A 42,434-nucleotide genomic window follows, 5' to 3' on the forward strand; every position below is an offset into this window, starting at 1 on the left:
GCCCCCGAGGCCGTCGCGCCGGCCGGCGCCCCCTCGCTCGAGCGCGCCGCCGCCGACGCCGCGCGCCACCGCTCCGTGCTCCAGGCCCTGACCGGCCTCCTGCTGGGCATGTTCGTCTCGATGATCGCCAACACGGTGGTCTCGACCTCGATGCCGGTGATCATCCACGACATCGGCGGCGACCAGACCGCCTACACCTGGGTCATCACCTCGGCCCTGCTCGCCACGGCCATCGCCACCCCGATCTGGGGCAAGCTGGCCGACCTCGTCAACCGCAAGGTCCTCTTCCAGGTCGCCCTGGCGATCTTCGTCGCCGCCTCCGCGGCGGCCGGGTTCACCCACGATCCGACCTTCCTGATCGTCTGCCGCACCGTGCAGGGCCTGGGCGGCGGCGGCCTCGTCGCGCTCAGCCAGGTGATCATGGCGGACATCATCAGCCCGCGTGAGCGCGGCCGCTACATGGGCCTGTTCGGCGCCGTGATGGCCGTGGCCACGGTGGGCGGCCCGCTCGCCGGCGGCGTGATCACCGACCTGTGGGGCTGGCGCTGGAACTTCTTCGTGGCGGTGCCCTTCGCTGTCGTCGCCCTGGTGATGGTGCAGCGCACCCTCCACCTTCCGCACCGCGAGCGCCAGAAGGTGTCCATCGACTACCTCGGCATCGTGTTCCTGACCGCGGCCACCGCGCTGCTGCTGGTCTGGGTCACCAGCGCCGGTCGCGACTTCGACTGGGCCAGCACCACCACCGCGTGGATGCTCGGCGGCGCCGCCGTCGCCACCGTCCTGTTCGTCGTGACCGAGCTGCGCGTCGCCGAGCCGCTCATCCCGCTCACCCTCTTCCGCGACCGCACCTTCACCCTCGCGACGATCGCCTCGATCGCCACGGGCCTGGCCATGTTCGGCTCCTCCGTCTACCTGGCCCAGTACATGCAGCTGGCCCGCGGCGCGACGCCGACCCAGGCCGGCCTCATGACCATCCCGATGATCCTCGGCCTGCTCGTGTCCTCCACGGTGATCGGCGGCCTCATCACCCGCACCGGCGTGTGGAAGCGCTGGCTCGTGATCGGCGCCGTCCTGCTGATCGCCGGCACCGCCCTGCTCGGCACCCTGCACTACGACACCTCCTTCTGGCTGGTGTCCCTCTACATGTTCCTGCTCGGTGCCGGCGTCGGCATGACCATGCAGAACCTCGTGCTCGTGGTGCAGAACACCACCGACCCGCGGCAGATGGGCGTCGCCAGCTCCGGCGTCACCTTCTTCCGCACCCTGGGCGGCAGCATCGGTGTCGCCGTGATGGGCGCCGTGGTCTCCAACGTGGTCCCGGACCGCATCGAGGAGCGCCGCGCGGACCTCGCCGCGGCCCTGCGCAGCCTGGGCCCGGACGCCGCCGAGTGGTCCGAGAGCCTGCAGTCCAGCACCCTGCCACGCGTGGCAGAGATGCCCGACTCGCTGCGGGTGATCTTCGAGGACGTCTACGCGCAGGGCATCGCCCTCGCCTTCCTCGTGGCCGTGCCGCTCGCGATCGTCGCGTTGATCGCGATCCTGTTCCTGCCGAACCTCCCACTGGGCCGCATGACCACCTCCGAGCGCCTCCACGCCACCCGCGCCGACCTGGCCACCCATGCCACGGCCGAGGCCATGCAGACGCTGCCCGCGACCGGCCCGATCCCCGTGGTGACCGCGGCGCAGGGGCAGCATCCGGCCGAGGACCCGGAGGAGTCCCGGTCGGTGTCGGCCGAGCGCCCGGCGACGGCGGTGGCCGACCGGCCCGTCGTCCCCGCGGCGCTGGCCGTGGCGGGGACGGCCCTGCTGGCGGCCGTCGTCACCGCGCTGGTCCGGGCCCGCCGTGGCTGACGGCGCCCCGGACCCGGGCGGAGGCGGCGACGACGCGGGCTTCGAGGCCGCCGTCCAGGGGCTCGAGCAGGCGTTCTCGCGTCTGGTCCTGCAGCACCGCCAGGTGATGGTCCGCTACGCGGCGGCCCTCAGCCCGGCCCTGTCCGTCGGGGCGATGAAGGCGTTCATGATGCTGGCCAACGAGGGGACCATGACGCCCTCGGCCGTGGCCGAGGGCCTGCTGGTGGACCGCGCCCAGGTCTCCCGCATGGTCCGCGACCTCGAGGCCGCCGGGCTGATCACCCGAGAGCCGGACCCGCGGGACCGCCGCTCCGCCCTCCTGAGCGCCAGCCCCGAGGGGCTCGCCCGCCTCGACGCGGTGCGCGGCGGCCCGGCGGGTCGCGGGCTGCGCGACGACCTGGCGCGCTGGGACCGCGAGGACATCCGGACGCTGACGCGCCTGTTGGACCGGCTGGCCGCCGAGCGTCAGACCCGGATGCAGGACCCCGCCGAATCCGAGTGAGCCGCCGGCCGGACCCGCGGGGCCCGGCCGGCGTGCGGGATCACCAGATGGTGACGCGCTCCTCCGGGGCCAGCCACATGGGGTCGCCCTCGCGCGTGCCGAACGCCTCGTGGAAGGCGTCGATGTTCTTGACCACCTGGTTGCAGCGGAACTCGTTGGGCGAGTGCGGGTCCGAGGCGATGCGGGTGACCATGGCCTCCGGTCGCGTGAGCTGACGCCACACGGTGGCCCAGGCGGTGAAGAACTCGCGGTCCCCCGCCGCGGCGTCGAGGGAGGCGCCGTCGCCCTCGTCCCGCCAGATCTCCAAGGCGCGGTGGGCGATGCCCAGGCCGCCGAGGTCGCCGATGTTCTCCCCGAGGGTGAACTCGCCGTTGACGCGGTGGTCCGGGGCCTCGGCCGGGGAGAGCGCGTTGTACTGGGCCACCAGCCGGGAGGTGCGCTCGGTGAACGCCGTGCGGTCCTCCTCGGTCCACCAGTCCTCGAGCCGGCCGGCGCCGTCGTACCGCGAGCCCTGGTCGTCGAAGCCGTGGCCGATCTCGTGGCCGATCACGGCGCCGATCGCCCCCAGGTTCGCGGCCATCGAGGCCTCGGGGTCGAAGAACGGGGGCTGCAGGATGGCGGCCGGGAAGACGATCGCGTTCTCGAGCGGCGAGTAGTACGCGTTCACCGTCTGCGGCGTGATGTGCCACTCCTCCGGGTCCGGCCCGTCCGCGATCTTGCGCAGGTCCCGCTCCCACTCGAGCTCCGAGGAGGAGCGGGCGTTGCCCAGCAGGTCGCCGGCATGGACCTCGAGGGCGGAGTAGTCCAGCCACTTCGAGGGGTAGCCCACCATGGGGCGGAACATCGCCAGCTTCTCGAGCGCCCGCTGACGGGTCTCCTCCCCCATCCACTCGAGCTCCTCGATGGACCGGCGGTAGGCCTCCTGGAGCAGGCCCACGAGCTCGTCCATCGCGGCCACGTGGCCCTGCGGGAAGTGGCGGGCCACGTAGAGCTGCGCCACGTCCTCGCCGGCCGCCCCGTTGACGAACGCGACCGCGCGCTTCCAGCGGGGGCGGACCTCCTCGGTGCCGGCCAGGCGGCGGCCGTAGAAGGAGAAGTTCTCCTGCACGAACGCGTCCGGCAGGAAGCCGGCGAAGGAGCGCAGCACCTGCAGGATCAGCCAGTGACGCCAGTCCTCGAGGTCGGCGGCCTCGGGTCCCTCGAGCAGCCCCTGCACACCGGAGAGGAAGTCCGGCTGCCACACCACGACCTCCGCGGCGCGCTCGCCGGCGGCGTCCACGCCCTCGAGCCAGGCGTCGGCCAGGGGGAAGAGCTCCGTCAGCCGGTCGTGGGTCATGAGGTTGTAGCGGGCCACGGCGTCCCGGGTGCGGACCACGTCCCAGTGCAGGGCGGCGATGCGCTTCTCCAGCTCCACCACCCGGGCGCCCAGCGCGGCGGCCTCGTCCCGGTCCGCGCCGATCCCGGCCAGCGCCAGCAGACGGCCGGTGTGCTCGGTGTACTGCTCGAGGATCTCGGCGTAGGCCTCGTCCCGGTAGTAGGACTCGTCCGGCAGGCCCAGGCCGCCCTGGAGCAGGTGCAGGAGCATGCGGTCCGGGTTCCCGGCGTCGTTGAGGGCGCCGGTGTTGATGAGGCCGGAGACGCCCTGGCGCTGCAGTCGCCCGGACAGGGCGAGCAGCTCCGCGGGGGTGGACACGGTGGCCACCGCCGCCAGGTCCGAGGCGATCGGCTCGAGGCCGCGGGCCTCCACGGTCTCGTCGTCCATGAACGAGGCGTACAGCGCGGCGATCCGGCGCTTGAGCTCCGGATGCTCCGTGCCCTCCGCGTCCTCCTCGTCCAGCGGGGCGAGCGGGACGTCCCGGTGCGCGCCGGCCGCGGCCGTGGCCTGCACGCGCGCCTGGGCGGGGTCGAAGCCCGTGCCGACCTCGCGCACGGCGTCCTCGCACAGGTGCCGGACGGCGAGCTCGGCCGCGTCCCGCAGCTCGAGGAACGCGCCGTAGGCGCCCTGGTCCGCGGGGATCTCGTGGGTGTCCAACCACCCGGCGTTGACGTGGCGGTACAGGTCCTCGCGCGGCGACGGGACTTCGGGCTCGGCGGTGGCGGTCACGGCGGATCCTCCTGGACGTGGGGGGTGGAACGGTCTCGCACGGCACTCTAGCCGTGACACCGGACACGACGACGGGCACCGCACCCTGGCCGGGTGTGTGCCCGTCGTCGAGGGGACGGCCAGCCCGGAGGCCGCCGTCGGGAGGCGGGGGTCAGCCGACCTCGGCGGCCAGCTTCGCGAGCGACTCCTCCATCTGCTCCTCGGACACCATCGGGAAGAGGTTCTTCGCCAGCAGCTCCGGGTCGGTCACGGCGGTCCAGTCGTAGGTGAGGGACACGACCGTGCTGCCGGAGCCGTTGTCCTCGAGCCGGTAGACCCACTGCCAACCCTTGGGCTCGGTGCCGGCGGGGGCGGTCTTCCAGCCGACCAGCTTGTTCGGGTCGTAGGCGACCACGTGATTGTCGGTCTGGTAGTCGCCACCCATGTGCTCCGCGTGCATGTTCATGGTGAACACGTCGCCGACCTTCTGGATGCGCTGAGTCTTGTCGTCGGACTGCACCATGCCCGAGCCGTCGAACTTCGCGTGGTTCGCGGGCAGGGTCAGGAAGTCGAACACGTCCTTGGCGGATGCGTCGATGGTCCGGGTGACGGTCTGCTGGGTCTCGCCGTGGGCGGTCTTGTTCATCTCGGTCATGGGATCAACCTAGGCACGGGGCCGGGGCGGCGGACAAGGTCTGGGGGTCAGTCCGGCACGTTGCGGCCACGCCGGAACGCGGACACGCTGCGGTGGTCGGCCACGCTGAACCGCCACGGGAAGCGCACGGAGCCGCCCTCCCCCGAGACGCCGACGCGCGGGCCCGTCACGACCTCGATCGGCGGCTCGGCCGGATCGCGGGGCGCGGGCGGGGCCAGGAGGAAGCGGGCGGGCGCGGCCGGCGCGGCGAGGCGGGCCGAGGTGCCACCGTCGTCGGCCACCTCCGGCGGCGCGGCGACGATCTCCACGGGCAGGTGCCCCATCTCCAGGGTGATGCCGAGGCCCTGGCCGAGGTTGCCCGGGCCGGAGAGCAGCTTGAGGCCGGTGTCCCGGCCACGGCGGGCCACCGCGAGGTCCCCTCCCGCGAGCACCTCGGCCGCACGCAGCAGCACACCGCCGGCCTCCCCCTCGGGGTGGCCGACCAGGTTCAGGCAGCGGTGGATGCCGTAGTTCAGGTACACGTACGTGCGCCGCGGCGGCCCGAACAGCGCGGCATTGCGCTCGGTGCGACCGCGGAACGAGTGGGCGCCGGGGTCCGCGCCCGCGTTCCCGTACGCCTCGGTCTCGGTCAGCCGCACGGTGACGGCGCCGTCCGGGGCGATGACGGTCAGCCGGCACCCCAGCAGCGTCGCGGCGAGCGTGGGCGAGGGGCTGTCGAAGGCGGCGGCGAGACGCTCCGGGGTCACGGCAGCGGCCCCGCGGCGGGCAGCACCATGGTGTCGATCAGCCGGACGGGCGGCACGTGCGCGGCCACGAGGGCGAGGGCCTCGCGGCGCAGCGGCTGGCACAGCAGCTCCGGACCGAGCTCAGCGAAGGTGTCCCGGTCCACCACCACGAGGTGGTCCAGCTCGACGCCCGGCTCGTCCTCGACCATCCGGCGCGCGGCCTGGACGTCGACGGGTTCACCGGACGCCGCGGCGTCGGCCAGGGAGCGCAGGGCGCGGCTGAGGACGAGCGCGTGCTCCAGGCCCGCGGCGTCCAGGCGGGTGTTGCGGCTGGAGAGCGCGAGGCCCTCGGGCGAGCGGACGATGGGCACGGCGCGGACGTCGACGTCGATGTCGAGGTCCGTGGCCAGGCGGCGCAGGACGGTGAGCTGCTGCGCGTCCTTCTGGCCGAAGTAGCTGCGCAGGACCGGCGCCGCCGGGCGCACGATGTTCCACAGCTTCGCCACGACGGTGGCCACGCCGTCGAAGTGGCCCGGGCGGGAGGCGCCCTCGAGGACCTCCCCCATGCGGCCGGCGGAGACGGTGACGATCGGCGCGTCCGGGTAACCCGGGTACATCTCCTGCACGTCCGGGGCGAACACGACGTCGGCGCCCGCCGCCGCCAGCAGGTCCAGGTCCGCGTCGAGGGTGCGCGGGTAGTGCTCCAGGTCGGCCGGATCGCCGAACTGGAGCGGGTTCACGAAGATGCTGACCGCGACGACGTCGTTCTCGGCGCGGGCCCGCCGCACCAGGGCCGCGTGGCCGCCGTGGAGGGCGCCCATCGTGGGGATCAGGCCGACGGTGACGGGCTCGGCGTCGCCGTCGTCCGTGGCGTGGGCGACGAGCTCACGGAGAGCGGAGCGCATCTCGGCGACGGTCCGGGCCAGACGCGGGCGCGCGGAGACGCCGTCGGCCTCGGCCGTCACGGGAGCGGGGAGGGCGTCCTCGAGGGTCAGGCCGGTGCCGGCGGGGACGGGGCGCTGGTCGGGGACGCGGTCGAGAGGGGTCACCCTCCGAGTCTAGGCACGGGGCCTCGGGGAGGACTTCCGCCTCACCACGCGCATCTGGTCCAAGGCCTGAGCCGCGGGCCGGATTCGGCCCCACCACGCGCGACGCCGGCCAGTCCCGTCAACGGGACCGGCCGGCGTCGTGCTCGGGTCGGGCTCAGGCGTCCTTCGCGGTGTCCTTCACCTGGCGGGCGGCGTCCTGGGACTCCGCCTTGAGGTCCTGCGCCGTGTCCGTGCCCTGCTCCTTGAGGTGGGAAGCGGCCTCGGCAGCCGACTCCTTCACGCTCCCGGCGGCCTCGCGGGCGGCGGGCTCGAGGTCCTCGCGCAGCTGCTGGGCGGCCTGCTTGGCCTCGTCCACCAGCGGGGCGGCCTGCTCCTTGAGGCCCTCCGCGGCGCGCTGCTCCACGCGTGAGGCGGGGATCAGCGAGCTGAGCAGCAGGCCGGCGCCGAAGGCGATCAGCCCGGCGGCCAGCGGGTTGCCCGCGGTGCGGCCGCGCAGCTGAGCCGGGGCCTGCTGCAGGGCGAGCTGGGCGTCGTCGGCCCACTCGGACACGCGGTCGCCGGCATCACCCAGGCGGTCCTGGGCCTGGCCGGCAGCGTCGTACGCGGAGGCCCGGGCGTCGTCGATCACCCCGTGGGCGCGATCGCCCAGCGAGGGCTCGTGGCGGTGCTGCTCCGGGGAGCCCATGATGTTCTCCTTCGCGTGGATGAAGCCGTCCTTGATGCGGTTGGTCTGCCGGGACACGGCCTTCGTGGGGCTCACCTTCTCGGCGAGGGCGTCCACGTCCTGGCCGAGCTCGCGGCGCGTACGCTCGATGTCGGCGCGGATCTCATCGGGGTTGTTGCTCGTGGTCATCGCGTCTCCTTCGCGGGGTTCAGGGTCTCGGGGATCTCCTGAAGCGTCTCCTGGGTCTGCGGCAGACCCTTGATCTTCTCGATGTCCTTCTTGCCCTGCACGGCCAGCACGGCCGCCACGACGCCCCACAGCACGGCCACGATCAGCGCGGCCCAGCCGATCGGCAGGAACACGTCGAGCAGGTGCATCAGGGCGAGGGACAGGAACATCAGCAGGAAGAAGCCGCCGACGGCGGCGCCGGCCAGCAGCCCCGCCCCCTTGCCGGCCTTCTTCGCGGACTCGGTGGCCTCGGCCTTGGCCAGGGCGATCTCCTGGCTGACCAGCGTCGCCAGCTTGGCCGACAGGCTCTGGAACATCTCGCCGAGGCTCTCGTGCTCGGCGCGGAACTCCGCCTGCGTGGGCGGCGGGGTGTGCGCGCCGGAGTGCGGCGTCGCGTCGCGGAACGGCTCGTGGGCGGTGCTCATGCGTCACCCCCGGGCCGGGTCTGGTCGAACGGCCGCTCGGCGGTCAGGCCCTGCTGGACCGGTGCCTGCGTGCCGTACGGGACGTCCCCGACGCCGGCCGCGCGGCGGGGCCCGGCGCCGTCCGCGACGCGGCCGTCGGCCTGGGAGAGCGAATCGCTCGAGTAGGCCGGGGCCTGCGAGTCCAGGTGGTGCGGAGTCACGTCCGCGTGCACCGCGTCCGGACGGGTCTCGTGACGGCGCGGCGAGGTGGAGGCGGTGGAGTCGGGCTGGGCGGCGTCGCGGATGCCGCGCGTCAGTCGACCGGCCACCAGCCCGGCGCCCAGGGCGAGGGCCAGGAACGTGCCCGGACGGCGAGCGGCGAAGCCGCGCACGTCCTGCAGCAGGTCCTGCGGGGAAGCGGTCTCCAGGCGCTGGGTCAGGGCCTCGGCACGGTCCGCCACCGAGGCGACGCCCTGGCGCACCAAATCGGTCTGCGGCTGCTCACCGGAGACCACGCGGTGCAGGTCGTCGGTGTAGCTGCGCACCTGGCCCGCGAGCCGCTCCTGCTGGGTCTGCACCTGCGCGCCGACCTGCTCCTGGGCGGAGCCGACCAGCGACTGCACCTGGTCAGCGGCCTCGTCCTTCACCTGGCCGGCCTCGTGCTTGGCGGTGGCCGCGAGGTCCTGGGCCTTGTCCTTGGCGTCGTGGGCCACGGCCTTCGCCTGGCCCTGGGCCTCGCCCGCGGCCTGCTGGGCCTTGCCCTTCGCCTGGTCCTTGGCGTCACGGCCCTCGGCTGAGGAGCCGTGGGCGTTCTTCGGCGTGTTCGTCGTCATGCTGTGCCTTCCTTCGTCCGGGTCGGCGTCCCTCATGGCCGGCCCTTCTGGCCGTCCACGTCACCGGGTCCACCGGTCTTGAGTGCCAAGGTAAGCACCGCAGGGACCCTGCCGGAAGACCTCGGGTCCGCCGGGATCGGTCGACGCAACACGCGTGCCGCCGCGCCCCCCACCGGGCCGGGCGGCGCGACGGCGTCGTCTCCGGTCGGGACGGGGTCAGCGCACCTTCAGGCCCCGCTGGGCGGTCTTGCCGACGCCCCGGCCCGGGTGCTCCTTCTTGCCCTGCATCCAGGTGTCCACGGCCTGCACGCCGAGGTCGGGGTGGTCGGTGAAGAAGCCGTCGATGCCGGCGTCGAGGAACGGCTGGATCATGCCGACCATGTCGCCCTGCGCGTTCCGGTCCGTGGAGGAGCGGAACTCCGTGTAGAGGAACTGGTTCTCGGCGCGGAAGGTGTACGGCACCACCTCGAGGCCCGCGCGGTGGGCGAGGGAGACGAACGCGGTCTCCTCGCCCATCGAGCCGTCCTTCTCCTTGGTGATGATCTGCGCGAAGGCCGGGCCGAGCGTGTCGACGCCGGCCGCGCGGACCTCGCGCATGCCCGCGGCGGTCTCGTAGAAGTCGTAGTCGCGGAGTTCGTCGCCGGCGGCCACGGAGTCATAGGGTGCGCCGGTGACGCTGGAGAGGAACACCGTCTCGGCCCTGAGGCCGAGGTTCTCGTTGAGATCGCGCAGGTTGGCGAGCTCGAAGGACTGCACGGTGGCGGGGGCGTTGCGCTTGTTCAGGCCGTGCTCGTCGAGCAGCTCGACGACGCGCTCCTCCATGGACAGGCCGATGGAGTCGAAGTAGGTGGGGTGCTTGATCTCGGGGATGACGTTGATCTCGCGGCCGTGCCGGGCCGAGAGGCGCTCCCGCAGCTCGAGCACCTCCTCGAAGGTGGGCACCTGGTACCGGCCGTCGTAGGACGCGGACTCGGGGCGGACCTGCGGCAGGCGCTCCTTGGCGCGCAGCGTCTTGAGCTCGGCGAGGGTGAAGTCCTCGGTGAACCAGCCGGTGAGGGCCACGCCGTCGACGACCTTGGTGGTCTTGCGGTCCGCGAACTCGGGTCGCTGGGCGACGTCCGTGGTGCCGTCGATCAGGTTCTCGTGGCGGACCACGAGCACGCCGTCCTTGGTGGAGACCAGGTCCGGCTCGATCACATCCGCGCCCTGGGCGGCGGCCAGCTCGTAGGCGGCCAGGGTGTGCTCGGGGCGGTAGCCGGAGGCACCACGATGACCCACGACGTCGGGACGCACTACGGGCTTGCCCGTGACGGACTGCGCGGCGGCCGGGGTCTCCGTTGCGGCGGGGGCGGCGACGGCCGGGGCGGCCAGCGGGGCGCTGACGGCGACGGCGGCGGCGAGGGCCACGAGGCCGCGGGCGGCGTGACGACGGACGGAGGTCATGGAACGGTCCTTTCCGGGAGGGGGATGACCGCTCCAGTGGGCCAGATCCGGGTGTCGGCCGGGTGGCCCCCCTCCGGCCACAGCCGGCCCGTCCGGTGAACAGCCGGTGACGGGCGGCTGATCGGAGAGGTTCAGCCGCCCGTCACGATGCGCGGCGCCGGGCCCGGCGGCTCAGCCCGCCGTCGGCGACGGCCGCGTCAGTCCCAGCGTCTCCGGGGCCGACGGGGTGCCGTCGCCGAGGACGTGCTCGCCCAGGAAGCCGAGGACGACCTCGTACCAGACCTTCGCGTGCTGCGGGGCGAGGATCCAGTGGTTCTCGTGCGGGAAGTAGAGGAACCGGTGGTCGGTGGTGCCGTCCGCGGCGGCCGGCCGCCCGGACTTCGCCAGCAGGTCCGACCACAGGCGCAGCCCCTCGCCGATCGGCACGCGGTAGTCCTTGTCGCCGTGGATGACGAGCATCGGAGAGACGATCTCCCCCACGAACCGGTGCGGAGAGTTCTCCTGCTGCATCTGCTCGTCCATCTCGCGGGCCCAGTAGAACGCGGCGTCCGTCGTCGGGCCGAAGCCGTCCAGCGCCCACAGCGAGGCGTGCGTGACCACGCACCGGAACCGATCGGTGTGCCCGGCCACCCAGTTCGCCATGTAGCCGCCGAACGAGCCGCCCATGGCGGCGGTGCGGTCGCCGTCGACGTCCTCACGCGCCACGACGGCGTCCGTGAGCGCCATCAGGTCCGTGTAGGGCGCCTGACCCCAGCGACCCCAGCCGCGTTCGATGAAGTCCTGGCCGTAGCCCGTGGACAGCGCCGGGTCCGGCAGCAGCACCGCGTAGCCGCGCGCCGCCATGATCCACGGGGTCCAGCGCCAGCTCCACGCGTTCCACGAGCCCAGCGGCCCGCCGTGGATCCACAGCAGCAGCGGGTGGCCGCCGGCCGGCGCCTCCCCCTCGGGGAGCACGAGCCAGCCGCGCACGCGCGTGCCGTCCTCGGCGACGGTCTCCACGTCCTCGAGCGTGCCCGGGATCGCGGGGCGCTCCACGGGGTTCGGCAGGCGCGTGGTCTCACCCGTGGCCAGGTCGATCCGCGCCACCTCCGGCGGGAACAGGTAGGAGGAGCGGACGCCGTAGGCCGTGGCCCCGTCCGGGGAGAGCACGACGTCGGTCCACGCCTCGTCCTCCCGGGTCACCTGCGCGACGGCGCCGGTGGCCACCTCGATGCGGAACACCGGGCGGCGACCCTCCGAGTCCGCGAGCGCGATCACCGCGGAGTCGTCCGGCAGCCACGCGACGACGTCGGCCCAGCGGTCCCAGCCGTGGGCCAGGGGCGTGGTCTGGCCCGTGGCCGTGTCCATCACGTACAGGCGCGGGCGCACGGCGGAGTGCGGGGTGGAGTCGGGGGTGCGGACGACGACGGCGCGCGTGCCGTCATGGCTGACGGGGCCGACGGCCACGTCCTCACCGGGGACGTCGTGCAGGACGCGGTGCTCGCCCGTGGCCAGGTCCACGCGCACCACCGTGCCCTCCCGCACGTTGCCGCGGGCCTCGGCGGTGGCGGCCGTGGTGAGCAGGAACGAGCCGTCCGGGGCCACCTGCGCGCCGATCCCGAACGCGTGGGAGCGCGGGAATCCGGAGACGTGGCGCAGGTGGTGCGCCACGTCGTCGGCCTCGGGGGCCAGGCCGGAGGCGGCGGGGCCGGGTTCGGCGGCGTCGGCGTCCGTGGCGGGCTCGGCGGCGTCGGCGTCCGGGGCGGGCTCGAGGACGAAGAGCTCGGGGCGGGCGGGGCCAAGGTCGTGGTCCCAGAAGCGGATGGGGTAGCCGCCTCGGTGGTGGCGCCGAGCAGCCGGTCCGCCGTGACGACGACGCGGTCCGCCGCGGAGGCGCACGTGACCGCGGCGACGCCGCCCGGGCGGGAGAGCACCACGCGCGCCTCGCCGCCCCGGGCCGGCAGGGCCCACAGGGCGCTGCGCTTCTCGGCCTCGGCGTCGGCGGGGTCGGGACGGGCGGAGGTGAAGAAGAGGGTGCCGTCCGCGGCGAACTGTGCGCCGGCCTCGCCCTCGCGGGAGCGGGTCAGGCGGTGGGCGGGGCGCTTGCCCGCGGGGTCGACCTCCCAGAGGGCGGTGGCGTAGCCGGTGCCCTTTGCGTCCCGGGTGGCGACGGTGGTCACCAGGCGGGCGCCGTCCGGGCTGAGGGTGAGACCGGCGACGCGCGGCAGCGCGGTGAAGGCGGGGTGGAGGTCATGCGTTCGTTTCTATCGGCCCGCACGTGATCCGGGCAACACGGAGGACGGCGGGGTGGCGGCCTTGACGGCGGGCCGCCCCGGTGCCCGCCGCGCCTCAGGCGCCGGGCCGCGTGCCGGCGTCGGCCCGGATCTGCTGGAGCTGCTCGCCGAGCCAGTCGACGTACTCGCCCATCCACTCCCCCGTGGCCTGATGGTTCCAGCTCTGGCCGACCACCGGCTGCGGGAAGACGACGGCGTCCGAGAGGGTGTCCCGCAGCGCGAGGGCGGGCCCCTCCTCATCCGCGACCGTCACCCACTGCATGCCGTGGCGCGCGCCCAGGTGCTCGCCGAGCAGCACCGCGACGACGTCCAGCAGCACCGCCAGCTCCTCGGGGTCCAGCTCGTCGGCCTCCGCCTGCGAGCGGGCCAGCACGGCGTCGTAGTACGCGGCGACCGCGTCCAGGTCCAGGTGGTCCACGCCCTCCTGCGCGGCGAAGTCGCGACGGACGCGCACCCACTCCCGCTCGGGCTCGGTCAGGGGGCTCATCTCGGGCTGGTCGGTCATGGCCTCCATCCTGCCAGGCGCGTCGGGCGCCGCCGTCGCCGGAACGGGCGGCGCCGGCCGCGCTTTCGTTCGAGAAACGGCGGCGTGTCGCAGCGCTTTCGTTCGAGAAACGGCGAGGAACCGGGGGGACACACCGCCGGAGGCCTGCGATCCCCCAGCGGGAGCACTCGTGGACGCGCCCGATGTCGTGCCGCCAGCGACGAGGCGAGCGTGCGGGCCGTCGTCGTCCGCCGCCCCCGACCGGACTTGAGACACTGGCCCCATGCGCATCATGACCGTCTGCCTGGGGAACATCTGCCGCTCGCCCGCCGCCGAGGCCGTGCTGAACCGCAAGCTCGCGGAGGCCGGTCTCCACGACGTCGAGGTCACCTCCGCCGGCACGTCCGACGAGCACGTGGGCGCCCGGCCGCATCACCTCACCCGCGAGGTCGGCGGGGAACTGGGGTACGAGTTCCCGACGGTGGGGGTGCAGCTGTCCGCCGACCTCGTGGACGAGGCCGACCTGATCCTGGTGATGGACGAGGCCAACCTCGCCGACGCGCGGCGGCTCGCGACCACGGACGAGCAGCGGGACCGGATCCACCTGATGGGCGAGTTCGCGTCGGATGCGGACAGCGCCGGGGTGCGCGAGGTCCCCGATCCGTACGGGTATCCGCGGCCGCAGTTCGAGGAGATGTACCGGCAGATCGAGGACGCGGCAGACGGCGTCGTCGCCGCGATCCGCGACGGGCGCCTCTGACGGCCGGGGCGCGGTCCCGGGGTCCCGTCCCCGCCACGCGAACGCCGCCGGAAGCGGCCGTTTCTCGAACGAAAACGGTCTGGGACCCGCCGTTTCCCGAACGAAAGCGGGGGCGGCGGGGGGGTCGGTCAGTCGTCGTGGGGGTCGTCGGAGCCGTCGAGGACCTCGCGCAGCCGCGCCGCCGTGTCCGCGCGCAGGGCGCCGCGGGTCTCGGCGCGGTCGGTCGTCGCGCGGGCGAGGGTCTCCCACACGGCCCGCACGTCCGCCGACAGTCCCCCGGCCTCGAGCTCGCCGAGGGTCTCACGGTGGGTCCGCAGCGTGTCGACGTCGCCGCGGGCCACGGGGCCGGTGAGGGCGCCGTCGCCGTCGGTGAGCGCGTTCTCCAGCGCGGCGGTCATGAGCGAGCGCAGCACCCGCTCCGGGTCGGCCACCCCGATCGTCTCGAGGATCTGACGGGCCTGCGCCGTCAGCGTCACCAGGTGGTTCGACCCGTGGGACAGCGCCAGGTGGTAGGCCGCCCGGTCGGCCTCCTTCACGACCACGGGCTCGCCGCCCATCTCCACCACGAGCGCCTGGGCCACGGGCAGCACCACGGGGTCCGCGGTCACGCCGAACACGCAGTCCTGCAGCCGGGCGACGTCGAGGCTCAGCCCCGTGAACGTCATGGCCGGGTGGATCGCCAGGGGGATCGCCCCGTGCGCGCGCACCGGCTCCATCACCCCCACCCCGTAGCGGCCGGAGGTGTGCACGAGCAGGTGGCCGGTCTGCACGTGGCCCGCGGCGGCCAGGCCGGCCACGAGCTCGCCCAGCGCGTCGTCCGGGACGGCGAAGACGACCATCTCGGAGCGGCGCAGGATCTCGGGGATCTCCAGGACGGGCACGCCCGGCAGGAGCATCTCCGCGCGGTCCCGCGAGGCCTCGGAGACGGCGTGCACGCCCGTGATCGTGTGGCCCGCAGCCCGCAGCGCCGAGCCCAGCACGGCCCCCACTCGACCCGCGCTCACCACGCCGACGCCCAGCCGCCCGGGCCGCTGCGCCGGGTCATGCGGGTCCAGGCTCAGGTCGAGTCCGCCGGTCATCGCTCCTCCTCGCCGCGCACGGCGGGGACGTCTGCCCCGCTCTCCTCCCCGACGACGACGCCGCCGCCGACGCCGGCCCGCGCCAGTTCGCGGCGGCCCACCTCGGTGGCCGCGACCTCGCGCGTGCGCTGCTCGAAGCGGGCCAGCTCCTCCGGGCGCATCCACTGGTCGCGGTCGGCGAGGCGACGTGAGACGGCCGCGTGCCGTGCCTCCCGGGCGTACAGGTCCACGGCCACGTCCTCGTCGAGGTCGCGGACCACGGCCTTCGCCCCCGCGACCCACACGCGCACCGTGGCCAGGCCCAGGCGCCGCTGCACCGGCCCCTGCACCAGCTCGGCCGCCTGCACGCGCTCGTGCTGGAGGGTCTGCAGCCGGCGGTTCAACCAGCCGCTGCGCACCACCAGCAGGGACCGCGTCGTCGTGAAGCCGATCCGCCGCCAGGCGAACCAGTTGAACCACCACCTGCCGCGCCGCGGCACGTGCTGGAAGCCCCCCTCCGTGCCGGAGCCGTGCACGCCCAGGTGCATGAGCCCGGCGGGCGTCAGCCCCTGCGCGGCGCGCGGATCATCCTCCAGGCCCGGGTCCGGGGCCACGACCGTGAGGACGCGGAGCACGTCCTCCCACGGGCCGACGGGCAGCGCGACGTCCCGGGCGCCGTCGGACTCCTGCAGGTACCCGGCCACCGCCATGTTCACCCGATACCAGCCGAAGGGCCGCCAGAACAGGGGCTGGGAGACGGTCACCCCCTGCACCCGCCCCGGCGGGACGGTCTGGTGGGTGGTCTCGGTGAGCCCGTGCCGCAGTCGCAGCCCGTCGGTGGAGCGGCGCACCTGGAAACCCCAGCCGGCGTTCAGCCGGGACCACGCGACGCCGGCCACGGAGAACAGGGCGGGCAGGGCCGCGGCCGCGCCGATCCCGGTCAGGGTCTCCCCCTCGTCCAGCACCGCCTCGGGCAGCAGCGCGACCACGAGGGCGAGGCCGCCCAGCCAGATCAGGGACCCGGCCAGCACCCCCAGCACGCCTCCGGAGAGCAGGACGGAGCCGAGGAGCCGCCCCGCGGGCACCTGCAGCATGAGTTCGCCGGCGTCCGCGGCGTCGGCGTCGGGGAGGCCGGGCTCGGCCGCCCGCTCCGGCGCGGACGCGTCCGCCCCGGCTCCCCCGAGCATCCCCGACGCGCGGTCCAGGATCTCCCGGCGCACCGCTTCGGCCTCGGCGCGGCGCAGGAAGGACAGCTCGAGCGCGGACTCGCCGCCGTCGGCCGCCTCGACCTTCACTGTGGCCAGCCCGAGCAGCCGAGCCACGAGGGGGTGCTGCAGGTCCACCGCCTGGATGCGGTCGTAGCGCATCTGCCGGCGGCTGCGGAAGAGCCAGCCCTGGCGCAGCTCGATCCGGTCCTCCCCGCAGCGGAACCGGGTGAACCACCAGGAGAAGAAGAACACGAGGCTGATCAGCAGGGTGACCCCCAGCAGGATGCCGCCGGCCACGAGCAGGCTGCCGTCGCCGCCGCCCGGGGCGTCCTCCCCGCTGAGCCGGCCCGCCGCGAAGTCCTCCACCGCGTTGCGGCCCGCGAAGAACAGGATCAGCAGCAGGAAGGTCCAGCCCCGCACCCAGGGCGAGGCGGGGTGGACGCGGACCCAGCCGGCGTCGTCGGCGGGGGGCGGGGCGGCCGCGCTCACAGGCCCGCCAGCCGCGCCTGGCCGCGCGCCATGAGGACCTCGCGCAGCTCCTCGGCCCTCTCGCGGGGCACGCCCTCCAGGGTGACGTCCCCGCCCGCGGCGGCGGTCTTCAGGGTGAGGGTCTGCAGCCCGACCCGGCGCAGCAGCGGACCGTCCGACACGTCCACGTACTGCAGGCGGCCGTACGGCACCGCATGCACGCTGCGGAACAGGATGCCCTCGCGCCACAGGACGTCGTCCTCGCGCTCGGCCCAGCCCATCGCGCGCACGCGCCGCGGGATCAGGATCAGGTCCACGATCCAGGACACGACGACGACGGCCGGCAGCCCCCACGCGACCCACGCGACCCACGCGGCCATCCCCGCCCACGGGCCGGTGAGCTTGAGGATCAGCGGCACGGAGAACGCGGCGAGCCAGATCAGGTGGCCGATGGTCGTGGCGATGAGCTTCACCGTCGCCAGCCGCGGCGAGGCCGGCGTGAAGGCCACGCCGCTCAGGTCAATGCCGGGCACGGGCATACCCTCCTTCCGTCTCGGGACGGGCCGGTCGGCCCGGGGACCCATCCTGCCCACGACCGCCCTCGGGCGCATCCTCCTCAGGCGGGATCCGGCACCACCGTTCGACGATCAGCCCCACCACCAGCAGGACGAGACCGCCGACGGCCTGCAGGGCGGCCTCCCGCACGGTCGGTGCCTCCACGCCGGCCCGCAGCAGCACCTGCACCGCCACCCCGGCGTGCCAGCCGCCGAGGGCCGCTCCCGCGAAGCCGGAGGCCTGGCCGAGCACGAGGGTGCGGGCCGCGGCGAGCGGGTCCATCCGCGCGGCGGCGGGCTTCTCCCGGTCGCGGCGCACCCGCCAGCCCAGCGCGAGGCACAGCACGGAGACCGCGGCCACGGTGATCAGGCCGCTGCGGCCCACCACGGGCGCCGGCCAGCCCAGGGACGGCGCGGCGAGCCCGGCCAGCCAGCCGAGCACGGCGGCCACCAGCACCACGAGCAGGGTCCACCCGGAGCGCAGCGCGATCACGTGGCCTCCCTCCCGAGGGCGTCCGGGCGCGCCGGGCGGAGCGGGACGACGTCGTCGGAGCCGGCCAGCAGCCGGTGCCGCTCGGGCTCCTGGCGGCGCACCCCGGGGGCGTCTGCGGCGACGGCGGCGAGGTCGGCGACGGGCGTGCCGGCGAGCGTGGCGTCCGCGTCGAGCCACAGCCACGGCAGCAGCACGAAGGCCCGCTCGGCCGCGCGGGGGTGCGGCAGGGTGAGGTCTGGGTGGTCGCTGCGCACGTCCCCGTAGGCGATCACGTCCACGTCCAGGGTGCGCGCGCCCCAGCGGACCTCACGCCGCCGATGGTGGTCCTGCTCGAGCCGGTGCGCCACCGCGAGCAGCTCCCACGGCGCGAGGTCCGTGCGCAGGGTGACCACCTGGTTGAGGTAGTCGGGCTGCCCCGGCGGCCCGCCCACGGGCGCGGTGACGGCCCGGGGCGAGGCCCGGACGTCCGTGATGTGCGGCAGCGCGGACAGGGCGGCGACGGCGGCGTCGAGCGTCTGCGCCGGCTCGCGCAGGTTGGCGCCGAGGGCCAGCACGGCCGCGACGGGCGCGTCCGGGCGGGCGCCCAGCTCGGGGACGGGCGCGGGGCCCTCGGCCGGGTGCGACCAGTCGACGGTGCTCACGCGAGGTCCTCCCGGGTGCGGTGCACGGTGACGGCGGCGTCCGCGAAGTCGTGCGGGATGGGCGCCTGCGGCTTGTGCACGGTGACCTCGACGGCGGTCACCACGGGCTGCTCGGCGAGGACGGCGCGGGCGATCCGGTCGGCGAGGGTCTCGATCAGGTCTACCGGCTCCCCGGTGACCAGGCGGACCACCGTGTCCGCGACCTCGGCGTAGTTGGCGGTGCGGGCGAGGTCGTCGCCGGCCGCGGCGGGGCCGGCGTCGAGGTGGAGGACGACGTCCGTGACGAACGGCTGCCCGTCCCGGCGCTCGTGGTCGAAGACCCCGTGGTGCCCGACGGCGGACAGCCCGGCCAGGCGGATGCGGTCCCGGGCGCTCACGGCAGCACGTCCTCGGAGACGGGCTCACCCGGGGCATGCGCCCCGGCCCAGGCCGCGGCGGTGCGGACGGCGTCGGCGCTGGCGCGCACGTCGTGCACGCGCACGCCCCACGCGCCCTGGGCGGCGGCGAGGGCGGAGATGGCCGCGGTGGCGGCGTCGCGCGCGGCGGGCGGGGCCGGGGTGCCGTCGTCGTCCGCCAGCAGCGTGCCCAGGAACCGCTTGCGCGAGGCGGCGACGAGCACCGGGTGGCCCATGGCGCGGAGCCACTCGAGGCCGCGCAGCAGCTCCCAGTTCTGCTCGCCGGCCTTCGCGAAGCCCAGGCCCGGGTCGACGATCAGCTGCGCGGGCTCGACGCCCGCGGCGAGGAAGCGGCCGGCCACGTCCCGCAGCTCGCACACGACGTCCGGGACGGTGTCCTCGTAGACGGCCAGACCGTCCATGGTCTGCGGGTTCCCGCGGTTGTGCATGAGGATGTAGGGCGCGCCCGACGCGGCGATCAGCGCCGGCATCTCCGGCTCGTGGGCGAGGCCGGAGACGTCGTTGACGATCACCGGCCCCAGCGCCAGGGCGGCCCGGGCGGTGGCGGTGTGGCGCGTGTCCACGGAGACGACGACGTCCTCGGCCAGCAGCGCCTCGATCACGGGCAGGATGCGCTCCTGCTCCTCGGCCGGCGGCACGGCGCGGGCCCCGGGGCGGGTGGACTCGCCACCCACGTCCACGATGTCCGCGCCGTCCGCGACCATGCGTCGGGCGTGCTCGACGGCCGCGCGGACGGTGGCGTGCTCCCCGCCGTCCGAGAACGAGTCAGGGGTGACATTGAGGATGCCCATGACCAGGGTCCGGTCCGCGGGCAGCCGCCCCAGCAGGGCGCGGTTCGCCTCCCGCGCCGCCGCGTCGATGCTCTCGTCCACGTGTCTTCCTCCGCCGTCGGTGGTCCTCAGCCGTGCATGATGAGGCTCATCGCCTCCGAGCGTGTGGACGGATCCCGCAGCTGGCCGCGCACCGCCGAGGTGACGGTCTTCGCGCCCGGCTTGCGCACGCCGCGCATGGACATGCACATGTGCTCGGCCTCCACCACCACGATCGCCCCGCGCGGGGCCAGGTGCTCCATGAGCGCCTCCACCACCTGCGTGGTCAGCCGCTCCTGCACCTGCGGACGCCGCGCGTACAGCTCCACGAGGCGGGCCAGCTTGGACAGCCCCGTCACGCGGCCCTCGGCGGAGGGGATGTAGCCGATGTGCGCGGTGCCGTGGAACGGCACCAGGTGGTGCTCGCAGGTCGAGTAGAACGGGATGTCCTTCACCAGCACGAGCTCCTCGTGCGCGATGTCGAACGTGGTGCCGAGCACCTGGTCCGGGCTCTGGTGCAGGCCCGCGAAGAACTCCGCGTACGCCTTGGCCACCCGCGCCGGGGTGTCCGCCAGGCCCTCGCGGTCCGGGTCCTCACCGATCGCCAGCAGGATCTCCCGCACCGCCGCCTCGATGCGCGGCCGGTCCACCGCGGTCGAGTCCGGGTCGAACGTGCCGGGGACGGCGTCGTTGGGGGTGTGGGCTGTCATGCGGGCCTCCTGCGCGGTCAAAAGGTCGGTCCCTCGCCGGGGCCCGGCGTGTTGCTCGGACCGCCGTGCGGCGGCAGGCCGGGGCCGGCCGCGTCCCCGCCCAGCGACGACGGCGGCGCACCCTCCGGACGCACCGGCACCGTGGTGCCCTCGACGCCGACGGGGGTCTGCTCCCCGCCGTCGTGGCGCGAGCGGCGCTCGGAGGGGGAGAGGACGGGCGGGATGTCCTGCGGGAGCCGGTCGTCCGAGGCCAGCCACACGCCGCGCTCGGGCCGCTTGCGGACGTCCGCGAAGATGGCGGCGATGGCCTCCTGGGTCAGCGTCTCCTTCTCCAGCAGCTCGTAGGCCAGCCGGTCCAGGACGTCCCGGTTCTCCGTGAGCACCCAGTGGGCCTCGGCGTGGGCCTGGTCCAGCAGGGTGCGGACCTCGGCGTCCACCAGGTACGCGAGCTCCTCGGAGTACTCGCGGGAGGAGCCGCCGGGGGCACCGCCCACGAAGGGCTCGGAGCTGCCGCCGCCGAGCTTGACGGCGCCCACCTTGGCGGACATGCCGTACTCGGTGACCATCTTGCGGGCCGTGTCCGTGGCCTTCTGGATGTCGTTCGCGGCGCCCGTGGACGGGTCCTTGAACACGATCTCCTCCGCCACGCGCCCGCCCATCGCGTACGCGAGCTGGTCCAGGAGCTCGTTGCGGGTGACGGAGTACTTGTCGTCCTCCGGGACCACCATCGTGTAGCCCAGGGCGCGGCCGCGGGGCAGGATCGTGATCTTGGTGACCGGGGCGGAGTTGCGCAGGCCGGCCGCCACGAGCGCGTGGCCGCCCTCGTGGTAGGCGGTGACCTTGCGCTCGTGCTCGTTCATCAGGCGGGTGCGCTTCTGCGGGCCGGCCATCACGCGGTCCACGGCCTCGTCCAGGGCGTGGTTGTCGATCACGTTGTTGTTCGAGCGCGCCGTGAGCAGCGCGGCCTCGTTGATCACGTTGGCCAGGTCCGCACCCGTGTAGCCGGGGGTGCGCTTGGCCAGGGAGCGCAGGTCCACGTCCAGGGCGATCGGCTTGCCCTGCGCGTGCACCTCGAGGATCCTGGCACGGCCCTCGAGGTCCGGGGCGTCCACGGGGATCTGGCGGTCGAAGCGGCCCGGGCGCAGCAGCGCCGGGTCCAGGACGTCCGGGCGGTTGGTCGCGGCGATCATGATGACGTTCGTGGAGGCGTCGAAGCCGTCCATCTCCACGAGCATCTGGTTCAGGGTCTGCTCGCGCTCGTCGTTGCCGCCGCCGATGCCTGCGCCGCGGTGCCGGCCGACGGCGTCGATCTCGTCCACGAAGATGATGGCGGGCGCGTTGGACTTGGCCTGCTCGAAGAGGTCGCGCACGCGCGAGGCGCCGACACCCACGAACATCTCCACGAAGTCCGAGCCGGAGATCGAGTAGAACGGCACGCCGGCCTCACCGGCCACGGCCTTGGCCAGGAGGGTCTTGCCCGTGCCGGGCGGGCCGTAGAGCAGCACGCCCTTGGGGATCTTGGCGCCCACCGCGCGGAAGCGGTCCGGCACGGTGAGGAACTCCTTGATCTCCTGGAGCTCCTCCACGGCCTCGTCCGCGCCCGCGACGTCCTTGAACAGCACGTCCGGGTTGTCCTTGTTGATCAGCTTGGCGCGGGACTTGCCGAACTGCATGACCTTGCCGCCGCCGCCCTGCATGCGGGACATCAGGAACCAGAACAGCAGTGCGATGAGCAGGAACGGGACCATGAAGCCGAGCAGCGAGAGGAACCAGTTGCTCCGCACCGGCTCGTCCGTGTAGCCGTCCAGGGCCGAGTCGTCCACCGCGGTGACCACGTCCGTGGCGCGCGCGCTGGCGAAGTAGAAGTAGACCTCCTTGCCGAGGTCCCGGTCGTCCTGCTTGTAGGGCTCACGCAGGGTGAGGTCCACGCGCTGGTCCCCGTCCACCACGCGGGCCTGCGCGGCCTTGTCGTCCTTCAGCAGGGCCATGCCCACGTTGGTGTCCACCATGGTGCGGCCGCTCTGTGACGTGGTCAGCGGGATCGCGACGGCGAGGACCAGCAGGCCCAGCAGGATCCAGACGTAGGGCTTGTTGAACAGCTTCTTCACGGTCCGAGTGTCTCCTGGTCTGCCGCGGGGGCCGGGCTGCCCGGGGCGGCCGCCGTGCGGCCGGGGCCGGCGCAGGGCCGACGTCGCGCCCGGGTCAAGCCCCCACGGTACCGGCCCGGCCCGGGTGTCCGCTGACTGTTCGCGTCAGGTGGACAGGGCGCGGGCGGTCGGCCGGCGACGACGTCGGCCAGCGCCGTCCTGACGCCCACCGGGAATGCGGGGGGTCGGAATGGCGCGTGGATCGCACCTCGGAGCGACCGCTCGCGTGACAGGTCGCCGGCGCTGCGGCCGCGCCCTGCGTCCCCGCCTGCACAGGCCCCCGTGCACCCGCATCCCTCCCCAGGCCGACGGCGGCCCAGGACGCCGCCCGCCCCACCACGCCAGGCTGGCACCATGCGTCGCCCCGCCCCGCTTCCCGCGGCCTTGCCTGACGGTCCCTTCACCGCCGCGCAGGCGAGGGCCGCCGGCATCGACCGCAACCGGCTGCGTCGCTCCGACGTCGAACGCCTCGCCCGGGGCCTCTACCGCCGGCGTGAGGCCGCCCCGGCCGCCGTCGAGCGCCCCGTGGCCGGCTCCTCCCCCTACCGGTGGAGCACCCCGCTCTCGGCCACCCAACACGAGCTGCTGCTGCGACTCGCCCGGCACCGCGCCACCACGGTGGTGTCGCACCAGACCGCGGCCCGCGCCCGGGAGATCTGGCTGCCGGAGCGACTGGACGCGGGGGACGACGTCCACGTGAGCCGCCCGCGAGACCGTGGCCAGCTCTCCCTCCCCGGCGTCACCTCCCACCGAACAGCGCTCCCGCCCGCGGACGTGGAGCGCGTGCGGATCGGCGGCCTGGCCTGGTACGTCACCGCCCCGCCCCGTCTCTGGGTCGACCTCTCGGCCCTGCTCGACGACGACGAGCTCGTCATCCTCGGCGACCATCTCGTCCGCCGGGCGCAGCTGTCCGGCGGCCCGGACGCCGCCGAGCGGACCCGGGCGGCCCTGGCCCAGGCGGCCGAAGCGAGCCCGTCCGCGCACAACCGACGACGACGGCTCCGCACCGCCGCCACACTGGTCCGGGTGGGGGCGCACTCGCCGAAGGAGACGCGGCTCCGGCTCGCGCTGAGGGCCGCCGGGCTCCCCGAGCCCGCACTGCAGCTCGAGGTCTGGGACCCGGAGTTCTCCCTGCACCACCCCGCGACGGCGGACCTGGGCTATCGGCAGGCGAGAGTGGCCCTGCACTACGACGGCGGCCACCACGGCGCGGATCGCCAGATCGACCGTGACGTGCAGCGCAACGCGGCCTTCGAGCGACGGGGCTACCGGAACATCACCGTGTCCTCCTCCGACGCTCGCCGCGGATTCACGCGCGTGATCGTGGAGGTGCGCCGTCACCTCGGGGACGCCGGCGACCTGTCACGCAAGGAGTCGGAATGGGGCGTGAATGGCACCTCAGAGCGACCGCTCACGTGACAGGTCGCTGCTGCGGCGGCCACGCCGGGCCGGGCCCCCGGTCAGCTGTACACGTGCGGGGCGAGGGTGCCCACGAAGTCCAGGTTGCGGTACTTCTCCGCGTAGTCCAGGCCGTAGCCCACCACGAACTCGTTGGGGATGTCCCGCCCGACGTACTTCACGTCGATGTCCACCTTCATGGCCTCCGGCTTGCGCAGCAGGGTGCAGATCTCGACCGAGGCCGGGCCGCGGGACTCCAGGTTGGCCTTGAGCCAGGACAGGGTCAGGCCGGAGTCGATGATGTCCTCGACGATCAGGACGTGCCGGCCCGTGAGGTCCGCGTCGAGGTCCTTGAGGATGCGCACCACGCCGGAGGACTTGGTGCCGGAGCCGTAGGAGGAGACCGCCATGAAGTCCAGCTCCACGTGGGAGTGCAGGGCGCGGGTGAGGTCGGCGACCACCATCACGGCGCCCTTGAGCACGGTGACGATGAGCAGGTCCTTGTCCGCGTAGTCGCGGTCGATCTGGCGGGCCAGGTCCGTGATCGTGTCCTGCACGTCCTCGCGGGACATGAGGACGTGGCTGAGGTCGTTCTGGACATCCTGTGCGTCCATGCGCCGCTCCTGGTGAGTGCTCGTGCGGGAATGCCGGGCCGGGCCGCAGTCAGGGACCGGGAAGGCAGGGGATGAGGTCCAGTCTGGCACACGCCCGATGCGCGGCCACCCCGCCAGGCAGCTCCACCGGACCGGCCGACGTGCCCCCCGCGCGGGCGCCCGTCACGAGGGCGTCCACCGCGAGGATCCGTTCGCGGGGCGGGGCCTGCCCTCCCGCGGCGCGGGCGGCGCGCGCGATCACGCGGTGGCGCACGGCGGCGGGCAGCGCGGCCAGGGCGTCCAGGTCCAGGGAGACGACGCGCGGGTCCCCGGCGGGCGGGTCGACGCGCAGCCGGGTGACCTCGTCGCCGGCCCATACGTCGAGGGCCGCGGCGTCCTCGGCCGCGATGGCCGCGGTGCGCACCAGCCCGGCCCGCACGCCGGGGCCGAGGCCGGCCTCGGGGTCCTCGAGCGCGGGCAGCACACGGGTGCGGACCCGCGAGCGCAGCAGCGCGGGATCGCGGTTGTGCGGGTCCTCGAACCAGGTCAGCCCGGCCCAGCGGCAGATCGTCTCGGTGTCCGCTCGGGTCAGGCCCAGCAGGGGGCGGACGACGGCGGCCCCGCCCGGCAGCGTCCCGCGCGCCGGGATCCCCGCGAGGGACCGCGTGCCGGAGCCGCGTGCGAGCCCGAGGAGGACCTGCTCCGCCTGGTCGTCGGCGGTGTGGGCGGTGAGGACGACGGCGGCGCCCCCCTGCCCCGCGTCCCGGGCGGCGGCGGCGAGGGCCTCCCGGCGGGCACGCCGGGCGTCGGCCTCGGGGCCGTCGCCGGTGCGGGCCACCTCGACCCGCGTGACGGTGACCGGGGTCAGACCGAGGATGCGGGCGACGTCGGCGGCGGCCGCCGCCACGGTGTCGCTGCCCGACTGCAGCCCGTGGTCCACCAAGGCCGCGCCGATCGGGCCGAGCCGCGCACCGTCCCGGGTGCCCACGAGGACGGCGCAGGCCACGGCGAGCGCGAGGGAGTCGGCGCCGCCGGAGAGGGCGACGAGGCCGCGGGGGCGACCCCCCGCCCGGCCCGGCACGGCATCCGCGCGACGGGTCCCGTCGCCCGCCAGGGCCTCCCGCACCGCCGCGACGGCCCGGTGCAGGGGCTCGGGCCAGCGGGTGCGCGGCGGCCACGCGCCGACCGCGGGCACGCCGCCGGCCCCGCCCACCGGCGTCGGCCCCGGGTCCCGCGCCTCAGGCCTGGGCACGGATGCGCGCCACCCACGTCTCGGGGGCGTGGAGCTCGGCCTCGCTCGGCAGCAGCTCGGGGGCGTCCCAGACCACGTTGAACCCGGCCATGCCGAGCTCGGCCACGGCGGCGGCCACGAACCTCTGACCGTCGCGATACTGGGCCATCTTGGCGTCCATGCCCAGCAGGCGGCGGAGCATGCGGTCCAGGGGCGAGCGGCGGTCGCCGCGCTCGTCGAAGCGGCGGCGGATGGTCTTGACGGAGGACACGACGGAGGAGTCGACGCCGTCCATCACCACGTTCGCGTGCCCCTCGAGCAGGGACATCACGGCCGTCAGCCGGGACAGGCGCTCCCGGTCCTCCTCGTCCTGGATCGCACCGAGCAGGCCCGGCGTGGGTCGGGCCGGGGCCACGTCCTGCGCGTCGTGTCCGTCCCGCGCCCCAGTCCGGCCGGCGTCGGCCTCCCGACCCAGCGGGTTCGCCGCCGCGAGCGCGGTGCGCAGGCGCTCGGGCAGGGACTCGGCCTTGTCGAACAGGCCGACGGTGAGCGCCGTGATCTCGGCCCGCAGGTGCTCGCGCAGCCAGGGCGCGGCCGCGAACTGCACGCGGTGGGTCTGCTCATGCAGGCACACCCAGAGGCGGAAGTCCGCCGGGTCCACGTTGATCTCCGCGCGCACCTGCGCGACGTTCGGGGCCACGAGCAGCAGGCGTCCGCCGGCGGGGTCGCCCGCCGTCCCCCCGGGGCCGGGCAGCGCGATGAACGGGTCGTACTGGCCGAGGATCCTCCCGGACATCCAGGCGAGGATCCCGCCCATCTCCAGGGCGGTGGCATGCCGGGTGACGCGGGTGGTGGCAGCGGCGTGCTCGCGGGGCCGGGTGTCCCGCAGATGCGCGAACGTGGGGTCCAGCAGCGTGGCGAAGGACTGGGTGGCGGCGCGCGACCAGGTGGGGCGGTCCACCACGAGCACCTGCGAGTCGCGCAGGTCCCGTGCCGCCTCGAGCCCGGTCAGGCGGTGGACGTGCGGCACGGCGGCCTCCGCGGCGGCGCGCAGGCCCTCCGCCTCGCGCGTCGCCTCGCGCGGCGTGAACCGGGGCCCGGCGGCGGCGAGGGACCGGGCGGTCCGTGCTGCGAAGGCCCAGTCCACCGGGTGGGCGACGGCGGGGCCCGGCTCGGCGGGGGCGCCCGGCTCGGCGTCCGCGGCGGCGCGGGGGCGGTCGGTCGCGTGGTCGTCGCTCATGGGCTCCATCAGATCACAGGCCCCGAACCTCGGATCAGAGCCCGGCGACGGCGCTGACGGCCTCGTCGACCGCCGCGCGCGCGGGCTCCAGCTTCCACTGCAGATCCGAGCAGATGATGCTGAACGCGAGGACCCGCCCGGACGTCGTGGTGACGGTGCCGGTGAGGGAGACCGTCTGGTCGAGCGTGCCGGTCTTCGCGGCCACGGCCTGCCGCGCAGGGGCATCCGGGAACCGGTCGCCGAGGGTGGAGTCCTCGCCGGGCCGCGGCAGGCCCTCCAGCACGGTGCCCAGGGCGGGCGTGCGGGCCACCCCGGCCACGACGCCGGCCAGCTGGCCCGCGCTGACGCGGTTGTCCGGGGACAGGCCCGAGGAGTCCACGAGCGCCATCCCGGCGGTGTCCACGCCGAGGTCCTCGGCGGTGGCCGTCAGCAGCCGCGTGGCGCCCTCGTGGGTGGCCGGCAGGTCCGTGGCGGGCGCGGCCGTGTGGGCCAGGGCCTCGACCACCTGGTTCTCCGAGTGGGCCAGCAGGTACGCGACCTGCTGGCCCACGGGTGCGGACTCCACGGCCGCGACGGGGGCGGCGGCGAGGACCGTGGCGCGCGGCACCTCGGTGGCCGGGATCGTGTCCCGCAGGCCCACCTCGAGGTCGGCGTCGGAGGCGGCCACCGCGTCGTCGAGCGCGGCCTGGAAGGTGAGGGCGGCGAACTGCGCCGGGGCCTCGATGCGGTCCTCCCCGGTGCCGGGGGCCTCACGGCCGCCGTAGGTGGCCAACGGCTGCACCGGCGCGATGTTGCCGCTCTCCGGGATGTCCGACGTCCAGCGCGGGTTCAGGGCCGTGCTGTCCGTGAAGAGGCGCAGGTCCGTGCTGACCACCACCTGCCCGGTGACGCCGTCCTCGACCAGCCCTGCCACGGTCCGCTGCGCGAGGGTGCGCAGGCCCGCGCGTCCGGAGACGGCCTTCGAGTCCGAGGCGCCCGTGCCCAGCAGCACGTCGCCGCCGCCCACGAGCACCAGCTCGGTGGCCGCGCCGTCCGCGGTGGGCTGGGCCACCACGGTGGTCTGCAGGGTCGTCTCAGGACCCAGGGCGGAGACGATGGCCGCGGCGGCGAGCACCTTGAGCGAGGACGCGGGGGCCACGGGCTCGTCCGCGTCCCGCGCGTACAGCACCTCGCCGGTGGCCAGGTCGCGGAACTCGGCGGAGACCGTGCCCGGGGACGTCTCCAGCCCCGGCTCGACGGCGGCCGCCACCTCGGCCGCGGTGGGGCCGGCGGACGGGGACGATGACGTCGGCGCGGCGGTCGAAGTCGAGGCGGACGCGCTCGACGGGGCCGTCGGCGCGGTCACGGGACCGCAGGCGACCAGGACGGCCGCGAGCGCGGCCAGGAGGACGGCGGGGAGCGAGCGGCTCCGGGGGCGTTCCGTGCGTCGATCCCGACGCCCAGCGCGCCCCGTGTCCACCTGTCCCATGCGTCCATCATGACGGACGCCCCCGGTAGGCTGACGGCAGCACCGCCGGTCGGCGCCGCGCCGCCCGGACACCCCACCCTCTGTGCGAAGGAGAGTCATGGCGCACGACGTCACCATCGAGATCCCCGCGGGCTCCCGCGTGAAGTACGAGTTCGACCACGAGACCGGCCGCCTGCGCCTGGACCGTGTGCTCTTCACCTCCATGCAGTACCCCACGCACTACGGCTACTTCGAGAACACCCTCGGCGAGGACGGCGACCCGCTGGACGCCCTCGTGTACCTGCCGGGCTTCGACCTGGTGCCGGGCTGCGTCGTCGAGGCCCGCCCGATCGGCGTGTTCAACATGACCGACGACGGCGGCGGCGACGCCAAGCTGCTGTGCGTCCCGGCGGACAAGCGCTACGACCACATCACCGAGCTCGAGCACGTGGAGGAGTCGCTCAAGCAGGAGATCGAGCACTTCTTCACCCGCTACAAGGACCTGGAGCCGGGCAAGTGGGTCAAGGCCGAGGGCTGGGAGGGCCGCGCGGCGGCCGAGGCCGAGCTCGAGGCCTCCATCCAGCGCTTCAACGCCGAGGGCGAGGAGTCCCCGACCGACGAGCCCCAGGGCCGCGCGGTGGACACCGAGGAGGCGCAGCCGGCCACCGAGGAGGGCGAGGCGACGGACGAGCCCCAGGGCCGCTGATCCCCGCACCGCCCACGCGCGCGACGCCGGCCGCTCACCCCTCGGGGTGGGCGGCCGGCGTCGTCTGCGGGCTGGCAGAATCGACGACCATGTTCGTGCTCACCATCAACCAGCGGGACACCCTCGACGCCGGCGACCGCGTGGACACGTTCCTGCGCGCCCTCCAGGACGTGCCGGGGCTCGGCGACGCCGTCGTGCTCCCGTTCCAGCGCGCCGTGGGCGACGAGCTGATCGGCGCCGTCGAGGACCCGCGCGTCGCCGTGGACGTGGCGCTGCGCGCCCTGCGGCAGCGCCGCTGGAACGTGGGGGTCGGCGTCGGGACGGTGACGCACGCGGACGGTGCGGCGGGCGCGCCCACCTCCGGGGACCTGCACGACGCCGGCGGGCCCGGTCTCGCGGCGGCGCGGCGGGCCGTGGAGGCGGCGGCCGTGTCCACCGCGCGGATCCCGTTGGCCGTGCGCGGCCGGGACGAGGAGGCGGCCGCCGAGGCCGAGGCCGTGCTGCGACTCGTCGGGCAGCTCGTGTGGTCCCGGACCGACGCCGAGTGGGCGGTGCTGGACCTGCTGGTGCCCGGGGTGCGCGGCCAGCAGAAGCCGGCGGCCGCCGCGCTCGGGATCACGGCGCAGGCCGTCTCGCAGGCGGTGCAGCGCTCCTACTGGAACGAGGAGCACGCCTGCCGCCCCGCCGCCGCGCGGCTGCTCACGCTGGCGGGGGGCTGACCCGGCGGCCCGGGCCGGTCGCGCCGCTCAGGCCGCGGCCGGCTCCTCGAGGAGCGAGCGCAGCACCGTGGCGAGCCCGTGCTCGTCCACGTGCCCGGTGACCTCGTCCGCGGCTGCCACGACCTCCTCCACGGCCTGGCCCATGGCCACGCCGCGGCCGGCCCAGCGCAGCATCTCGATGTCGTTGCGGCCGTCGCCCACGGCCACGGTGTCCTCGGGGGCCACCTTCAGCACGGTGCGCAGCGCCTCGAGCCCGGAGGCCTTGGTCACGCCCGCCGCGGCGACGTCAAGCCACGCCGTCCAGCCCACGGAGTAGGTCACGCCGGACAGGCCGATGCCCTCCACCGCGCGGCCGAACTCCTCGGCGGAGGAGTCCGTGGAGAACACCACGAGGCGCACGGCCGTGGTGTCCATGAGCTCCTCGAACGTGACGCCCTCCGCGGCCACGCCGAAGGACATGTCCTGGAACCGCTCGGTGGAGCGGAAGGTGCCGTCCGGCAGCTCGAGCGCGTACTTGGCGCTGGGCAGGCGGTGGCGCAGCTGGGTCAGGACCGAGCGCGGGTCGAAGGTGCGCAGGTCCGTGACCTCGTAGCCCTCCTCCAGCTCGGGGTCCAGGCGCAGCGTGACGCCGCCGTTGGAGCACACCATGAAGCCGGCGCCGATCCCCAGGGAGCGGGCCACGGGCAGGGTGGCCCCGCGGGAGCGGCCCGTCGCGATGACCACGTGGTGCCCGGCGTCCAGCACGGCCCGCACGGCCGCGCGCACGGGCTCATGCAGATGGCCGTCATGGTCCACGATCGTTCCGTCCACGTCCAGGCACACGAGCTTCTTCGTCATGGCCCCCACCCAACCACACGGCCCGGACACGACGGCGACGCGCGGGTGAACGGCGGGGGCGCCGCAGGGGCGCCGCGGGGCAGGCGGGCGAGGCGGCCGACGCCGCCGGGGGACGACGTCGTCCGCTCAGACCAGCTCGAAGCGCTCCATCCCGCCGAGGTAGGGGCGCAGCGCGGCGGGCACGGTGACCGAGCCGTCCGCGTTCTGGTGGTTCTCCAGGATCGCCACGATCCAGCGGGTGGTGGCCAGGGTGCCGTTGAGCGTGGCCACCATGCGGGTCCCGCCCTTGGAGCCGTCCTCCGTGCGGACCCGCTCGCGGATGTTGAGGCGGCGGGCCTGGAACGTGGTGCAGTTCGAGGTGGACGTCAGCTCGCGATAGGTGCCCTGCGTGGGGACCCAGGCCTCGCAGTCGAACTTGCGGGCGGCGGAGAGGCCGAGGTCGCCGGCGGCGATGTCGATCACGCGGTACGGCACCTCGATGGCGCCCAGCATCCGCTCCTCCCACGCCAGCAGGCGCTCGTGCTCCGCCTCCGCGTCCTCCTGTGCGGCGTAGATGAACATCTCCAGCTTGTTGAACTGGTGCACGCGGATGATGCCGCGGGTGTCCTTGCCCGCCGAGCCCGCCTCACGCCGGTAGCACGTGGACCAGCCCGCGTACCGGACGGGGGCGCTCACGTCCATGATCTCGTCCGCGTGGTAGCCGGCCAGGGCCACCTCGGAGGTGCCCACGAGATACAGGTCGTCGCGCTCCAGACGGTAGATCTCGTCGTCGTGCTCGACGTCGAAGCCGGTGCCCTGCATGGTCTCCGGGCGCACCAGGGTGGGCGGGATGACCGGCACGAAGCCGTTCTCCAGGGCCAGGTCCAGGCCCAGCTGCATCAGGGCGAGCTCGAGACGCGCGCCCACGCCCTTGAGGAAGCTGAACCGGGCGCCGGACACCTTCGCGCCGCGCTCCATGTCGATCGCCCCGAGCAGCTCGCCGAGCTCGAGGTGGTCGCGCGGTTCGAAACCCTCGGCGGCGAAGTCGCGCGGGGTGCCGACCTCCTTGAGGACCACGAAGTCGTCCTCGCCGCCGGCCGGGACGCCGTCGACGATCAGGTTCGGGAAGGCGCGCTGCAGCTCCGCGAGGCGGGCCTCGGCCGCGCCGGCGGCCGACTCGGCCTCCTTCACGCGCGCGGCCAGGTCCTTCACCTCGGCCAGCAGGGCCTGCTTCTCCTCGCCCTTCGCCTGGGCGACGCGCTTGCCGAAGGCCTTCTGCTCCGCGCGCAGCTGCTCGAAGCCCGCGATGGACGAACGGCGGGACGCGTCCGCCTCGACCACGCGGTCCACGAGGGACGCGTCCTCCCCGCGGGCCTCCTGGGAGGCGCGGTACTTCTCGGGCTGCTCGATGAGGTCCTTGACGTCGATCACGTGCGCCAGCCTAGCGGGCGGGGCCGACGCCTAGACTCGGGGCATGACTCCCGAGTGGTGGATGGCGCTGGCCGCCCTGGTGCTCCTGGCCGTGCTGGCCGTCGTCGTGGTGGTGCTGGCGGTGCGCCAGGTCCGCCTCGGCGTGCAGCACGAGCGGACGCGTCTCCTGGTGGACGCCCTCGACGCGCGGGTGGGCGGCGTGCAGCGCCGGCTGGAAAAGGTGCCCGGCATCGGCACGGGCCGGCACGAGGTCGCGCTGGTGCTGAACCCCATCAAGACGCACGCGGACCGGGTGCGGCGCGAGCTCGAGCGGCTCGCGGCGGCGGAGGGCCTCGGCGAGGTGCTCGTGCTCGAGACGCAGGAGGACGACCCCGGCACCGCCATGGCGCGGCAGGCCCTCGACGCCGGTGCCCGGCTCGTGATCGCCGCGGGCGGCGACGGCACGGTCCGCACCGTGGCCGAGCAGCTGGCCGGCACCGACGTCGCCCTCGGCGTGGTGCCGCTGGGCACCGGGAACCTGCTGGCCCGCAACCTGGACCTGCCGATCAACGACGTCGAGCAATGCCTGCGGATCGCCGTGGGGGGCCGGCAGCGACGCATCGACACCGTGGACGTCCGCTTCACGCACGAGGACGGGCGCGTCACCCGGCAGACCTTCACCGTGATCGGTGGCGCCGGCTACGACGCGGACATCATGGGCGACACCAAGGACGAGCTGAAGAGCCTGGCCGGCTGGCTGGCCTACAGCGAGGCCGGCATGCGGCACCTGCGCGGCAAGCGGCACGAGGTGACCGTGGCCCTCGACGGCGGTCAGCCCCGCCGGTTCAAGGTGCGCACCGTGATGGTGGCCAACTGCGGGATGCTCACGGGCGGCGTCGAGCTGCTGCCCCAGGCCAAGCTCGACGACGGCCTCCTCGACGTCATGGTCCTCTCGCCCCGGCACGCGCTCGACTGGGCGCGGATCGCCGTGAAGACCGTGACCCGGCACCGCAGCTCCGTCCCCGCGATGCACACGGAGCAGGCCCAGCGCGTGAAGGTCGAGTTCGCCGAGCCGATGCCCTCCCAGCTCGACGGCGACGCCACCGGGGTCATCACCGCCCTCGACGCCCGCGTGCAGCCGGACTCGCTCGTCGTGATGCTCGTGGCCGAGGACGACGCCTCCGTCCGCGACGACGGCGTCTCCGCCGCCGCCCCCGTCCCGGAACCGGCCCCGCACATCTGACCCCCCGTCCCCGCTTTCGTTCGGGAAACGGCGGCTTCCCCACCGTTTTCGTTCGGGAAACGGACGCCTCACCACCACTTTCGTTCGGGAAACGGGCGCCGGGGCGACGCGCGGACGGGAAGCACGACGACGGCCCGTCGTCGTGGTGATTGTCCCGTTTCGGCCACGAAAGGGGCCTAGGAACCTCCCGTTTCGTCAACGAAAGTCTCTCGAGGCCGCCGTTTCCCGAACGAAAGTGCTGCACCGCCTCAGCGGGAGCGGAGGGACTCCACCCAGGCGCGGCCGGAGCGATACGCGGCGTCGGTGAACTCGGCCGGCACCCTCGTGGGCACGGGCTCGGCCTGGGCGTAGGAGCCCAGGAACCGCAGGTCGGGGTACTCCCGGTACAGGGCCGCGAGCGCATCACCCACGCGGGCCTCCGCCAGGTGCCCCTCGAGGTCGAGGGAGAAGAAGTACCGCCCGATGCCCTCGCCGGTCGGCCGGGACTCGATGCGGGAGAGGTTCACCCCGCGCGTGGTGAACTCGGCCAGGATCTGCCCGAGGGCGCCGGGCCGGTCCTCCGGCAGCGGCACCACGAGCGTGGTCTTGTCCGCCCCCGTGGGCGCGGGCAGGGCCGTCGGCCGGGAGAGCAGCACGAAGCGCGTCACGGCGCCCGGCACGTCCTCGATCCGCTCGGCGAGCACCGGCAGCCCGGTCTGCTCGGCCACGAGCGGGGCGCACACGGCGGCGTCGAAGTCGCCCTGGGCCACGAGGCCGGCCCCGGCCGCCGTCGACGGGGCGGGCGTGAACTCCACTCCCGGCAGCGCCGTCTCGGCCCAGCCGCGCACCTGCGCCCAGGCGTGGGGGTGCGTGGTCACGCGCCGCACGTCCTCCATCGCGACGCCGGGCCGACCCACGAGCACGAAGCTGATGGCCACGTGCACCTCCGCGAGGATCTGCAGCGTCTCCCCGAGGGCGATCTCGTCCACGGTGGCGGAGACGCCGCCCTCCACCGAGTTCTCGATGGGCACGACGGCGCGGTCCACCTCCCCCCTGCGCAGCGCCGCCACGGCGCTCAGCACGGAGCCCGCCGACACGAACTCGGCCTCGGCCGGGTCCGCCACCTTCCGCAGGGCGGCCTCGGTGAAGGTGCCGGCCGGGCCGAGGAAGGCGTAGCGCAGGCGCGGCGGCGTCGCGTCAGCGGAGTCCGTCCCCGTCACTTGACGGTGGGCTCGGCGTCGCCGTCGGCCTCCATCGGCTTGCCGGCCTCGAGCCACGCGCCGGAGCCGCCGGCCACGTTGATGGCCGAGTAGCCGCGCCCGGTCATGAACTCGGCGGCGCGGGCGGAGCGGCCGCCGGTGCGGCAGATCAGGTAGTAGTCCGTGTCCGGGTCCAGCTCCTCGAGCCGGTCCGGCAGCTGGCCCAGCGGGATGTGCTGGGCGCCGGCGGCGCGGCCCAGGGCCCACTCGTCGTCCTCGCGGACGTCCAGGATGGCCGCATCGGCGGGGATCTCGTTCACATCGACGGTCTCGAAGGCGCTCATGGCTTCAGCGTAGCCACCCGCCCGGACGTCCCAGGAAGGCCCCGCCGTCCATGACCCGGCCCACGCCCGTTAGGCTCGGCCGCATGCAGACCTCCGACGCCGCACCCGCCGCCGACGACGACCGCACCCCCTCCGCCCCCGGCCCGGCCCGGCTCCTGGACGCCTTCCGCTGGCGTACAAGGACCTGATCGACGTGCGCGGGATGCCCACGCGGTTCGGCTCCGCCCTGCTGGCCGATGCGCCGCCGGCCGCGCAGGACGACCCGCTCGCGCTCCGCCTGCGCGCGGCCGGCACGGTCACCCTCGGCAAGACGACCGTGCCCGAGTTCGGCCTGGACTCCTACTCGGAGAACCTCGTCACGGCGCCGGCCCGCAACCCCCTGGACCCCGCCCGCACCGCGGGTGGCTCCTCGGGCGGGGCCGCGGCCGCCGTCGCCGCGGGGATCCTGCCGTTCGCCCCGGGCTCGGACGGGGGCGGGTCCATCCGCATCCCCGCCGCCGCGTGCGGGCTCGTGGGCCTCAAGCCCGGCCGCGGGGAGCTGCCGATGGACGAGCACGCGGACACGGTCCGCAACCTCACGGTGTCGGGCCCGCTGGCCCACACGGTCGAGGACGCCGCCCTGCTCTACGACGTGCTGCTCTCCCCCGAGGGCCTGCCCGGCCGGGTGCTGCCGGACCTGCGCCGCACCGTGGAGACCGCGCGGGCCGGGGGCGCCGTCGACGTCCGCCGGATCGGCGTCACCACGGCCTCGCCCTTCACCTCCGACCTCGAGATCTCCCTGGCCCGGCCCGCCCTCACCGCCCTGACGAAGGCCGCCGCCGCCCTGGACGCGGGCGGCCACGCGGTCGAGGACCTCTCCCCCTACTACGGCGAGGACTACCACCGGGACTTCCGCACGGTGTGGACCGCAGGACTGCTCCGGGCGCCGCTGCCGGAGGACGCCGAGGCCCACGTGGGCGCGGTGGCCGCGCACTTCCTGCGCACGGCCCGGGCCGCAGGGCGCGCCGAGCTCGACGACGCCGCCCACCGGCTCGAGGAGTGGGCGCGCGGGGTGCGGGCGCAGTTCGCCGCCGTCGACGTGGTGATGACCCCGGTGCTGGCCACCGCGCCCCCGCCGGTCGGCCACTTCCTGGCGATGGAGCCCGAGGCCAACTACGAGGCGCAGTGCGCGTTCACGCCCTACACCTCGATGGTCAACGTGCTCGGCCTGCCCGCGGTCGCGGTGCCCGTGCTCCGGGACGAGCGGGGCCTGAACTGGTCCGTCCAGCTCATCGGTCGGCCCGGCACGTCCGCGCCCCTGCTCGCCCTGGCCGCACATCTCGAGCTGCTGCTGGCCGGCTGAGCCGGCCGGTCAGGTCGAGGTGTAGTCGCCCAGGGAGATCCCGGCGATCACCAGGATCACGAGGAACACGACGGCGAGCAGCAGCAGGGCGAGGGACACGTAGTTCATCACGAGGCCGGCGATCGCCATGCCGCGGCCGTGGGGCTCGCGCTTGAGGCCGATGTGGCCGAGGACCACGCCCACGATCGGCGGGAGGAGGAACGTGAACCCGCCCACCACGGAGATGATGCCGAGGATCATGGACGCCACCGAGCGGCCGACGCCGTCGGTCTGGCCGGGCTGCAGCGGGGCTCCGAAGCCGTGGCCGGGCGTGCCCTGCCCGTAGCCGTAGGCGGGGACGGTGTTCGCGTCCTGGCCGTAGCCGTACGGCTGCCCGTAGGCGGGGCGGGTCTGCCCCTCCTGCTCGGCGTACGAGGGGGCCCGGTCCCAGGCGGCGCGGTCGGCGTCGCCGGCCGGGGCGTCGGGCCAGCCGGCGGCGGAGGAGCCGGTGCCGGAGGAGCCCGCACCGGCCTCGGACCCGTACCAATCCGGCCTGGTGCCTTCGCGGCGCGGGTCGTGGGAGGCGTGGGGGTCGGTCATGACGGTCCTTCCGGTTCGGGGCGTCGCGGTCCGGTGCCGAGTCTAGGCGGTGCCCCCGGACCCGGCCCGGCCCCGCACCCCTGCTCCACGGCCGGCCTCACCCGGGCCGGCCCACCGCCTTGAGGTACCCGGAGAACCCGCCGGGGGTCCGCCCCTCCAGGCGAGATGAGGTGAGCACGCGGGTGGTGTCGGTGGCGATCACGCGCACCCGGCGGCCGTCACCGCCGTCGCGCTCCCCCGCCAGGGCCCGCACGGCCTCGGCCAGACCGACGTCCTCGTGCTCGGCCACCGGCGGGAACCCGCCCACGGCCTCATACAGCGACCACGGCAGCCCCAGATTCGCCCCGTGCACGTGCGCGTGCCCCTCCTCGTGCCGGTAGCCGCGGAGCCAGGCCTGCCGCAGCGGCCCCTGGCGCACGTCCACCGTGCCCAGCACGAGCACCTCGTCGTGGCCGGCGGCCACGGTCTGCGCCAGCAGCCAGTCGGCGGGGACGCGGCTGTCCGCGTCGGTGGAGGCGAGCCAGAGGCGCTCGGCGGGCACGTCGGGGAACAGCGCGCGGGCCCGGCGGGCGCCCTCGAGGCGGGCCCGCCCGACGCCGGCCTGCCCGGCGATCGGCTCCCCCAGTTCGAGGACGTGGATGCGCGGGTCGGCGGCGCGGGCCTCGAGGGCGGCGGCCACCGTGGCGTCGTCGCAGCGGTCCGCGGCGACCACGACCGCGGCCGTGCCCTGCGCGTGATGCTCCTCCCAGCGGTCCAGGGCGGCGGTGAGGGCCGCGAGCGCGGCCGGCAGCCGCTCCTGTTCGTCCTTGGCGGGCACCACGACGACGGCATGGGTCGCGGCGGCGGCCCGCACGTGGAGGCTGAGCCGGAAGTCGTCCTCCACGAGCTCGGTGCGCAGCCGCCAGCGCGGGTCGGCTGCGACGCGCGCGTGCACGGCGTCCCCGTCCAGCGGCCAGCCCTCGATGGGGTGGCGCCAGTGGCACAGCAGCAGCTCGCCGCCGGGGGCGAGCGCGGCGTCGGCGTCGTCGATCAGCGCGTCGAGCTCCTCGGGCTGCAGGAAGTAGCCGATCTCGGAGGCGATCACGAGGTCCGCGCCGGCGACGTCGGCCGGCCAGTCCGCGGGCAGCACGGCTCGGCGCACCTCGGCGTGCGGCGCGCCGGCCAGCCGGGCGGCGGCGCGCTCGACGGCGGTGGAGGACGCCTCGAGGCCGACCACGCGGTCCGCGCGCGCGGCCACGTCCGCGGTGAGCACGCCGATGGACGCGCCCGCCTCCACCACGGTCCCGTAGCGGGGCCGGGGCAGGGCGGCGAGGGTGAGCGCCCGCTTGCGGGCCTCGTACGACGAGCTGAGGTAGCGCCACGGGTCCTCCTGGGCCCGGTAGAGCCGGTCGAAGACGGCGGCGGCCCGGTGGGCGTCGGCGTCGTCGGGGCCGGAGACGCGGTGGGCCTCGAACGGGCGCTCGTGGTGGGCGAGCACGGCGGGGCCGAGGATCGCCTCGTCGCCGGGCGCGGCGGAGAGGGGCCGGACCTGGGAGGCGTGCGCGTCGAGGGCGGCACGGCGGGCGGCACGGTCGTCGTCGGTGAGCGGCAGCCGTCGGTAGCGGCGGGCGGGCAGGTCGGCCGGGTCGGCCCAGTGCCAGAACCAGATGGGGAAGGCGTAGAGCGGCAGGTCGCACTCGCCCGCGACCGCGCCGACGGCCCGGCCCACGGCCTCGTGGTCCGCGTGGCCGTCGCCCGGGTCGTGGGAGGCGAGCACGGCGGGGCCGGGGTGGGCGTCGAGGGCCGCGGCGACGGCGTCGCGCACGGCGTCCTCGTGCTCGGCCACGCCGGAGTCGGGCAGGGCCAGGGACGCCCACGTCAGCCGGTCCCGCGCCGGAGAGCCGGGGCCTGCGGAGGCGGGCAGGCCGGCGGCGAGGGCGTCGAGGGCGTGCTCCATCTCGTCCCGGCGCAGCCGGACCAGGTCCGCGGGCGTGTGCGTGGGCGAGTGCGGGTGGGAGGCCTCGCCGGCGGTGGCGACCAGCACGTGCACGCGTGCCCCGCCGCGCAGGGCGGAGCGGATCAGGCCGGTGGCGGCGAGGGTCTCGTCGTCCGGGTGCGCCACGGCCACGAGCAGCAGCGTCTGCGCGTCCCAGACGGGCAGGCGCAGCTCCGGCAGCTCGCCGACGCCGCCCTCGGCCCAGGCCGCCTCGGACGTGCCGTCGTCGGTGTGGGAGAAGCTCACCACGTCCAGCCGCCGTCGGTCTCGCCGGTCAGGAGCGCGGCGCCCAGCCGGGCGTCGTCGCGGTGTCCGTGGTGCTGGCGCAGGTAGACCTGCAGGTCGGCGACGGCGCGGGCGTGCGCGGCGCTGCCGGTGAGCGGGCCGGGGCCGGTGGCCTGCCCGACGACGTCCATCACCTCGGTGCACAGCTGCGCCACGGTGCCGCGGATCCGGTCGGCCTCGACCAGGCCGCGGCCGTGGTCCAGGCGGCCGGCGTCCACGTCGTCGGCGGCACGGGCGAGCAGGGCGGCCATCGCATGGAGCAGCCGGTCGACGCGGCCGAGCGCCGCCTGGCCGATCTGGTCCGGGCCCGGTCCGCGGCCCTCGGCCTCGGCGGCCGCGCGGGCGGCGGTGGCGTTCCGCAGGGTGCGGGCGATGCCGACGGCGCCGCCGAACCACACCGCCGCCACGCCGATGCCGCCCCACGCGAAGCCGGGTCGGCGCAGGTACCACTCGGCGCCGCCGACGGCGATGCCGGGGACGGCGTCGAAGGCCAGGCCCACCGTGCGGATCGGGGCGAGGCCGAGCGCGGGCCAGGCCGAGTCGGTCTCGGCGACGCCGGGGTGGGACAGGTCCACGAGCACGGCGCGGCGGGTGCCGTCCGCCTCCCGGCCGGTCACGACAGCGGCCGCGCACCGGTCCGCGAGCGAGCACCACGGCTTCTCCCCGTCGAGCAGCCAGGCGGTGTCGGGGCCGTCCGAGGAAGGGCGCAGGGCCGGGGTGCGGCCGCCAGACTCGGAGGCGTAGACGCCGAGCAGCCCGGCCGGGGCGGGGACGCCGGCCTGGGACAGGATCGAGAGCGCGTCCAGATGGGGCTCGAGCACGCGGGCGGCCGAGAGGTCCTGCGCGGCGACGGAGGCGAGCAGCTCCCACTGCTCCCGGGTGCGCCCCGCGCCGGTCAGCGGCAGGTCGAGCGGGGCGGCGTCGTCGTCGGACGCGGCGCCGGACGCCGCACGGAGCAGCTCGACCATCGCGTCGACGTCGCCGCCGCAGGCCGCGGCGGCCGCGAGGAGGGCCTGCTCGGCCGGGCGGTCCACGGCTCCACCCGGGACGAGACGGACGGGCTCGGGCTGGGCCATGGGTGGGGACCTCCTCGTCGACGGCGCCCGGGCCGGTGCGCCCCGGGGTCGAGGATTCACCGTAGTCAGCACGGGGACGGCGGGGAATGGCCGGTGCGCCGGGGGCGAAGCGGCCCGCTCTTTCTTGACATGTTCCAGAGAACCGGATGGGATCGACTGGCATGGAGACCACGACGCGGGACGAGGACGAGCGCACGCTGCTGCGCGGCGTCGGCCTGCGCGTGACCCGGCCCCGCCTCGCGGTGCTGACCGCCCTCGCCGACCACCCCCACGCGGACGCGTCCACCGTGCTGGCCGCCGTCCGTCGGGCCCTGCCCGGCACCTCGCACCAGGCCGTCTACGACTGCCTCCACGCGCTCACCGAGGCCGGGCTCGTGCGCTCCCTGCAGCCCGCCGGCTCTCCGGCCCGCTACGAGATCTGCACGGGCGACAACCACCACCACCTCGTGTGCCGCGGCTGCGGCACGGTCGTGGACGTGCCGTGCCGCACCGGCTCCGCCCCGTGCCTCGACGCCCCCGAGGACCACGGCTTCGCGGTCGACGAGGCCGAGGTCTACTACTGGGGGCTGTGCGCCGGCTGCCGGGAGTGACCGCCGCCGTCGTCCCGCTGGGCCGCGCGTCTTCCCCCGTCCGCCCGCCCGTGCCAAGGTGTGGCACATGACCGAGAACACCGCCGCCCTGCCCGCCGCCGAGCGTCCCGGCACCCCCGCCCTGCCGCAGGACCTCATCGACGTCGACGCCCTCCTGGAGGCGTACCGCACCGGTCACCCGGACGTGACGGACCCGGCGCAGAAGGTCGTGTTCGGCACCTCCGGCCACCGCGGCTCCGCGTTCACGACCTCGTTCAACGACGACCACATCGCCGCCATCACGCAGGCCGTGGTCGAGTACCGCGCGCACCACGGGATCACGGGGCCGGTCCTCGTCGGCAGGGACACGCACGCCCTGTCCGGGCCCGCGCAGGACACCGCCGTCGAGGTGCTGCTCGGCAACGACGTCGAGGTGCTCGTCGACTCCCGCGGCGGCTACACGCCCACCCCCGCCGTCTCCCACGCGATCCTGCACCTGAACGCCGGGCGCGAGCTGTCGCCGTCGGGCTTCGCGGTGGACGGGGACAACGCCGGCCTCGTGGACGGCCTCGTGATCACCCCCTCGCACAACCCGCCCGCGGACGGCGGCTTCAAGTACAACCCACCCCACGGCGGCCCCGCGGACACCGAGGCGACCACGTGGATCGCCGACCGCGCCAACGAGCTGCTCGCCGCCGGGCTGGCGGGCGTGCACCGGGTGGCGAGCGCCGACGTCGCCGGCCACGCGAAGCTGGGCGGCTTCGACTTCCTGGACCGGTACGTGTCCGATCTGCCGCAGGTGATCGACGTGGAGGCGATCCGCGAGGCGGGCGTGCGCATCGGCGCCGACCCCATGGGCGGGGCGTCCGTGGCGTACTGGGGCGAGATCGCCGACCGCCACGGGCTGGATCTGACCGTGGTGAACCCGGAGGTGGACCCGCGGTTCGGGTTCATGACCCTGGACTGGGACGGCAAGATCCGCATGGACTGCTCGTCGCCGAATGCGATGGCCTCGCTGATCGAGCGGATGACCCCGGACGCGGACGGGCAGGCGCCCTTCGACGTCGCCACCGGCAACGACGCCGACGCGGACCGGCACGGGATCGTCACCCCCGACGGCGGGCTGATGAACCCGAACCACTACCTCGCCGTGGCCATCGACTACCTGTACCGCCACCGCGAGCAGTGGCCCCAGAGCGCGGGCGTGGGCAAGACCCTGGTGAGCTCCTCGATGATCGACCGCGTGGCCGGGGACCTGGGCCGCGAGCTCGTGGAGGTGCCGGTGGGCTTCAAGTGGTTCGTGCCGGGCCTGCTGACGGGCACCGGTGTGTTCGGCGGCGAGGAGTCCGCGGGCGCGTCCTTCGTGCAGTTCGACGGCAGCCCGTGGTCCACGGACAAGGATGGGCTGCTGCTGTGCCTGCTGGCCGCGGAGATCATCGCCGTGACGGGCCAGTCCCCGTCCGAGCGGTACCGCGACCTCGTGGCCCTGCACGGCGACCCGGCGTACGCGCGCATCGACGCCCCCGCGACCGCCGAGCAGAAGGCGAAGCTGAAGACCCTCTCCCCCGACGACGTCCCCGTGACCGAGCTGGCCGGCGAGACCATCCTCGCGACGCTGACCAACGCCCCGGGCAACGACGCCCCGATCGGCGGGCTCAAGGTGGTCACGCAGCACGCGTGGTTCGCGGCGCGGCCCTCCGGCACCGAGGACGTCTACAAGATCTACGCGGAGTCCTTCCGCGGCCCCGAGCACCTGACGCAGGTGCAGGCGGAGGCGCAGCGGCTGGTGGACGCGGTCATCGGCTGACCCCCGCCCCATCTCCCC

39 protein-coding genes and 1 pseudogene are annotated in these 42,434 nt (G+C 74.9%); 10 read left to right on the forward strand and 30 right to left on the reverse strand.

The annotated features are described in order from the left end of the window. Both J1M41_RS05575 and J1M41_RS12045 read left to right on the forward strand, forming a co-directional pair. The coding region (locus J1M41_RS05575) for an MDR family MFS transporter (RefSeq protein WP_206451334.1) at window positions 1–1,851 on the forward strand (1,851 nt) is incomplete at its 5' end. Next, window positions 1,844–2,353 carry a MarR family winged helix-turn-helix transcriptional regulator gene (locus J1M41_RS12045; RefSeq protein ID WP_036380863.1) on the forward strand — a complete coding sequence of 170 codons (510 nt, stop codon included), beginning with the start codon at window positions 1,844–1,846 and terminating at the stop codon, window positions 2,351–2,353. The genes J1M41_RS05575 and J1M41_RS12045, both read left to right, overlap by 8 nt. Window positions 2,354–2,393: 40 nt before the next feature. Here the strand turns inward: J1M41_RS12045 and J1M41_RS05585 are convergent, their stop codons facing one another. The 10 genes and pseudogenes from J1M41_RS05585 to J1M41_RS05630 form a co-directional block, all read right to left on the reverse strand. After that, window positions 2,394–4,457, reverse strand: coding sequence for a M13 family metallopeptidase (locus J1M41_RS05585; protein ID WP_102708236.1), 2,064 nt, complete (start codon window positions 4,455–4,457; stop codon window positions 2,394–2,396). Between the two features lie 151 nt (window positions 4,458–4,608). Then, window positions 4,609–5,091, reverse strand: coding sequence for an SRPBCC family protein (locus J1M41_RS05590; protein WP_036380856.1), 483 nt, complete (start codon window positions 5,089–5,091; stop codon window positions 4,609–4,611). A 47-nt stretch (window positions 5,092–5,138) separates the two neighbouring features. Continuing rightward, complete coding sequence (locus tag J1M41_RS05595) at window positions 5,139–5,837, reverse strand: DNA-3-methyladenine glycosylase (protein WP_155933879.1); 699 nt, start codon at window positions 5,835–5,837, stop codon at window positions 5,139–5,141. After that, entirely contained in the window at window positions 5,834–6,865 is a 1,032-nt protein-coding gene (gene panC / locus J1M41_RS05600) for a pantoate--beta-alanine ligase (RefSeq protein WP_036338460.1), read from the reverse strand. The genes J1M41_RS05595 and panC overlap by 4 nt, the downstream gene beginning before the upstream one ends. Before the next feature lie 154 nt (window positions 6,866–7,019). Continuing rightward, on the reverse strand, window positions 7,020–7,718 hold the full coding sequence (locus J1M41_RS05605) for a DUF3618 domain-containing protein (RefSeq protein ID WP_036338457.1): 699 nt from the start codon (window positions 7,716–7,718) through the stop codon (window positions 7,020–7,022). Next, window positions 7,715–8,182: a phage holin family protein gene (locus tag J1M41_RS05610; protein WP_206451335.1), complete on the reverse strand. Its 468-nt coding sequence runs from the start codon at window positions 8,180–8,182 to the stop codon at window positions 7,715–7,717. The genes J1M41_RS05605 and J1M41_RS05610 overlap by 4 nt, the downstream gene beginning before the upstream one ends. After that, complete coding sequence (locus tag J1M41_RS05615; RefSeq protein ID WP_020625303.1) at window positions 8,179–8,994, reverse strand: hypothetical protein; 816 nt, start codon at window positions 8,992–8,994, stop codon at window positions 8,179–8,181. Before J1M41_RS05615 ends, J1M41_RS05610 begins: the two co-directional genes overlap by 4 nt. A gap of 216 nt (window positions 8,995–9,210) precedes the next feature. After that, window positions 9,211–10,437 carry a glycerophosphodiester phosphodiesterase gene (locus tag J1M41_RS05620; protein ID WP_206451336.1) on the reverse strand — a complete coding sequence of 409 codons (1,227 nt, stop codon included), beginning with the start codon at window positions 10,435–10,437 and terminating at the stop codon, window positions 9,211–9,213. A 171-nt stretch (window positions 10,438–10,608) separates the two neighbouring features. Then, a pseudogene (locus J1M41_RS05625) lies at window positions 10,609–12,644 on the reverse strand (alpha/beta fold hydrolase). A 121-nt stretch (window positions 12,645–12,765) separates the two neighbouring features. Then, window positions 12,766–13,215 (reverse strand): DUF3806 domain-containing protein, encoded by a 450-nt coding sequence (locus J1M41_RS05630; RefSeq protein ID WP_134417081.1) that lies wholly within the window; start codon window positions 13,213–13,215, stop codon window positions 12,766–12,768. Window positions 13,216–13,477: 262 nt separating this feature from the next. Between J1M41_RS05630 and J1M41_RS05635 the strand changes: the two genes are divergently transcribed. Further along, entirely contained in the window at window positions 13,478–13,954 is a 477-nt protein-coding gene (locus J1M41_RS05635) for a low molecular weight protein-tyrosine-phosphatase (RefSeq protein ID WP_078025978.1), read from the forward strand. 128 nt (window positions 13,955–14,082) lie between these two features. On the opposite strand, the gene J1M41_RS05640 is transcribed toward J1M41_RS05635, so the two are convergent. Genes J1M41_RS05640 through ftsH form a run of 9 tightly spaced genes read right to left on the reverse strand, consistent with a single transcriptional unit; the run spans window position 14,083 to window position 22,419 of the window. Next, on the reverse strand, window positions 14,083–15,033 hold the full coding sequence (locus tag J1M41_RS05640; RefSeq protein ID WP_044659878.1) for a Rossmann-like and DUF2520 domain-containing protein: 951 nt from the start codon (window positions 15,031–15,033) through the stop codon (window positions 14,083–14,085). Further along, the gene (locus J1M41_RS05645; RefSeq protein ID WP_206451337.1) at window positions 15,030–16,709 is read right to left on the reverse strand and encodes a PH domain-containing protein; all 1,680 of its coding nucleotides are present in this window, start codon (window positions 16,707–16,709) and stop codon (window positions 15,030–15,032) included. Before J1M41_RS05645 ends, J1M41_RS05640 begins: the two co-directional genes overlap by 4 nt. Then, window positions 16,706–17,227 (reverse strand): PH domain-containing protein, encoded by a 522-nt coding sequence (locus J1M41_RS05650; protein ID WP_206451338.1) that lies wholly within the window; start codon window positions 17,225–17,227, stop codon window positions 16,706–16,708. Before J1M41_RS05650 ends, J1M41_RS05645 begins: the two co-directional genes overlap by 4 nt. Further along, complete coding sequence (locus J1M41_RS05655) at window positions 17,208–17,735, reverse strand: DUF3180 domain-containing protein (protein ID WP_036337195.1); 528 nt, start codon at window positions 17,733–17,735, stop codon at window positions 17,208–17,210. Before J1M41_RS05655 ends, J1M41_RS05650 begins: the two co-directional genes overlap by 20 nt. Next, complete coding sequence (folK, locus tag J1M41_RS05660) at window positions 17,732–18,376, reverse strand: 2-amino-4-hydroxy-6-hydroxymethyldihydropteridine diphosphokinase (protein WP_119217629.1); 645 nt, start codon at window positions 18,374–18,376, stop codon at window positions 17,732–17,734. The genes J1M41_RS05655 and folK overlap by 4 nt, the downstream gene beginning before the upstream one ends. Then, on the reverse strand, window positions 18,373–18,753 hold the full coding sequence (gene folB, locus J1M41_RS05665; protein ID WP_044659875.1) for a dihydroneopterin aldolase: 381 nt from the start codon (window positions 18,751–18,753) through the stop codon (window positions 18,373–18,375). The genes folK and folB overlap by 4 nt, the downstream gene beginning before the upstream one ends. Then, window positions 18,750–19,664, reverse strand: coding sequence for a dihydropteroate synthase (folP, locus tag J1M41_RS05670; RefSeq protein WP_206451339.1), 915 nt, complete (start codon window positions 19,662–19,664; stop codon window positions 18,750–18,752). Before folP ends, folB begins: the two co-directional genes overlap by 4 nt. A gap of 26 nt (window positions 19,665–19,690) precedes the next feature. After that, window positions 19,691–20,311 carry a GTP cyclohydrolase I FolE gene (gene folE, locus J1M41_RS05675; protein ID WP_145950588.1) on the reverse strand — a complete coding sequence of 207 codons (621 nt, stop codon included), beginning with the start codon at window positions 20,309–20,311 and terminating at the stop codon, window positions 19,691–19,693. 17 nt (window positions 20,312–20,328) lie between these two features. Then, window positions 20,329–22,419: an ATP-dependent zinc metalloprotease FtsH gene (ftsH, locus tag J1M41_RS05680; RefSeq protein WP_041104656.1), complete on the reverse strand. Its 2,091-nt coding sequence runs from the start codon at window positions 22,417–22,419 to the stop codon at window positions 20,329–20,331. Between the two features lie 393 nt (window positions 22,420–22,812). Between ftsH and J1M41_RS05685 the strand changes: the two genes are divergently transcribed. Further along, on the forward strand, window positions 22,813–23,877 hold the full coding sequence (locus tag J1M41_RS05685) for a type IV toxin-antitoxin system AbiEi family antitoxin domain-containing protein (RefSeq protein ID WP_206451340.1): 1,065 nt from the start codon (window positions 22,813–22,815) through the stop codon (window positions 23,875–23,877). A 41-nt stretch (window positions 23,878–23,918) separates the two neighbouring features. On the opposite strand, the gene hpt is transcribed toward J1M41_RS05685, so the two are convergent. From hpt to dacB, 4 genes are read right to left on the reverse strand one after another with little or no spacing between them, the layout of a single operon-like run. Further along, a complete protein-coding gene (hpt, locus tag J1M41_RS05690; protein ID WP_206451341.1) occupies window positions 23,919–24,470 on the reverse strand; it encodes a hypoxanthine phosphoribosyltransferase in 552 nt (183 codons plus the stop codon). 49 nt (window positions 24,471–24,519) lie between these two features. Continuing rightward, window positions 24,520–25,701: a tRNA lysidine(34) synthetase TilS gene (tilS, locus tag J1M41_RS05695; protein ID WP_206451342.1), complete on the reverse strand. Its 1,182-nt coding sequence runs from the start codon at window positions 25,699–25,701 to the stop codon at window positions 24,520–24,522. Continuing rightward, complete coding sequence (locus tag J1M41_RS05700; protein WP_206451343.1) at window positions 25,688–26,920, reverse strand: zinc-dependent metalloprotease; 1,233 nt, start codon at window positions 26,918–26,920, stop codon at window positions 25,688–25,690. The genes tilS and J1M41_RS05700 overlap by 14 nt, the downstream gene beginning before the upstream one ends. Before the next feature lie 34 nt (window positions 26,921–26,954). Further along, on the reverse strand, window positions 26,955–28,265 hold the full coding sequence (gene dacB / locus J1M41_RS05705; RefSeq protein WP_342214073.1) for a D-alanyl-D-alanine carboxypeptidase/D-alanyl-D-alanine-endopeptidase: 1,311 nt from the start codon (window positions 28,263–28,265) through the stop codon (window positions 26,955–26,957). A gap of 220 nt (window positions 28,266–28,485) precedes the next feature. Here dacB and J1M41_RS05710 point away from each other — a divergent pair, with 220 nt between their 5' ends. Together J1M41_RS05710 and J1M41_RS05715 are read left to right on the forward strand one after the other, a co-directional pair. Beyond that, window positions 28,486–29,073: an inorganic diphosphatase gene (locus tag J1M41_RS05710; RefSeq protein ID WP_069941985.1), complete on the forward strand. Its 588-nt coding sequence runs from the start codon at window positions 28,486–28,488 to the stop codon at window positions 29,071–29,073. 89 nt (window positions 29,074–29,162) lie between these two features. Beyond that, window positions 29,163–29,792, forward strand: coding sequence for a hypothetical protein (locus J1M41_RS05715; protein ID WP_036316227.1), 630 nt, complete (start codon window positions 29,163–29,165; stop codon window positions 29,790–29,792). A 27-nt stretch (window positions 29,793–29,819) separates the two neighbouring features. On the opposite strand, the gene J1M41_RS05720 is transcribed toward J1M41_RS05715, so the two are convergent. Both J1M41_RS05720 and serS read right to left on the reverse strand, forming a co-directional pair. After that, window positions 29,820–30,629 carry an HAD family hydrolase gene (locus tag J1M41_RS05720; RefSeq protein ID WP_063189155.1) on the reverse strand — a complete coding sequence of 270 codons (810 nt, stop codon included), beginning with the start codon at window positions 30,627–30,629 and terminating at the stop codon, window positions 29,820–29,822. Between the two features lie 126 nt (window positions 30,630–30,755). Further along, entirely contained in the window at window positions 30,756–32,039 is a 1,284-nt protein-coding gene (serS, locus tag J1M41_RS05725) for a serine--tRNA ligase (protein ID WP_044659866.1), read from the reverse strand. A gap of 43 nt (window positions 32,040–32,082) precedes the next feature. Here serS and J1M41_RS05730 point away from each other — a divergent pair, with 43 nt between their 5' ends. Next, window positions 32,083–33,261, forward strand: coding sequence for a diacylglycerol kinase family protein (locus J1M41_RS05730; RefSeq protein ID WP_206451345.1), 1,179 nt, complete (start codon window positions 32,083–32,085; stop codon window positions 33,259–33,261). 248 nt (window positions 33,262–33,509) lie between these two features. Here J1M41_RS05730 and pheA read toward each other — a convergent pair whose 3' ends face one another. Continuing rightward, window positions 33,510–34,460, reverse strand: a complete 951-nt coding sequence (gene pheA, locus J1M41_RS05735; protein ID WP_206451346.1) for a prephenate dehydratase — start codon at window positions 34,458–34,460, stop codon at window positions 33,510–33,512. Beyond that, window positions 34,457–34,783, reverse strand: coding sequence for a rhodanese-like domain-containing protein (locus J1M41_RS05740; RefSeq protein ID WP_010079684.1), 327 nt, complete (start codon window positions 34,781–34,783; stop codon window positions 34,457–34,459). Before J1M41_RS05740 ends, pheA begins: the two co-directional genes overlap by 4 nt. Window positions 34,784–34,985: 202 nt before the next feature. Between J1M41_RS05740 and J1M41_RS05745 the strand changes: the two genes are divergently transcribed. Beyond that, window positions 34,986–36,125: an amidase gene (locus J1M41_RS05745; protein ID WP_241247787.1), complete on the forward strand. Its 1,140-nt coding sequence runs from the start codon at window positions 34,986–34,988 to the stop codon at window positions 36,123–36,125. Window positions 36,126–36,134: 9 nt separating this feature from the next. Here J1M41_RS05745 and J1M41_RS05750 read toward each other — a convergent pair whose 3' ends face one another. The 3 genes from J1M41_RS05750 to J1M41_RS05760 form a co-directional block, all read right to left on the reverse strand. Further along, window positions 36,135–36,704: a DUF4190 domain-containing protein gene (locus J1M41_RS05750; protein ID WP_206451347.1), complete on the reverse strand. Its 570-nt coding sequence runs from the start codon at window positions 36,702–36,704 to the stop codon at window positions 36,135–36,137. Window positions 36,705–36,801: 97 nt separating this feature from the next. Beyond that, window positions 36,802–38,925, reverse strand: coding sequence for a PIG-L family deacetylase (locus J1M41_RS05755; protein WP_206451348.1), 2,124 nt, complete (start codon window positions 38,923–38,925; stop codon window positions 36,802–36,804). Beyond that, entirely contained in the window at window positions 38,922–40,040 is a 1,119-nt protein-coding gene (locus J1M41_RS05760; RefSeq protein ID WP_206451349.1) for an acyl-CoA hydrolase, read from the reverse strand. Before J1M41_RS05760 ends, J1M41_RS05755 begins: the two co-directional genes overlap by 4 nt. A gap of 161 nt (window positions 40,041–40,201) precedes the next feature. Between J1M41_RS05760 and J1M41_RS05765 the strand changes: the two genes are divergently transcribed. Then, on the forward strand, window positions 40,202–40,630 hold the full coding sequence (locus J1M41_RS05765; protein ID WP_002858246.1) for a Fur family transcriptional regulator: 429 nt from the start codon (window positions 40,202–40,204) through the stop codon (window positions 40,628–40,630). 67 nt (window positions 40,631–40,697) lie between these two features. Continuing rightward, window positions 40,698–42,416 carry a phosphoglucomutase (alpha-D-glucose-1,6-bisphosphate-dependent) gene (gene pgm / locus J1M41_RS05770; RefSeq protein ID WP_049144904.1) on the forward strand — a complete coding sequence of 573 codons (1,719 nt, stop codon included), beginning with the start codon at window positions 40,698–40,700 and terminating at the stop codon, window positions 42,414–42,416. Window positions 42,417–42,434 lie beyond the last annotated feature (18 nt).

The organism is Micrococcus sp. KRD096, from assembly GCF_017168495.1.
Lineage (GTDB): Bacteria > Actinomycetota > Actinomycetes > Actinomycetales > Micrococcaceae > Micrococcus > Micrococcus luteus.

What these genes read in the sequence shown, in the direction of transcription:
- pgm (WP_049144904.1), top strand. Translation starts at nt 40,698, where the DNA reads ATGACCGAGAACACCGCCGCCCTGCCCGCCGCCGAGCGTCCCGGCACC.
- hpt (WP_206451341.1), bottom strand. Translation starts at nt 24,470, where the DNA reads ATGGACGCACAGGATGTCCAGAACGACCTCAGCCACGTCCTCATGTCC.
- J1M41_RS05730 (WP_206451345.1), top strand. Translation starts at nt 32,083, where the DNA reads ATGACTCCCGAGTGGTGGATGGCGCTGGCCGCCCTGGTGCTCCTGGCC.
- J1M41_RS05630 (WP_134417081.1), bottom strand. Translation starts at nt 13,215, where the DNA reads ATGACCGACCAGCCCGAGATGAGCCCCCTGACCGAGCCCGAGCGGGAG.
- J1M41_RS05740 (WP_010079684.1), bottom strand. Translation starts at nt 34,783, where the DNA reads ATGAGCGCCTTCGAGACCGTCGATGTGAACGAGATCCCCGCCGATGCG.
- J1M41_RS05745 (WP_241247787.1), top strand. Translation starts at nt 34,986, where the DNA reads ATGCCCACGCGGTTCGGCTCCGCCCTGCTGGCCGATGCGCCGCCGGCC.
- J1M41_RS05720 (WP_063189155.1), bottom strand. Translation starts at nt 30,629, where the DNA reads ATGACGAAGAAGCTCGTGTGCCTGGACGTGGACGGAACGATCGTGGAC.
- J1M41_RS05610 (WP_206451335.1), bottom strand. Translation starts at nt 8,182, where the DNA reads ATGAGCACCGCCCACGAGCCGTTCCGCGACGCGACGCCGCACTCCGGC.
- J1M41_RS05765 (WP_002858246.1), top strand. Translation starts at nt 40,202, where the DNA reads ATGGAGACCACGACGCGGGACGAGGACGAGCGCACGCTGCTGCGCGGC.
- J1M41_RS05650 (WP_206451338.1), bottom strand. Translation starts at nt 17,227, where the DNA reads ATGCCCGTGCCCGGCATTGACCTGAGCGGCGTGGCCTTCACGCCGGCC.
- J1M41_RS05715 (WP_036316227.1), top strand. Translation starts at nt 29,163, where the DNA reads ATGTTCGTGCTCACCATCAACCAGCGGGACACCCTCGACGCCGGCGAC.
- J1M41_RS05620 (WP_206451336.1), bottom strand. Translation starts at nt 10,437, where the DNA reads ATGACCTCCGTCCGTCGTCACGCCGCCCGCGGCCTCGTGGCCCTCGCC.
- J1M41_RS05685 (WP_206451340.1), top strand. Translation starts at nt 22,813, where the DNA reads ATGCGTCGCCCCGCCCCGCTTCCCGCGGCCTTGCCTGACGGTCCCTTC.
- J1M41_RS05760 (WP_206451349.1), bottom strand. Translation starts at nt 40,040, where the DNA reads ATGGCCCAGCCCGAGCCCGTCCGTCTCGTCCCGGGTGGAGCCGTGGAC.
- J1M41_RS05750 (WP_206451347.1), bottom strand. Translation starts at nt 36,704, where the DNA reads ATGACCGACCCCCACGCCTCCCACGACCCGCGCCGCGAAGGCACCAGG.
- J1M41_RS05590 (WP_036380856.1), bottom strand. Translation starts at nt 5,091, where the DNA reads ATGACCGAGATGAACAAGACCGCCCACGGCGAGACCCAGCAGACCGTC.
- J1M41_RS05700 (WP_206451343.1), bottom strand. Translation starts at nt 26,920, where the DNA reads ATGAGCGACGACCACGCGACCGACCGCCCCCGCGCCGCCGCGGACGCC.
- J1M41_RS05635 (WP_078025978.1), top strand. Translation starts at nt 13,478, where the DNA reads ATGCGCATCATGACCGTCTGCCTGGGGAACATCTGCCGCTCGCCCGCC.
- J1M41_RS05640 (WP_044659878.1), bottom strand. Translation starts at nt 15,033, where the DNA reads ATGACCGGCGGACTCGACCTGAGCCTGGACCCGCATGACCCGGCGCAG.
- J1M41_RS05605 (WP_036338457.1), bottom strand. Translation starts at nt 7,718, where the DNA reads ATGACCACGAGCAACAACCCCGATGAGATCCGCGCCGACATCGAGCGT.
- J1M41_RS05710 (WP_069941985.1), top strand. Translation starts at nt 28,486, where the DNA reads ATGGCGCACGACGTCACCATCGAGATCCCCGCGGGCTCCCGCGTGAAG.
- J1M41_RS05615 (WP_020625303.1), bottom strand. Translation starts at nt 8,994, where the DNA reads ATGACGACGAACACGCCGAAGAACGCCCACGGCTCCTCAGCCGAGGGC.
- folE (WP_145950588.1), bottom strand. Translation starts at nt 20,311, where the DNA reads ATGACAGCCCACACCCCCAACGACGCCGTCCCCGGCACGTTCGACCCG.